Origin of the sequence: Pseudomonas sp. N-137 (assembly GCF_034555295.1) — a bacterium.
Taxonomy (GTDB): domain Bacteria; phylum Pseudomonadota; class Gammaproteobacteria; order Pseudomonadales; family Pseudomonadaceae; genus Aquipseudomonas; species Aquipseudomonas rhizophila.
Window position 1 is genome coordinate 57,672 of sequence record NZ_JAXUDQ010000018.1, and the last position, 56,365, is coordinate 114,036.

Annotated in this window: 55 protein-coding genes and 1 pseudogene (2 of these 56 only partly in view); 32 read left to right on the forward strand and 24 right to left on the reverse strand. The window is 60.3% G+C overall.

Annotated features, from left to right (window positions below; all coding sequences use genetic code 11):
* Positions 1-145: the 3' end of an aminopeptidase gene (locus T3A99_RS15170; protein ID WP_322834526.1), read on the forward strand. Its footprint begins 947 nt before the window's first position; only the last 145 of its 1,092 coding nucleotides appear in the window; its start codon lies beyond the left edge, outside the window; its stop codon occupies positions 143-145.
* A 111-nt stretch (positions 146-256) separates the two neighbouring features.
* On the opposite strand, the gene T3A99_RS15175 is transcribed toward T3A99_RS15170, so the two are convergent.
* Positions 257-907, reverse strand: a complete 651-nt coding sequence (locus T3A99_RS15175) for an HAD family hydrolase (RefSeq protein ID WP_047230063.1) — start codon at positions 905-907, stop codon at positions 257-259.
* A gap of 28 nt (positions 908-935) precedes the next feature.
* The gene (locus T3A99_RS15180; RefSeq protein WP_322834527.1) at positions 936-1,481 is read right to left on the reverse strand and encodes a gamma carbonic anhydrase family protein; all 546 of its coding nucleotides are present in this window, start codon (positions 1,479-1,481) and stop codon (positions 936-938) included.
* A gap of 72 nt (positions 1,482-1,553) precedes the next feature.
* Between T3A99_RS15180 and prlC the strand changes: the two genes are divergently transcribed.
* The 3 genes from prlC (at position 1,554) to T3A99_RS15195 (ending at position 6,035) form a co-directional block, all read left to right on the forward strand.
* The gene (prlC, locus tag T3A99_RS15185) at positions 1,554-3,632 is read left to right on the forward strand and encodes an oligopeptidase A (RefSeq protein WP_322834528.1); all 2,079 of its coding nucleotides are present in this window, start codon (positions 1,554-1,556) and stop codon (positions 3,630-3,632) included.
* On the forward strand, positions 3,629-3,907 hold the full coding sequence (locus tag T3A99_RS15190) for a YheV family putative zinc ribbon protein (protein WP_047230061.1): 279 nt from the start codon (positions 3,629-3,631) through the stop codon (positions 3,905-3,907). Before prlC ends, T3A99_RS15190 begins: the two co-directional genes overlap by 4 nt.
* Positions 3,908-4,022: 115 nt before the next feature.
* Positions 4,023-6,035: a M3 family metallopeptidase gene (locus T3A99_RS15195; protein ID WP_322834529.1), complete on the forward strand. Its 2,013-nt coding sequence runs from the start codon at positions 4,023-4,025 to the stop codon at positions 6,033-6,035.
* On the opposite strand, the gene T3A99_RS15200 is transcribed toward T3A99_RS15195, so the two are convergent.
* Positions 6,016-6,696 carry a tyrosine-protein phosphatase gene (locus tag T3A99_RS15200; RefSeq protein WP_173406339.1) on the reverse strand — a complete coding sequence of 227 codons (681 nt, stop codon included), beginning with the start codon at positions 6,694-6,696 and terminating at the stop codon, positions 6,016-6,018. The genes T3A99_RS15195 and T3A99_RS15200 overlap by 20 nt on opposite strands.
* Before the next feature lie 180 nt (positions 6,697-6,876).
* On the opposite strand from T3A99_RS15200, the gene T3A99_RS15205 reads away from it, so the two are divergent.
* From T3A99_RS15205 to T3A99_RS15215, 3 genes are all read left to right on the forward strand, one after another.
* A complete protein-coding gene (locus tag T3A99_RS15205) occupies positions 6,877-7,935 on the forward strand; it encodes a PA0069 family radical SAM protein (RefSeq protein WP_107323208.1) in 1,059 nt (352 codons plus the stop codon).
* A 203-nt stretch (positions 7,936-8,138) separates the two neighbouring features.
* The gene (locus T3A99_RS15210) at positions 8,139-8,870 is read left to right on the forward strand and encodes a carbonic anhydrase (RefSeq protein WP_047230057.1); all 732 of its coding nucleotides are present in this window, start codon (positions 8,139-8,141) and stop codon (positions 8,868-8,870) included.
* Between the two features lie 93 nt (positions 8,871-8,963).
* A complete protein-coding gene (locus T3A99_RS15215; RefSeq protein ID WP_047230056.1) occupies positions 8,964-10,493 on the forward strand; it encodes a SulP family inorganic anion transporter in 1,530 nt (509 codons plus the stop codon).
* A gap of 164 nt (positions 10,494-10,657) precedes the next feature.
* Here the strand turns inward: T3A99_RS15215 and T3A99_RS15220 are convergent, their stop codons facing one another.
* Complete coding sequence (locus tag T3A99_RS15220; protein WP_047230055.1) at positions 10,658-11,308, reverse strand: hypothetical protein; 651 nt, start codon at positions 11,306-11,308, stop codon at positions 10,658-10,660.
* A gap of 374 nt (positions 11,309-11,682) precedes the next feature.
* Between T3A99_RS15220 and coxB the strand changes: the two genes are divergently transcribed.
* The 4 genes from coxB (at position 11,683) to T3A99_RS15240 (ending at position 16,064) form a co-directional block, all read left to right on the forward strand.
* The gene (gene coxB, locus T3A99_RS15225) at positions 11,683-12,810 is read left to right on the forward strand and encodes a cytochrome c oxidase subunit II (protein ID WP_047230054.1); all 1,128 of its coding nucleotides are present in this window, start codon (positions 11,683-11,685) and stop codon (positions 12,808-12,810) included.
* 82 nt (positions 12,811-12,892) lie between these two features.
* Entirely contained in the window at positions 12,893-14,479 is a 1,587-nt protein-coding gene (gene ctaD / locus T3A99_RS15230; protein WP_047230053.1) for a cytochrome c oxidase subunit I, read from the forward strand.
* Between the two features lie 121 nt (positions 14,480-14,600).
* Positions 14,601-15,152, forward strand: coding sequence for a cytochrome c oxidase assembly protein (locus tag T3A99_RS15235; RefSeq protein ID WP_047230052.1), 552 nt, complete (start codon positions 14,601-14,603; stop codon positions 15,150-15,152).
* Between the two features lie 24 nt (positions 15,153-15,176).
* The gene (locus T3A99_RS15240) at positions 15,177-16,064 is read left to right on the forward strand and encodes a cytochrome c oxidase subunit 3 (RefSeq protein WP_047230051.1); all 888 of its coding nucleotides are present in this window, start codon (positions 15,177-15,179) and stop codon (positions 16,062-16,064) included.
* Positions 16,065-16,088: 24 nt separating this feature from the next.
* On the opposite strand, the gene T3A99_RS15245 is transcribed toward T3A99_RS15240, so the two are convergent.
* Positions 16,089-16,292 carry a twin transmembrane helix small protein gene (locus T3A99_RS15245; protein ID WP_014335867.1) on the reverse strand — a complete coding sequence of 68 codons (204 nt, stop codon included), beginning with the start codon at positions 16,290-16,292 and terminating at the stop codon, positions 16,089-16,091.
* A gap of 70 nt (positions 16,293-16,362) precedes the next feature.
* On the opposite strand from T3A99_RS15245, the gene T3A99_RS15250 reads away from it, so the two are divergent.
* From T3A99_RS15250 to T3A99_RS15275, 6 genes are all read left to right on the forward strand, one after another.
* Positions 16,363-17,100, forward strand: coding sequence for an SURF1 family protein (locus T3A99_RS15250; protein ID WP_047230050.1), 738 nt, complete (start codon positions 16,363-16,365; stop codon positions 17,098-17,100).
* Positions 17,066-17,659 carry a hypothetical protein gene (locus tag T3A99_RS15255; RefSeq protein ID WP_047230049.1) on the forward strand — a complete coding sequence of 198 codons (594 nt, stop codon included), beginning with the start codon at positions 17,066-17,068 and terminating at the stop codon, positions 17,657-17,659. The genes T3A99_RS15250 and T3A99_RS15255 overlap by 35 nt, the downstream gene beginning before the upstream one ends.
* Positions 17,660-17,669: 10 nt before the next feature.
* Entirely contained in the window at positions 17,670-18,749 is a 1,080-nt protein-coding gene (locus T3A99_RS15260) for a COX15/CtaA family protein (protein ID WP_047230048.1), read from the forward strand.
* Complete coding sequence (cyoE, locus tag T3A99_RS15265; RefSeq protein WP_322834530.1) at positions 18,737-19,636, forward strand: heme o synthase; 900 nt, start codon at positions 18,737-18,739, stop codon at positions 19,634-19,636. Before T3A99_RS15260 ends, cyoE begins: the two co-directional genes overlap by 13 nt.
* The gene (locus tag T3A99_RS15270) at positions 19,633-20,268 is read left to right on the forward strand and encodes an SCO family protein (protein ID WP_076383131.1); all 636 of its coding nucleotides are present in this window, start codon (positions 19,633-19,635) and stop codon (positions 20,266-20,268) included. Before cyoE ends, T3A99_RS15270 begins: the two co-directional genes overlap by 4 nt.
* Positions 20,269-20,943: 675 nt before the next feature.
* Entirely contained in the window at positions 20,944-21,303 is a 360-nt protein-coding gene (locus T3A99_RS15275; protein WP_281459668.1) for a DUF6124 family protein, read from the forward strand.
* A 60-nt stretch (positions 21,304-21,363) separates the two neighbouring features.
* Here T3A99_RS15275 and T3A99_RS15280 read toward each other — a convergent pair whose 3' ends face one another.
* Positions 21,364-22,527: an ATP-binding protein gene (locus T3A99_RS15280; protein WP_107323203.1), complete on the reverse strand. Its 1,164-nt coding sequence runs from the start codon at positions 22,525-22,527 to the stop codon at positions 21,364-21,366.
* A gap of 530 nt (positions 22,528-23,057) precedes the next feature.
* The gene (locus T3A99_RS15285) at positions 23,058-23,576 is read right to left on the reverse strand and encodes a hypothetical protein (RefSeq protein ID WP_107323202.1); all 519 of its coding nucleotides are present in this window, start codon (positions 23,574-23,576) and stop codon (positions 23,058-23,060) included.
* A gap of 303 nt (positions 23,577-23,879) precedes the next feature.
* Here T3A99_RS15285 and T3A99_RS15290 point away from each other — a divergent pair.
* A pseudogene (locus T3A99_RS15290) lies at positions 23,880-24,379 on the forward strand (AAA family ATPase).
* Between the two features lie 95 nt (positions 24,380-24,474).
* Here the strand turns inward: T3A99_RS15290 and T3A99_RS15295 are convergent.
* From T3A99_RS15295 to def, 12 genes are all read right to left on the reverse strand, one after another.
* Complete coding sequence (locus T3A99_RS15295; RefSeq protein ID WP_322834531.1) at positions 24,475-25,152, reverse strand: DUF2459 domain-containing protein; 678 nt, start codon at positions 25,150-25,152, stop codon at positions 24,475-24,477.
* Between the two features lie 236 nt (positions 25,153-25,388).
* Positions 25,389-25,706, reverse strand: a complete 318-nt coding sequence (locus T3A99_RS15300; RefSeq protein WP_139048734.1) for a DUF6966 domain-containing protein — start codon at positions 25,704-25,706, stop codon at positions 25,389-25,391.
* A 157-nt stretch (positions 25,707-25,863) separates the two neighbouring features.
* On the reverse strand, positions 25,864-26,274 hold the full coding sequence (locus T3A99_RS15305) for a hypothetical protein (RefSeq protein ID WP_139048733.1): 411 nt from the start codon (positions 26,272-26,274) through the stop codon (positions 25,864-25,866).
* Positions 26,275-26,356: 82 nt separating this feature from the next.
* Positions 26,357-26,599 (reverse strand): hypothetical protein, encoded by a 243-nt coding sequence (locus T3A99_RS15310; protein ID WP_107323197.1) that lies wholly within the window; start codon positions 26,597-26,599, stop codon positions 26,357-26,359.
* Between the two features lie 69 nt (positions 26,600-26,668).
* Positions 26,669-27,091, reverse strand: coding sequence for a hypothetical protein (locus T3A99_RS15315; RefSeq protein ID WP_322834532.1), 423 nt, complete (start codon positions 27,089-27,091; stop codon positions 26,669-26,671).
* Positions 27,092-27,451: 360 nt separating this feature from the next.
* Complete coding sequence (locus T3A99_RS15320; protein WP_322834533.1) at positions 27,452-29,440, reverse strand: M10 family metallopeptidase C-terminal domain-containing protein; 1,989 nt, start codon at positions 29,438-29,440, stop codon at positions 27,452-27,454.
* 377 nt (positions 29,441-29,817) lie between these two features.
* Positions 29,818-30,432, reverse strand: a complete 615-nt coding sequence (locus T3A99_RS15325) for an alpha/beta fold hydrolase (RefSeq protein WP_107323194.1) — start codon at positions 30,430-30,432, stop codon at positions 29,818-29,820.
* Between the two features lie 352 nt (positions 30,433-30,784).
* Positions 30,785-31,096: a tetratricopeptide repeat protein gene (locus T3A99_RS15330; RefSeq protein WP_047229821.1), complete on the reverse strand. Its 312-nt coding sequence runs from the start codon at positions 31,094-31,096 to the stop codon at positions 30,785-30,787.
* Positions 31,097-31,273: 177 nt separating this feature from the next.
* On the reverse strand, positions 31,274-32,647 hold the full coding sequence (gene trkA, locus T3A99_RS15335) for a Trk system potassium transporter TrkA (protein ID WP_322834534.1): 1,374 nt from the start codon (positions 32,645-32,647) through the stop codon (positions 31,274-31,276).
* 24 nt (positions 32,648-32,671) lie between these two features.
* Complete coding sequence (rsmB, locus tag T3A99_RS15340; protein ID WP_139048728.1) at positions 32,672-33,982, reverse strand: 16S rRNA (cytosine(967)-C(5))-methyltransferase RsmB; 1,311 nt, start codon at positions 33,980-33,982, stop codon at positions 32,672-32,674.
* On the reverse strand, positions 33,979-34,938 hold the full coding sequence (gene fmt / locus T3A99_RS15345) for a methionyl-tRNA formyltransferase (RefSeq protein WP_160891474.1): 960 nt from the start codon (positions 34,936-34,938) through the stop codon (positions 33,979-33,981). Before fmt ends, rsmB begins: the two co-directional genes overlap by 4 nt.
* 69 nt (positions 34,939-35,007) lie before the next feature.
* Entirely contained in the window at positions 35,008-35,514 is a 507-nt protein-coding gene (def, locus tag T3A99_RS15350; RefSeq protein WP_003196300.1) for a peptide deformylase, read from the reverse strand.
* 157 nt (positions 35,515-35,671) lie between these two features.
* On the opposite strand from def, the gene T3A99_RS15355 reads away from it, so the two are divergent.
* From T3A99_RS15355 to T3A99_RS15365, 3 genes are all read left to right on the forward strand, one after another.
* Positions 35,672-36,697: a LysM peptidoglycan-binding domain-containing protein gene (locus tag T3A99_RS15355; protein ID WP_107323189.1), complete on the forward strand. Its 1,026-nt coding sequence runs from the start codon at positions 35,672-35,674 to the stop codon at positions 36,695-36,697.
* Between the two features lie 79 nt (positions 36,698-36,776).
* Positions 36,777-37,871, forward strand: a complete 1,095-nt coding sequence (gene dprA / locus T3A99_RS15360) for a DNA-processing protein DprA (protein WP_047229816.1) — start codon at positions 36,777-36,779, stop codon at positions 37,869-37,871.
* Positions 37,872-37,931: 60 nt separating this feature from the next.
* A complete protein-coding gene (locus tag T3A99_RS15365) occupies positions 37,932-38,489 on the forward strand; it encodes an L-threonylcarbamoyladenylate synthase (protein WP_047229815.1) in 558 nt (185 codons plus the stop codon).
* 146 nt (positions 38,490-38,635) lie between these two features.
* On the opposite strand, the gene T3A99_RS15370 is transcribed toward T3A99_RS15365, so the two are convergent.
* Positions 38,636-39,613, reverse strand: coding sequence for an NADPH:quinone reductase (locus T3A99_RS15370; protein ID WP_047229814.1), 978 nt, complete (start codon positions 39,611-39,613; stop codon positions 38,636-38,638).
* A 163-nt stretch (positions 39,614-39,776) separates the two neighbouring features.
* Between T3A99_RS15370 and hemF the strand changes: the two genes are divergently transcribed.
* Positions 39,777-40,691 carry an oxygen-dependent coproporphyrinogen oxidase gene (hemF, locus tag T3A99_RS15375; RefSeq protein ID WP_047229813.1) on the forward strand — a complete coding sequence of 305 codons (915 nt, stop codon included), beginning with the start codon at positions 39,777-39,779 and terminating at the stop codon, positions 40,689-40,691.
* A 13-nt stretch (positions 40,692-40,704) separates the two neighbouring features.
* Positions 40,705-41,526: a shikimate dehydrogenase gene (gene aroE, locus T3A99_RS15380; RefSeq protein WP_076383138.1), complete on the forward strand. Its 822-nt coding sequence runs from the start codon at positions 40,705-40,707 to the stop codon at positions 41,524-41,526.
* A 129-nt stretch (positions 41,527-41,655) separates the two neighbouring features.
* On the opposite strand, the gene T3A99_RS15385 is transcribed toward aroE, so the two are convergent.
* The 3 genes from T3A99_RS15385 to betC form a co-directional block, all read right to left on the reverse strand.
* Positions 41,656-43,224: a SulP family inorganic anion transporter gene (locus T3A99_RS15385; RefSeq protein WP_139048726.1), complete on the reverse strand. Its 1,569-nt coding sequence runs from the start codon at positions 43,222-43,224 to the stop codon at positions 41,656-41,658.
* Between the two features lie 182 nt (positions 43,225-43,406).
* A complete protein-coding gene (gene choX, locus T3A99_RS15390; RefSeq protein ID WP_274090618.1) occupies positions 43,407-44,324 on the reverse strand; it encodes a choline ABC transporter substrate-binding protein in 918 nt (305 codons plus the stop codon).
* Between the two features lie 15 nt (positions 44,325-44,339).
* The gene (gene betC / locus T3A99_RS15395; protein ID WP_274090619.1) at positions 44,340-45,854 is read right to left on the reverse strand and encodes a choline-sulfatase; all 1,515 of its coding nucleotides are present in this window, start codon (positions 45,852-45,854) and stop codon (positions 44,340-44,342) included.
* A 114-nt stretch (positions 45,855-45,968) separates the two neighbouring features.
* Between betC and T3A99_RS15400 the strand changes: the two genes are divergently transcribed.
* Positions 45,969-46,919, forward strand: a complete 951-nt coding sequence (locus tag T3A99_RS15400; protein ID WP_076383140.1) for a choline sulfate utilization transcriptional regulator — start codon at positions 45,969-45,971, stop codon at positions 46,917-46,919.
* Positions 46,920-46,963: 44 nt separating this feature from the next.
* On the opposite strand, the gene T3A99_RS15405 is transcribed toward T3A99_RS15400, so the two are convergent.
* Positions 46,964-47,623, reverse strand: coding sequence for an NAD(P)-dependent oxidoreductase (locus T3A99_RS15405; protein ID WP_047229807.1), 660 nt, complete (start codon positions 47,621-47,623; stop codon positions 46,964-46,966).
* Positions 47,624-47,709: 86 nt separating this feature from the next.
* On the opposite strand from T3A99_RS15405, the gene T3A99_RS15410 reads away from it, so the two are divergent.
* The 8 genes from T3A99_RS15410 to T3A99_RS15445 all read left to right on the forward strand — a co-directional run.
* Positions 47,710-48,036: a DOPA 4,5-dioxygenase family protein gene (locus T3A99_RS15410; protein ID WP_160891468.1), complete on the forward strand. Its 327-nt coding sequence runs from the start codon at positions 47,710-47,712 to the stop codon at positions 48,034-48,036.
* Positions 48,037-48,360: 324 nt separating this feature from the next.
* Positions 48,361-49,668: a CitMHS family transporter gene (locus T3A99_RS15415; RefSeq protein ID WP_047229805.1), complete on the forward strand. Its 1,308-nt coding sequence runs from the start codon at positions 48,361-48,363 to the stop codon at positions 49,666-49,668.
* 75 nt (positions 49,669-49,743) lie between these two features.
* Positions 49,744-50,511 carry a TerC family protein gene (locus T3A99_RS15420; RefSeq protein ID WP_047229804.1) on the forward strand — a complete coding sequence of 256 codons (768 nt, stop codon included), beginning with the start codon at positions 49,744-49,746 and terminating at the stop codon, positions 50,509-50,511.
* A gap of 338 nt (positions 50,512-50,849) precedes the next feature.
* Positions 50,850-52,508: a Na/Pi cotransporter family protein gene (locus tag T3A99_RS15425; RefSeq protein ID WP_047229803.1), complete on the forward strand. Its 1,659-nt coding sequence runs from the start codon at positions 50,850-50,852 to the stop codon at positions 52,506-52,508.
* A 172-nt stretch (positions 52,509-52,680) separates the two neighbouring features.
* A complete protein-coding gene (locus tag T3A99_RS15430; protein WP_322834535.1) occupies positions 52,681-54,054 on the forward strand; it encodes a pitrilysin family protein in 1,374 nt (457 codons plus the stop codon).
* Between the two features lie 72 nt (positions 54,055-54,126).
* The gene (locus T3A99_RS15435) at positions 54,127-55,155 is read left to right on the forward strand and encodes a DUF5924 family protein (protein WP_047229801.1); all 1,029 of its coding nucleotides are present in this window, start codon (positions 54,127-54,129) and stop codon (positions 55,153-55,155) included.
* A gap of 52 nt (positions 55,156-55,207) precedes the next feature.
* Entirely contained in the window at positions 55,208-56,356 is a 1,149-nt protein-coding gene (locus T3A99_RS15440; RefSeq protein ID WP_047229800.1) for an ABC transporter permease, read from the forward strand.
* Positions 56,350-56,365 carry the 5' portion of an ABC transporter ATP-binding protein gene (locus T3A99_RS15445; protein WP_171061294.1) on the forward strand. 791 nt of this gene lie beyond the right edge of the window, so the window shows 16 of its 807 coding nt (coding positions 1-16); it begins with the start codon at positions 56,350-56,352; its stop codon lies off the right edge, out of view. The genes T3A99_RS15440 and T3A99_RS15445 overlap by 7 nt, the downstream gene beginning before the upstream one ends.

The window sequence follows — 56,365 nt, forward strand, 5'->3', positions numbered from 1 at the left end:
GCCAGCGTTTGCGGCGCTGTTTCAACAGGAAGGCGGAGACTGGGTTGCGTTTTATGCCGCAGTGGAAAAGCTTGGCAGTTTGCCGATTGATGAGCGCAAAGCGGCACTGAAGGCGCTGGCAGGATCGAAAAGTTCTGGTGATTGATCCGGCCTCATCGCGAGAAGGCTCGCTCCCACAATAGATCTCAGTGAACGCGGCTTGCATGTACAACACCGCCCCCTGTGGGAGCAAGGCTTGCCCGCGATCGCAATATGACTACCCCTGCAAAAACGCCCGATGCAACTCATCCAGCGTCTGAAAGTGATACGCCGGGCCCTCGGCATTCAGCTCCTCATAACTGCCAAACCCATAGCCCACCGCCGCCGCATCCAGCCCATTGCTACGAGCCCCAATCAAATCGTGTTTGCGGTCGCCAATCATCAAGGTATTCGCCGGGTCGAGCCCTTCTTCAGCCATCAGGTGAGCAATCAACTCAACTTTGTCGGTCCGCGTACCGTCCAGCTCACTGCCATAGATCACTTTGAAGTGCCGGGCGAAGTCGAAGTGGCGGGCGATTTCGCGGGCGAAGACCCAGGGTTTGGAGGTGGCGATGTACAACTGCCGGCCCTGCTCGCCCAGGGTTTCCAGCAGGGGCATCACACCGTCGAAGACGCGGTTTTCGTACAACCCGGTGACCTTGAAGCGTTCGCGATAGAAATTCACCGCCTCCCAGGCTTTCGCCTCATCGAAGTCATAAAACTGCATGAAGGCCTGCAACAGTGGCGGGCCGATAAAGTGTTCGAGACGGGTCAGGTCGGGTTCGTCGATGCCCAGTTGGCTCAGGGCGAACTGGATCGAACGGGTAATGCCCTCGCGGGGGTCGGTGAGGGTGCCGTCGAGGTCGAAGAGTACGGTCTGGTAATGCATGCAAATTCCTGGGTAAGGGCGGGACGATTCAGAGCCGGTCGTAGCCTTCGGCCAGATGCAGGTCCTTGAGCTTCACGTAGTTCGCCGCGCTGTAGGTGAAAAAGGCGCGTTCCTTGTCGGTCAGCGGTCGGGCCTGTTTTACCGGGCTGCCTACATACAGGAAGCCGCTCTCCAGGCGTTTGCCCGGCGGTACAAGGCTGCCGGCGCCGATGATCACGTCATCTTCAACCACCGCGCCGTCCATGACGATGCTGCCCATGCCGATCAAGACCCGGCTGCCCACCGAGCAGCCATGGAGCATGACCTTGTGGGCAATGGTCACGTCATCGCCGATCAGCAGCGGGAAGCCATCGGGATTGAAGGGGCCGGCGTGGGTGATGTGCAGCACGCAGCCATCCTGGACGCTGGTACGGGCACCAATGCGGATGCGGTGCATGTCGCCGCGAATGACCGTCAGCGGCCAGACGGAGCCGTCTTCGCCGATTTCAACGTCGCCGATCACCACCGCAGTGCTGTCGACAAAAGCGCCGCGGGCAAGCCGTGGGCTGTGATTCTGGTACGTGCGAAGGGTCACGATAGGCTCTCTCTTATCCGGTGATAGGCGCTGCTAGCTGCGGTGAACGTCGATTGTAATTAAGATGGGTCCATGTTTCTTCCAGCCAAGGTGTCAACCGTGAGCGTGAACAACCCTCTTTTGCAACCCTACGACCTGCCGCCGTTCTCGACGATCCGTGCCGAGCACGTGCAACCGGCCATCGAGCAGATCCTGGCTGACAACCGTGCCGCCATTGCCGAGATCCTCAAGACCCAGGGCACTCAGCCTACCTGGGCCGGCCTGGTGCTGGCGATGGACGAGCTCAATGATCGCCTGGGCGCGGCCTGGAGCCCGGTGAGCCATTTGAACGCCGTGCGTAACAGCCCCGAACTGCGCGAAGCCTACGAGGCCTGCCTGCCGGCGCTGAGTGCTTACTCCACGGAGCTGGGCCAGAACCGCGAGCTGTTCCAGGCCTTCGAAGCCTTGGCGAGCAGCCCCGAAGCCGCCGGTTTCGACGTGGCGCAGAAAACCATCCTGGAACATTCCCTGCGGGACTTCCGTCTGTCGGGTATCGATCTGCCGCCCGAGCAGCAGCAACGCTATGCCGAAGTGCAAAGCAAACTGTCGGAACTGGGCAGCCGCTTCTCCAACCAATTGCTGGACGCGACCCAGGCCTGGACCAAACACATCACCTCTGAGGCCGCCCTCGCCGGCCTGACCGACTCGGCCAAGGCGCAAATGGCCGCGGCCGCCCAGGCCAAAGAGCTGGACGGTTGGCTGATCAACCTGGAATTCCCCAGCTATTACGCGGTGATGACCTACGCCGAAGACCGCGCCCTGCGTGAAGAAGTCTATGCCGCGTACTGCACACGCGCGTCAGACCAAGGCCCCAACGCCGGTCAGAACGATAACACTCCGGTGATGGAAGAAATCCTCGACCTGCGCCAGGAATTGGCCCAACTGCTGGGCTTCGCCAACTTCGCCGAGTTGAGCCTGGCGACCAAAATGGCCGAATCCAGCGATCAGGTGCTCAGTTTCCTGCGCGACCTGGCCAAGCGCAGCAAACCATTCGCCGCCCTGGATCTGGAACAGCTGAAGGCGTTCGCCGCCGAACAGGGCTGCCCCGACCTGCAAAGCTGGGACAGCGGCTTCTACGGTGAAAAGCTGCGCCAGCAGCGTTACAGCGTGGCCCAGGAAGCCCTGCGCGCCTACTTCCCGATCGACAAGGTACTGAGCGGCCTGTTCGCCATCGTGCAGCGCCTCTACGGCATCGAGATCGCCGAGCTGAAAGGCTTCGACAGCTGGCATCCGGACGTGCGCCTGTTCGAAATCAAGGAGAACGGTCAGCACGTTGGCCGCTTCTTCTTCGATCTCTACGCCCGCGCCAACAAGCGCGGCGGCGCCTGGATGGACGGCGCCCGCGACCGTCGGCGCACCTTCGATGGCGTGCTGCAAAGCCCGGTCGCCAACCTGGTGTGCAACTTCACCCCGGCCGACAGCGGCAAACCCGCGCTGCTGACCCACGACGAAGTCACCACCCTGTTCCACGAGTTCGGCCATGGCCTGCACCACCTGCTGACCCGCGTCGAACATGCCGGCGTGTCCGGCATCAACGGCGTGGCCTGGGATGCCGTGGAGCTGCCGAGCCAGTTCATGGAAAACTGGTGCTGGGAGCCCGAAGGCCTGGCGCTGATTTCCGGCCACTATGAAACCGGTGAACCGCTGCCCCAGGACCTGCTGGAAAAAATGCTCGCGGCGAAAAACTTCCAGTCCGGCCTGATGATGGTCCGCCAACTGGAGTTCTCGCTGTTCGACTTCGAGCTGCACGCCACCCATGGCGATGGTCGCAGCGTGCTGCAAGTGCTCGAAGGCGTGCGCGACGAAGTCTCGGTGATGCGTCCACCGGCCTACAACCGCTTCCCCAACAGCTTTGCCCACATCTTCGCCGGCGGTTATGCGGCGGGCTACTACAGCTATAAGTGGGCGGAAGTGTTGTCGGCCGATGCGTTCTCCAAGTTCGAAGAGGACGGCGTGCTCAACGCCGACACCGGTCGCGCTTTCCGTGAAGCGATCCTGGCCCGTGGCGGCTCCCAGGAGCCGATGGTGCTGTTCGTCGACTTCCGTGGCCGTGAGCCATCGATTGACGCACTCTTGCGCCACAGCGGCCTGACCGAGGACGCAGCAGCATGAGCGAGGGGCCTGTGATTACCAAAAGGCGCTTTATCGCCGGGGCAGTCTGCCCGGCGTGCAGCGAGCCGGACAAGTTGATGATGTGGAACGAAGACGGCGTGCCGCACCGTGAGTGTGTGGCCTGCGGATACTCCGACACGCTCAACGAACAAGGCCTGTCGGTGCCCAAGGAATTGGGCACCCGGGTCAACACATCGGCGCTCAAAGTCCCGGACGCCAAGGTCCAGGCGGTACAGTTTTTCCCCAATCCCAAGCTGAAGAAAAAAACCGACTGAAATCTTCGGCATCACCTTCCGGGCCGCCCGGCCCGGAAGCGATACATATATACCGCAACGCGTCACGCCTTCCTCTCCAGACTGTTCCCCAGTCCAGACAGACAGGAAGGCTGCCATGCCCGACAATGACAATCCGCTGTTGCAGGCCTATGACCTGCCCCCCTTTGCGCAGATCCAAGCCAAACATTTTTCACCGGCCCTCGACCGGATTCTTGCCGAGAGCCGCGATCAAGTGGCCAACATCATCAAGACTCAGACTCCTTTCCCCACCTGGGACGACCTGGTGTTGGCCATGGACGAGATTCACGCCCGCTTGAAGGGTTTCGACGACCTGCTGGATCTGCTGGCGTCCACCCGGCCAGGAGACGACTGGGCCCAGGCTTCGCTCGACTGCAGCGAACGGGTGCACGATTTCCAGAGCGCGCTGAGACACAATCGCCAATTGTTCCAACTCTATCAGCGCTTGGCCAACAGCGAGATTGCCAGGCACTTCGAACCGCCTCGTAAAAGAGTTCTGGAGAAGGCCCTGCGCCAGTTTCGCCAGCATGGGTTGGCCCATACCGCAGCGTCAGATTTGAAAGCCCTGCAGCAACGCATTCAACAGGGCCGCGAATTGTTCCTCGATCAGTTGCACAAGGCCAACAAGGCCTGGAGCAAAGCGTTCGACGATGAGGCTCAGTTGAGCGGCCTGGCGCCGCAATTCAAACAACAGCTGGCCAAACAGGCCCGCGAGGCCGGGCGCACGGGATGGCTGCTGACCCTCAGTGATGCATCGTTTGGCATCGTCACCAGCTACGCGGACAATCGTCTTTTGCGCAAAGAGGTTTACCTGGCCTACAGCACACGCGCCTCGGACCAGGGCCCCGACGCTGGCCGGTTTGATAACAGCGAGGTGCTTAGACGCTTGCTGGAAGATCGTCGTCGGTATGCGACGTTACTGGGTTATTCGAATTTCGCTCAAATGGTCATCGAGCCTGAGCAAGCCGAGTCTCCCGAACAGGTGATGGGGTTCTTGCGCGATCAGCTTGAACAGCAACAAGGCCTCTTTGCCCGTGACGCTGAACAGCTCAGGGCATTTGCCCGGAAGCAAGGTTTCACCGAGCTTCAACCTTGGGATTACCCGTATCTGGTAGAAAAACTTCGTCAGCATACGGCCGGCATCTCGAAGCTGGCCCTCAGCGCCTGGTTCGAGCTGGAGTCCACCTTTTCACAGCTATTGCTGATCGCCAAGGATCTGTTTGGGGTGGACATTCTCGAACGCGCTGACGCGGCCACCTGGCATCCGGACGTGCGTCTTTTCGAAGTCCGCGAGTGGGACCAGACCATCGGCTACATCTATTTCGATCCGTTCGAGGATGCGAACAGAGACGGTTACCCGAACACCACCACCCTGCGAAACCGCCGCATCACGGCCGAGGGCCGGCCCCGACATCCCATCGCCGTGTTGCACGGCTGGCTGGCGCGCAGCTCAGATACATCGCCGGTCTTGCTCGACCATCTGCAACTACGAATTCTCTTTCATGAGTTCGGCCATTGCTTGCACCATGTGTTGACCCGCGCCGAGTATCGCGACGTATCGGGCATCACCGAGCTCTCCCGGGACACCTCGGAATTTGCCGGGGTGCTACTGGAACAATGGTGCTTTACCCGGCAATGCCTGGTCCGTCTGTCAAAGCATTACCGGACCGGCGCGGCCATGCCCGATGCCATCGCCGATCAGTTGCTGACCTTCGCCAACACTCAAGCCAGCTGGGAAACCGCCTCGCTGCTGCGCAACGCGCTGTTTGACATGGAACTGCACCTGACCCACGGCGATGGGCGCACGGCTCAGCAGGTATTCGATCAAGTCAGCGCCCAAGTCGGACATCTGCCCGTATGGGGGAGCGAACGCTGGCCCAATGGCCTGGATTACATGGTGACCGGTTATGCGGCCCGGATTTACGCCTATGCCTGGTCAAAAGCGTTGGCAATCACCGCGTTCCAAAGGTTTGAGCAGGAGGGGTTGTTCAACGGGACAACAGGCCGGGCGTTGCGTGAAACAATATTCGGCCCTGGCGATTCAAGGCCTCTGGCCGAGTCCGTGGCAGCCTTTGCAGGGATGCCAGCTGTCAGGGTGAAGGGCGAATAACCTGTGGGTCGGGCTGACGAGTCGTGATGACGGAACCGACCCAGCTTTGCAGCGAGCAAAGAGCAAAAACGCTGGTACTGCAGTCGCCGTTGGCCAGCGCAACGCGGAGCTTCTCAACATCGGCCCGCATCATGTAACGAACCCCGTCCTTGAAGTGCGGGTTGTTGCCGAAGCCGCCTTCAGTCATTTCGTTCAAGGCCTCCTCTTTGCTCCAGCCCTGTACGACCACCCTGTACATGGCCGCCACCAACCCGGTGCGGTCCGAACCATGCTTGCAGTGCATCAATACCGGGCCATCGGTTTCGGCAGCCTGAATGGCGCGCAAGGCAGCGAGGATGTCGCTGTCGTCCACATGATTGGTGCGATAAGGCAACTGCACTTGCTTGACGCCGGGTGTGGATAACCAACTGGCGTCCGAATCCGGCAGAAATGTGATGACTGTGCCGATGTTGAGCCTCGTCAGCAGAGGCAAGGCATCCGCGTCCGGCAAGGCGCTGCGGTAAAGCGCCGGCGACATCTGATAAAGGTTGTAGCGCTTTTCCACCGGCTGGGCCCATTCGGAAGACCTTGCCTCGCCCAGATCGGCCGCCAGGGCTTGGGACTCGGCAAAGACCAGGAACAAGGACAGGAGGAGCAGGGAGCGGGAATAGAGTTTGAACATGCGTGGACGACCGAAACGAAGAAGAACGAGACGGTCAGTTTCGGCACGAGCCGGTTAAAGGCCTGTGAGCAAGACGTCAACACGACGTGAACACGATCCATAGCGGTGGGCTGCTGAACGGCGCTGGCCTAATTGAATCCCAGCGAATACTGTATGCACATACAGCAACGGAGCCTTCCAATGTCCATCTCTCTTCCGCCCCGTGGCCGTGGCACCGCCACCAACCCGCACAACCGCTTCGCCCCGAGTCGCTCGGTGGTCGAAGATGATGGCTGGTATCAGGAAGTACCGCCGACCCAAGGCACCGAAGTGCGGATCGAAACGGCCAAGACCATCATCACCCGCAACACCTCGCCGGATCTGCCTTTCGACCGCTCCATCAATCCATACCGGGGCTGCGAACATGGCTGTATCTACTGCTATGCGCGGCCCAGCCACGCTTACTGGGACATGTCGCCCGGGCTGGATTTCGAAACCAGACTGATCGCCAAGACCAATGCCGCCGACGTACTGGAGGAACAGCTGTCCAGGCGTGGCTATCAATGCGCCCCAATCAACCTGGGCTCCAATACCGACCCTTACCAGCCGATCGAACGCGAACATCGCATTACGCGCCGGATTCTCGAAGTGCTGCTGCGCTACCGTCATCCGGTGACCATCGTCACCAAAGGCTCGCTGATTCTGCGCGACTTGGACCTGCTGACCGAGCTGGCGCAACAGCGCCTGGTAAAGGTCATGATCAGCCTCACCACCCTGGACGATGAACTCAAGCGCATCCTCGAACCGCGCGCGGCGGCGCCCAAGGCCCGATTACGGGCGATCAAGGTCATGCGCGAGGCGGGCATTCCCGTGGGAGTGCTGTGTTCGCCGATGATCCCGATGATCAACGACAGCGAGATCGAAAATCTGCTGGCCGAGGCCCACGCCGCCGGTGCGCAGAGTGCTTCCTACATCATGTTGCGCCTGCCATTGGAGGTCGCGCCGCTGTTTGAAGAATGGCTGCAGGCGCACTACCCGCAACGCGCCGCTCATGTGCTGAGCCTGGTTCGCCAGAGCCGTGGCGGCGAACTGTATGACAGCCGCTTCGGTTCTCGGATGCGTGGCGAAGGCCCGTTCGCCGACCTGCTGGCGCAGCGTTTCGCCAAGGCGCTCAAGCGTCTGGGGCTTGAGCGCCGGGACGGTTACAATCTCGATTGCGACGCCTTTTGTCCGCCGGGCCGACAGATGTCTTTGATTTGATTAAAGTTGAACGTGGGGCATGGGCAGGCATGAGCGGCGCTTGCTTCCCGGTCACACCTGTAATCGTTGTTCTAGAGCCTTTGATTCAGTTTGAGTTAAGTTTCGGTCGCTACCTTGTTCATCGAGTGACTGACAAGTCGAACATTTCGACCTGGATGTTTTTTAACCAGCCACTGGCGCTATACCGTCAAAGAGGATGAATCATGAGTGACAAGGATAAACAGCCGTTGGCTGCGTCGGCTTCAGCCCAACCCGAGGCGGAAACCGCCGATGCAGCGCTGCAGCATATTGTTGACGGCTTTTTGCATTTCCATCACGAAATCTTTCCCCAGCAGGAAGAGCTCTTCAAGAAACTCGCCACGGCGCAAGCGCCTAGGGCGATGTTCATCACCTGCGCCGATTCGCGCATCGTGCCCGAGCTGATTACCCATAGCTCCCCAGGCGACCTGTTCGTGACCCGCAACGTCGGCAACGTCGTTCCGCCGTACGGGCAGATGAACGGCGGCGTCTCCACCGCCATCGAATACGCCGTGCTGGCCCTCGGTGTGCAGCACATCATCGTCTGCGGTCACTCCGACTGCGGCGCCATGCGTGCGGTGTTGAATCCCGACACTCTGGAAAAAATGCCCACGGTCAAAGCCTGGTTGCGCCACGCCGAAGTGGCCAAGACCATGGTTCATGACAACTGCCCGTGCGGCGACGAAAAACAGATCATGCCCATCCTCACCGAAGAGAACGTGATCGCGCAGCTGCAGCATTTGCGAACGCATCCCTCGGTCGCCTCTCGCATGGCCAACGGCCAATTGTTCATCCATGGTTGGGTGTACAACATCGAGACCAGCGAGATCAAAGCCTACGACGCGGACCAGGGCTGTTTCCTGCCGCTCGATGGCAGCCATCCGATACCGGTGGCGACGCCTAAAGCGCGCTTCTAACCACTCCTAAACATCCTTGCGTGGTACAAGCCCAGCCTGCCATTTGAGCGGTCGGGCCTTGCCATGCCTGAAGAAAACTTCGGGAGAGTCGCCATGCGTGCTGCTCAATTAAAAGCTGTTCTGCCACGGGAGCTGTTGGCTTCCGTGGTGGTGTTTCTGGTGGCGCTGCCCTTGTGCATGGGCATTGCCATCGCGTCCGGCCTGCCACCGGCCAAAGGTCTGATCACCGGCATCATCGGTGGTCTGGTGGTGGGTTTTCTGGCCGGCTCCAAGTTGCAAGTCAGCGGCCCGGCCGCCGGGTTGGCGGTACTGGTCTTCGAACTGGTGCGCCAGCACGGCGTCGCGATGCTCGGGCCGATTCTGCTGTTGGCCGGTCTTCTACAGTTACTGGCCGGGCGCTTTCGCCTGGGCTGCTGGTTCCGGGTAACCGCGCCCGCGGTGGTCTACGGCATGCTGGCGGGTATCGGTGTGCTGATCGTGTTGTCCCAGGTCCATGTGATGCTCGACGCGGTGCCTAAGCCGTCGGGGCTGGATAATCTGGCGGCGTTCCCTGCGGCAGTGGCCCAGGCGTTGCCGTCGTTCGGCTGGCAGGCGGGTCTGCTCGGTTTGTCGACGATTGCGGTGATGTGGCTGTGGGAAAAGTTTCGCCCTCACAGCTTGCGCTTTGTTCCCGGTGCCTTGCTCGGCGTGGGCCTGGCGACCATTGCCAGCCTGCTGCTGGCCTTGCAGGTCAAGCGCGTGGAAGTCCCGGAGAACCTTGCCGAAGCCATTGATTGGCTGCGCCCGGCGGACCTGCTGAACCTGGCCGACCCCACGTTGCTGATCGCCGCCTTCGCTGTCGCTTTCATCGCCAGTGCCGAAACGCTGCTCTCGGCCGCTGCCGTGGACCGCATGCACAGCGGCGAACGCGCAGACTTCGACCGGGAACTGTCCGCCCAGGGCATCGGTAACATGCTCTGCGGTCTGCTCGGCGCCCTGCCGATGACCGGCGTGATCGTGCGCAGTTCGGCCAACGTCCAGGCCGGGGCCACCACGCGGATGTCGACGATTTTCCATGGCCTGTGGCTGTTGCTCTTCGTGCTTCTGCTGTCCAGCGTGCTACAGAGCATTCCGGTGGCGAGCCTGGCGGGTGTGTTGGTGTACACCGGTTTCAAACTGGTGGATCTCAAGGCGTTTCGCGGGCTGGGACGGTATGGCCGGATGCCGATGTTCACCTATGCCGCGACGGCGCTGGCGATCATCTTCACCGACCTGCTGACCGGCGTATTGATCGGTTTCGGCCTGACCCTGGCAAAACTGGCCTGGAAAGCTTCCCGACTGAAAATCAGCCTGATCGATCTGCCCCAGGAGGGTGAGATGGAATTGCGACTGGTGGGGGCGGCAACCTTCCTGAAGGTTCCGGCGCTGACCCAGGTGCTGGGCACCATTCCGACAGGCGCGACGGTGCATGTGCCGCTCAATAACCTGAGCTACATCGACCATTCGTGCCTGGAGCTTTTGGAAGAATGGGGCCGGGCGAATGCCAGCAAGGGTTCGAAGTTGTTGATCGAATCCCGTGGGCTCAAGCGCAGGCTGGAAGGGCGCTTGCGCACCACGGTGGGAGTGGGCGCAGCAGCTACCTGACACCTTGAGCAAAATGTGGGAGCGAGCCTGCTCGCGATAGCGGTGAATCAGTCGACATTAATGTTGCAGGTTCAACCGCTATCGCGAGCAGGCTCGCTCCCACAGGGATCTGTGGTGGGCACAATTTCTGTGAACACCCACAAGGGATGAGTGTTTCAGCCAGATCAAGCCGCCGGCTGATCCAGCTCCAGCCCTACTCCCAACTGCCGCGACAGGCACGGCCAGCGTTTCCAGGCAGCGCCCGTGTCCGGGTTACTGAGTTTTTCCCGGTAAGACTCCACCGACTCCAGCGCAAAGCTGTCTTCGTCGAGCATTTCATCGACCGCGTGATGCACCGCTTCATCCAGTTGATTGGCAAAGGGTTCGCCGATCAAATGGTGAGCGATCAGGTTGGCCACCGTCATATCCAACGGAATCAGCGGCTGGCCGAAGTGCTTGATGTACAGGTCGTTGACCTCTTCCACCAGCCGATGGGCCAGGTAGGCTTCGTCCAGCAGGCTGTCCAGGCCAACGTGACCCTCCATGACCTTGGGTGGCTGGAGGAAAAACTGCTCGGCGATTTTCAGCACCGGTTTGATCTGCGATTCGATGCCGGCTTCGCGGGCCACCTCGTTGGCTGCGTCCAGCAGGTCGGGCACTTGCTCGATATACGCGGTGACAAAGCGGGTCATCACGCCCTTGGCGTCGATGTCCGGCAGTTGGATCGCGGCGTGCAGGTTCGGCAGCTGGGCTTCCAGCTGACGCGTCAGTTGGCCGGTCTCGGCCTCATGTTGTTGGGCTTTTTGGATCTGCTCGCGCAATGCGGCGGTGTTCATGACAACTCCAGGGAACAAGGCAATGAAATAAGGAAGACATAACTTAGCTGGCGCAAAAACACTCCTAAGACCTATTTTTCATAAACCTACTCATCCTTGATACGTCGCAGTTATATCGGTTTGCCATCACTCAGGTTCGCATCCTTCTCCATTCGTGGGCTCTAGCGCAAGCCCTGCCTGTTTCAAACGATTTACGCCATCGCGTTGCGAGGTTCCAGTCGCTGTCTATACTCGGTTTGGAATGGAGTTAGCTGATGACACCCGATTGCATGTGCAGCAAGGCGCGGCGAGTCAAGTTGGTAGTCTGAAGTAGCCGATCCCTTGCCGCTGGCGTTACGCCGACGGGATAACAAGAACGATAAGGGGAACCCGCAATGACGCGACATCCACACGTATGGATGGGCCTCCTGTTGTGGTCGATTTTCAGCCAGGCGCAAGCGGCCTGGACTGTGAATATGGCGCCTGGAGCGACACAGATCAGCAATGCAGTGTTCGACCTGCACATGACCATCTTCTGGATCTGTGTAGTGATCGGCATCATCGTCTTCGGCGCCATGTTCTGGTCGATGATGATGCACCGCCGCTCAACCGGCCAGAACGCGGCCAATTTCCACGAAAACACCCGCGTCGAAATCCTCTGGACCATCGTGCCTTTCCTGATCCTGGTTGCCATGGCGGTTCCCGCCACCGCGACCCTGATCAAGATGTACGACTCCAGCGAGTCGGACATCGATATCCAGGTCACCGGCTATCAGTGGAAGTGGCACTACAAGTACCTGGGGCAAGACGTCGAGTTCTTCAGCAACCTGGCCACCCCCGCCGAACAAATCAATAACCAGAGCGCCAAGGGCGAACATTACCTGCTGGAAGTCGACAAGCCGCTGGTGCTGCCGGTCGATGCCAAGGTGCGCTTTCTGGTCACCTCCGCCGACGTGATCCACTCCTGGTGGGTGCCAGCGTTCGCGGTCAAACGCGATGCGATTCCCGGCTTCGTCAACGAAGCCTGGACCCGCGTCGACAAACCCGGCCTGTATCGCGGCCAATGCGCCGAACTGTGCGGCAAGGACCACGGGTTCATGCCCATCGTTGTCGAGGTCAAGAGCAAGCCCGACTACGAAGCATGGCTGGCCGAGCGCAAGGCCGAAGCGGCGCAACTCAAAGAGCTGACCAGCAAGGAATGGACCCTGCAAGAGCTCATCGAACGTGGCGACAAGGTCTATCACACCACCTGCGTGGCCTGTCACCAGGCCGAAGGCCAGGGCCTGCCGCCGATGTTCCCGGCGCTCAAGGGCTCGAAAATCGCCACTGGCCCTGTGGCTGATCACCTGAACATTGTCTTTCACGGCAAACCGGGCACCTCCATGGCGGCGTTCGGCAAACAGTTGTCGGAAGTCGATATCGCGGCGGTCGTGACCTATGAACGTAACGCCTGGGGCAACAACAAGGGCGACATGGTTACGCCTAAACAAGTGCTGGAACTCAAACAGGCAGAAAGCCAATGAGCCGGCCTGACGTTTGTTCCCGCAACCGGTCGCAGCTCATCGCCGCGCGCCGCCCAGCCCACTCGTTCGAAGGAGACAGGACATGAGTGCTGTGATCGATGACCACGGTCATGCCGACCACGCCCACGGCCCCGCCAAAGGGCTGATGCGCTGGGTACTGACCACCAACCACAAGGATATCGGCACGCTGTACCTGTGGTTCGCCTTCTCCATGTTCCTGCTGGGCGGCTCGTTCGCCATGGTGATCCGCGCCGAGCTGTTCCAGCCCGGCCTGCAGATCGTGCAGCCGGAGTTCTTCAACCAGATGACCACCATGCATGGCTTGGTGATGGTCTTCGGCGCGGTGATGCCGGCCTTCGTCGGCCTGGCCAACTGGATGATCCCACTGATGATCGGGGCGCCGGACATGGCCCTGCCACGGATGAACAACTTCAGTTTCTGGTTGTTGCCGGCGGCGTTCCTGATGCTGGTGTCGACGCTGTTCACCCCTGGCGGCGGGCCGAACTTCGGCTGGACCTTCTACGCGCCGCTGTCCACCACCTATGCGCCGGAAAGCGTGACGTTCTTTATCTTTGCCATCCACCTGATGGGCATCAGCTCGATCATGGGCGCGATCAACGTGGTCGCCACCATCCTCAACCTGCGTGCCCCCGGCATGACCCTGATGAAAATGCCGCTGTTCGTCTGGACCTGGCTGATCACCGCGTTCCTGCTGATCGCAGTGATGCCGGTGCTGGCCGGCTGCGTGACGATGATGCTGATGGACATCCACTTCGGCACCAGCTTCTTCAGTGCTGCCGGCGGCGGTGACCCGGTGCTGTTCCAGCACGTGTTCTGGTTCTTCGGCCATCCCGAGGTGTACATCATGATCCTGCCGGCCTTCGGTGCCGTCAGCTCGATCATCCCGGCCTTCTCCCGCAAACCGTTGTTTGGCTACACCTCCATGGTCTACGCCACGGCCGCCATTGCGTTCCTGTCGTTTATCGTCTGGGCGCACCACATGTTCGTGGTGGGCATTCCGCTGGTGGGCGAGCTGTTCTTCATGTACGCCACCCTGCTGATCGCCGTGCCCACCGGGGTAAAGGTGTTCAACTGGGCCAGCACTATGTGGCAAGGCTCGCTGACCTTCGAGACGCCGATGCTGTTTGCCGTGGCGTTCGTGATCCTGTTTTCCATCGGCGGCTTCTCCGGACTGATGCTGGCCATCGCTCCGGCGGACTTCCAGTATCAGGACACCTACTTCGTGGTCGCGCACTTCCACTATGTGCTGGTGCCCGGCGCGATCTTCGGGATCTTCGCCTCGGCCTACTACTGGCTGCCGAAATGGACCGGCCACATGTACGACGAAACCCTTGGCAAGCTGCACTTCTGGCTGTCGTTCGTCGGCATGAACCTGGCGTTCTTCCCGATGCACTTCGTAGGCTTGGCGGGCATGCCCCGGCGGATCCCGGACTACAACCTGCAGTTCGCCGACTTCAACATGGTCTCGTCCATCGGCGCGTTCATGTTCGGCACTACGCAACTGTTCTTCCTGTTCATCGTGATCAAGACCATCCGCGGCGGCGAGCCGGCTCCGGCCAAGCCGTGGGATGGGGCCGAAGGGTTGGAGTGGAGCGTGCCTTCACCGGCGCCGTATCACACCTTCACTACGCCGCCGGAAGTGAAATAGATGACACCGGGGCCTTATGTGGGAGCGAGCTTGCTCGCGATAGCGGTGTATCTGACACACCGAGTCGCCGCCATCGCGAGCAAGCTCGCTCCCACAGGGTTCTCGGTAGGGACTGGAAATCATGGCTGATTCGATTTCGCTGAAGAAACTGGTCACGCGCCTGCTAGTGGTAGTGGTGGCCATGTTTGCCTTCGGGTTTGCCCTGGTGCCGATCTACGACGTGATGTGCCGGGTATTCGGCATCAACGGCAAAACCGCAGGGCAGTACGAAGGTGAACAAATCGTCGATCAATCGCGCCAGGTTCGCGTGCAGTTCCTGTCGACCAACTCCGTGGACATGGTCTGGGATTTCTATCCTAAAGCCGACCAATTGGTGGTTCAGCCCGGGGCCGTGAACGAGATGGTGTTCATTGCCCACAACCCCACCGATCGGCCGATGAGCGCCCAGGCAGTCCCCAGCATCGCGCCGAGCAACGCGGCGGCCTATTTCCACAAGACCGAATGCTTTTGTTTTACCCAGCAAGTGCTGCAACCCGGCGAACGTATCGAAATGCCCATGCGCTTCATCGTTGACCGGGACATGCCCAAGGAAGTGAAGCACCTGACGCTGTCCTACACGCTGTTCGATATCACCGCTCGTCATCCACCGGTGGCTGTAAACACTGACCGATAGCGTGCCCGATAAGGAGAACAATAAATGGCAACTCACGAACACTATTACGTTCCGGCCCAGAGTAAATGGCCGATCATCGCCACCGTCGGGATGTTCGTCACGGTGTACGGCCTGGCGACCTGGTTCAACGACCTGAAGGCTGACCGGCCCGACTCCAACGGCCCGCTGATCTTTTTTGTCGGCGGCCTGTTGCTGGCCTACATGCTGTTCGGCTGGTTCGGCGCGGTCATCAAGGAAAGTCGCGCCGGGCTCTACAGTGCGCAGCTCGACCGCTCGTTTCGCTGGGGCATGAGCTGGTTCATCTTCTCTGAAGTGATGTTCTTCATCGCCTTCTTCGGCGCGCTGTTCTATGTGCGCATGATCTCGGCGCCTGGCCTGGCCGGTGAAGGCAGCAAGGGCCTGTCGGAGATGCTTTGGCCGAACTTCGAATACGTCTGGCCGTTGCTGAACAACCCCGACCCTAAGCTTTTCCCTCCGCCCAAGGATGTGATCAGCCCTTGGGGCTTGCCGCTGCTCAACACCATCCTGCTGGTCAGTTCCAGCGTCACCGTGACCATCGCCCACCATGCCCTGAAAAAAGGCCATCGCGGTGCGCTGAAAATCTGGCTGGCGATCACCGTGCTGCTGGGTTGCGCCTTCCTGGGCTTCCAGGCCGAGGAATACATCCACGCCTATAAAGAGCTGGGCCTGACGCTGGGCTCGGGAATCTATGGCGCAACGTTCTTCATGCTCACCGGTTTCCACGGCGCTCACGTCACCATCGGCACGATCATTTTGTTCGTGATGCTGATGCGCATCATGCGCGGGCATTTCGACAACGAGCATCAGTTCGGCTTCGAGGCCGCGAGCTGGTACTGGCACTTCGTCGATGTGGTGTGGATCGGCTTGTTCTTCTTCGTCTACATCCTCTGAGGCAGCCGTTACCAAGGCGGCTCTTTACCAAGGAGCATGCGACACCAACTGGCCGCTGAAAAAACCCCAGGCAATCAAGCCGACGGTGGCGGCGGCCAGACTGACCCGAATCGCCAGGGCGATGACCAGGCGATTGGAACTGCTGTCGTCCTTGACCAGAAAAAACAGGCCGCTGAACAGGCTCGCAATCGTGGCAATCAGCATCAGGACGATGGCTGCTTTTAGCATTAGGGACACTCCGGGGGGACGCGATGCACGTGAGTATAGCTATCTCGTTCGACAGCTTTGGAACGGCGCCATGAAAGGCTTCCGGCCAGGCATCGTGCCGTCACTGGTGGTAGCCGTGCTGTTGCCGGTGATGGTGTGCCTGGGGTTCTGGCAATTGAGCCGGGGCGAACAAAAGCGCGTGCTCATGGACAGTTACGCCGAACGCCGCGTGGCGCAGCCGATGGCAAGCGTGGAGTTGCAACACACGGCGGACCCGGCCTTTCGACCGGTCAGCCTGCGGGGCCAGTTCGACGCCGAACACAGCATCCTGCTGGATAACCGCCAGCACGACGGCAAGGTCGGCGTGGAGTTGCTCCAACCCTTTCTCGACCAGGCGACCGGGCTCTGGCTGCTGGTCAATCGTGGCTGGTTGCCCTGGCCTGACCGGCGCACTCCGCCGGCCTTCAGCACCCCCGAACAAGCGGTGAACCTTCAAGCCTGGGTCTACGTTGCTCCGGGCACCACGTTCCAGCTCCACGCCGACCCAGCCGACGCGCCGTGGCCGCGACTGGTGACCGCGGTCGAGCCGGACAAGCTCTGGGCCGAACTGGGCCGCAACGGTTTCGCCTACCAATTACGCCAGCAAAGTGGCCCCGGCGCCTATCGGACCGATTGGCCGGTAGTGGCCATGGGGCCGGAAAAACACCTCGGCTATGCCGTGCAGTGGTTCGCCATGGCGGCGGCGCTGTTCGGCCTCTTTCTTTATCTCGGATGGCATAACGCAGGGAGACAGCATGGGAACCACCATGAATCCAACCAACACGTCTGAGGCACCTACGGCGCGCAACCGTCGCAAGGGGCGCCTACAACTGCTGCTGATCGTGCTCGGGGTGATCGGCCCGATGATCCTGGCCACCGGCATGTACAAATTCCAGTTCTGGGTCCCGGAAAGCCGCAGCTACCACGGCGAACTGATCGGCAACGGCCAGACCCGCGCCGAGATCGGCGTACAAGCCGATGAGCAGCGCTGGCAGATCCTGGTCACGGCGCCGCAGGAATGTTCGGCTGATTGCCGGCAACTGGTCTACCTGGCCCGTCAGGTGCAGATCGGCCTGGGTCGCGACGCCTCCCGCGCCAGCCATGCCCTGGCCATCGCCCAGCCGCTGGACGCGCAATACGACGCCCAACTGCAACGCGAATACCCCCAACTGCAACGCTACCCGCTGGACCTGCCGGCCTATCAGAAAGGCGCCCAAGGCAGCGGCGAAGCGCAGCTGTGGATCATCGATCCCCATAGCAACCTGGTGCTGCGCTATGACGCCCGGGTCAAGGGCAAGGCACTGCTCAACGACCTGCGACATCTGTTGAAACTGTCGAACATCGGATGAGGGCAACGACATGGCCAAACCTGGATTTCGCCTCGCGCTGTTTGCCACGTTGCTGGCACTGATCGTCGTACTGCTGGGCGCCTACACCCGGCTCACCCACGCCGGCCTCGGCTGCCCGGACTGGCCCGGTTGCTACGGCTTCATCAGCGTACCCAAGAGCGAAGCCCAGCTGGCACATGCCGAACTGCACTTTCCCGACGCCCCGGTGGAAGCCCACAAGGGCTGGAACGAGATGGTCCATCGCTACTTCGCCGGCCTGCTGGGGCTGATGATTACCGTGCTGGCTGCCCGGGCCTGGATGAACCGGCGTCACCCAGGCCTGCCCTTGAAGCTGCCGCTGTTTCTGCTGGCGGTGGTCTTTGCCCAGGCGGCATTCGGCATGTGGACCGTGACCCTCAAACTGTGGCCGCAAGTGGTGACCGGGCATTTGCTGGGCGGGTTCGCGACCCTCAGCCTGCTGTTTCTGCTCACGTTGAGATTGTCTGGTGTGTTGCCGGCGCTGACCGTGCCCAAGCGTCTGCAACATTGGGCCACCGCCGGGTTACTGCTGGTGATCGGCCAGATCGCCCTCGGCGGCTGGGTCAGTTCCAATTACGCCGCCGTAGCCTGCGTTGATTTCCCGACCTGCCACGGGCAATGGCTGCCACCGGCGGATTTTGCCAACGGCTTTCATCTGACCCAGCACATCGGCCCCAACTACCTGGGTGGCCAGCTCGACAGCGATGCGCGCACCGCCATTCACTTGACCCACCGTATCGGCGCGTTGCTGGTGACGGTGGTGCTGTTGGGGCTGGCTTGGCAGTTGAAGACCGTCGGCATGACACGCCTGGCCGGGCTGGTGTTGATAGCCCTGGCGGCCCAGATCACCCTGGGCATCAGCAACGTGCTGTTCCACCTGCCGCTGCCGGTCGCCGTGGCCCACAACGCCGGAGGCGCCGCGCTGTTGTTGAGCCTGGTGCTGGTCAATTATCACGCCCGTACCAGTCTGGTCCGGGTCAAGCATCAAGTCCCGCTGCGCTGGCGCTTCAACCCGCATAAACACGGCCCCAGCCCCATAACAATAAAAGGAGAGATGCCATGGCAACCTTGACCGGTGAACGCCACAGCCAAGCGATCTGGCGCGATTATCTGGAGCTGACCAAGCCCAAGGTGGTGGTGCTGATGCTGATCACCTCGCTGGTGGGCATGTTCCTCGCCACCCGCGCCGGGGTGCCGTGGACGGTGCTGGTGTTCGGCAACCTGGGCATCGCCCTGTGTGCCGGCGGCGCGGCGGCGGTCAACCATGTGGTGGACCGGCGCATCGATGCGGTGATGGCCCGTACCCATAAACGCCCGCTGGCCGAAGGCCGAGTCTCACCGGCCGCCGCACTGACCTTCGCCCTGGCACTGGCTGTGGCCGGCCAAGCGCTGTTGCTGGCGTTCACCAACCCGCTGACCGCCTGGCTGACCCTGGCCTCCTTACTCGGTTATGCGGTGATCTACACCGGTTTCCTCAAACGGGCGACGCCGCAGAACATCGTCATCGGCGGCCTGGCCGGCGCGGCGCCACCGTTGCTGGGCTGGGTGGCCGCCACCGGTCATGTCAGCGCCGAACCGCTGCTGCTGGTGCTGATCATCTTCGCCTGGACCCCGCCGCATTTCTGGGCCCTGGCGATTCATCGCAAGGAGGAATACGCCAAGGCCGATATCCCGATGCTGCCGGTGACCCACGGCGAGCACTACACCAAGGTGCATATCCTGCTGTACACCCTGGCGCTGCTGGCAGTAAGCCTGATGCCCTTTGTGATCCAGATGGGCGGCTTGCTGTACCTGGTTTGCGCCCTCGTGCTGGGCGCCCGGTTTCTGCAATGGGCCGTGGTGTTGTACCGTGGCAGTCGGCCGCACGCGGCGATCAACACGTTCAAGTACTCTATCTGGTACTTGTTCCTGCTGTTCATCGCCCTGCTTGTAGATCACTACTTACTGTTGAGCCTATGACTCGAACCCAGAAAACCGTCTTTATTCTCGTGGCCGTGATCGCGCTGATCCTCGGCCTTACCATCAATAAAGTGCTGACCGGCAAAGGCGAAGGCGACCCCACGGCGCTGATCGACGCCGGCATCATCCTGCTGCCTCAAAGCCGCAACCTGCCGGACGTGAAAATGACCGACCAGGACGGTCAGCCAGTGACGATGGACGGATTGAAAGACAAATGGAGCCTGCTGTTCTTCGGCTACACCTTCTGCCCGGACATCTGCCCGACCACCCTCGCCCAACTGCGCCAGATCAAAAGCGAACTGCCGCCCGAGGCTGTGGATAAATTGCAGATCGTACTGGTGAGCGTCGACCCGAACCGCGACACGCCCAAGCAACTCAAGCAGTACCTGGGCTACTTCGACCCGCAGTTCATCGGCCTGACCCCGTCATCGATCGAAGACCTGCAGAAACTCGCCAACGCGGTGAGCATTCCGTTCATCCCGGCGGACACCAGCAAACCCAACTACACCGTCGATCACAGCGGCAACCTCGCGGTCATTGGCCCGGACGGTACTCAACGCGGGTTTATTCGTGCGCCGTTGAACAACCAGAAACTGGTGGCGCAGTTGCCGGAGATGCTCAAGCGTAAATAAGGCCAAGGCGAGGCCCCCGCGGGAATACAGTATCTGCAACACTCCGATCCCCTGTGGGAGCGAGCTTGCTCGCGATGACGCCTGCCCAGACACCCCCATGGCGAGGGCGCTTGCTCCCGCTCGGCTGCGCAGCAGTCGCAAAACCGCACAATACGGTTGACCTGAAGAAATGCAGGGGCCCGCTGCGCAGGCCAGCGGGAGCAAGCTCCCTCGCCACAGGTGGTTTGTGTCGAACCGAATATCCAGCCCAACGCAGCCCCCTGTGGGAGCGAGCCTGCTCGCGATGAAATCGACGCGGTTCCAGACCAAAACAAGTCACCCGCATCGCCGGCAAACCCCGCTCCTACAGAACCTGCCTACACACCTTCACCAAGCCACGCATCCTTGCGCCTTTGCCTACAACTACGCCAGAATCCGCCCGCTTGTGCGCCTTGTCCCGGGGTTCTATTGTCTTCCTGCCACTGCCCATCAGTGGTCGGGTTTAGTAGCCCGGGTCCCACTTCGGTTGTACAAGTCTCATCAGTCAGGCATTTGCCTGTTCTCGATGGTGGCTGTGCGCATGGCGCCCTCGGGCGCGCCGGGTTTGGTGTGGGTTACCGGTCTACTAACTTGCGCACAGCCGCCACCCTTTCGTTTAGTAGCGAGATGGTGCGGCCTAATATGAGGCCCACACCTATGTTCAAAATAACCCCGAATCCGCCAGAGGCAGATTCCACTTCTACATCCGCAAAATCGAAAGCCAAGCAGCAAGACGAAACCACCAAACGCGTGCTTGATCACTACTTGTTACCGAAACCGGATAAATCCCAAGACGACCCAAAACCGGGGCAGCTATACACCGTCGTGAAAGGCCTCGATAACGAATGCTTGCTCGCCAACCTCAGCGAAACCCTGGCTTCGGCTGATGCCATGGTGAGTGATCTGGCGTTTGATCTGGATGGATCGAGGCGCCATGTGGCGCAGGGGATTCAGCAGTTAATTGAGCTGAGTTCGTTGTTGGCGAATCGGGTGTTGGATAACGTCGACCCACGTTAACCGCAACACCATCAAGCTGTGTGGCGAGGAGATATTCCCCTCGCCACACATTGCAGGCCCTCATTCCTGGCGACGCATGAATTCTGCGAAAAGAGGAACTGTAAAATTCAGATATCCGTGATCTGTGCTGTAGATCATTCCCTTGGAGATGATGTTAGCCCGAGTCGGACCAAGCGATGATTGAGGACGCCCCATCACCTTCGCAACATCAGCGATGGCATAGGGGCCATCGCCAAGGGTGGACATGGCTTTTACAAACTGAACCTCCGAAGGTGTAAGCCGATCGATACGGACCCTGAAGAAGCCCGCATCGAGAGAGGCCAATGTCTCCGAATAAGAATGCTCGACATCGTCAGCGGTAATTTCAGGTCCCTCGGCGTTGTTCCATGCCGTGGATGCCCACTCTTGAAGAAAGAAAGGATAGCCCTGCGTCCGATCAACAATGCTGTCCAGAGCTGCAGTGTCGATAGAGGCTTGCTCCTCTAGGATCGGCTTTTGAACGGCTTGAGCCGCAGACGGTTGATCAAGCGCCCCCACCTCCGGGTAAAGGAAAAGCCGCTCGGCATATGACTTCGCCTCACCCGCCAACCGAGCAACTTGCGGAAGACCTGCACCGACCAGCAGCACCGGAAGCCCTTCTTGCGACATGCGATGGATAGAGACAATCAGTGCCGATAGATCTGCTTCGGTGAGGTATTGGACTTCATCAATGAGAAGAATCCAGCCTTTACCGGCGGCCTGTGCGGCTTCACCTATTACAGTAAAAAGATCTGGAAGGTCGTATTGAAGATTTCCGCTATCCGCGAGTCCAGGCTCAGGCTCAACACCAATCTCAATACCGCCAATATCAATCTTGAAGATTGATGCAAAGCTGCGAAGTCCTTTTAGCCCACGATTAGCAATTTGCTTGGCGACCTCAACGCTGGAAAGCGCGCGCATGACCTTTCGCATTTCAGGATAAAGAAGACGTGCAAGGCTTTCACGTTCTGGCGCCTCCACTTTGGAGACGAAAAGACCTTCCTCCTTTGCAATTTTTCCTATCTCATTCAACAGGACCGTCTTACCCGTGCCTCTTAAGCCAAGGAGCATGATGGAACGAGCACTTCGCCCATTGACGGCTCGCCCACAGGCAATTCTTGCCGCCTCAAGAATCAGGTCGCGCCCCGCCAGTTCAGGGGGCCTGCTGCCCGCCCCGGGCGCAAACGGATTACGGTAGGGATCCATGTCGACCTCACGAAATAGCAAAATCTATAGAAAGATAGCTAAAGCTAGCTGAAATACCTAGTTTTTGCTATGCATTGCTATCATTCAATAGAAGCGGATTTATTTCTGATGTTTTCTATGAGTGCTGCGCACTCAAGCGGGGGCAAGCGCCCTCGTCACGGTAGATCGAGTCGCCGGGGGGTATCAGGGGTGACGGTCCAGTTTCTTGAGAAACTCGGTCATTTCCTTTTCCGCCTGCGGAAACGGGACATGGGCAAACGCGCGGAAACGGGGAAGGAAACGGGACAGACCACGATTATGAGACGGTCCGATTACAGGTGAGCGCAAAATCGTGATCTGTCCCCAGTTCCCGCAACAACTCAGATTTTCAGCTCGATCACACGCCCCAAAAAATCGCCATGATCAATGAAATTATTGGTATTACGGACGGTGCCGCGTTGTTGAGCAGATTTGAAAACGAGGCCAAAGCCATTCTTCAGTATCCGTCCGAAAAGATTCAACCGACGCGCAACGGATGCCGTGCAGTGCCTTTATTTAACGAACCTCAGGCATGCGAACCCAGTCTTGATTTGCAGCTGTTGAATGGGTTCGACGCTCTCCTGATCGCCGACTTTCTTGATCACGCCTACCCCGCAGAAGTATTCGTCGCGGTTGAAGATTGGGAGAATGCCCACCTTGGGCTTGCTCCAGGAGCCTTGGATCAAGGTGTAGGTGGCGCCGTTCTGTGGCGTGAAGGAGAACGGTATTTGACACACGCTGCTTCCTGCGACCTGCCCATAGGTCAGGATCAGCTCCTTGTTCACGGCAACCCGGGATTCGATGTAGTCGCCGTTAGAGGGCAGGATTGTGTAACCCGCATAGCATCCATTATCGCTGAAGGTCATGGCATCCAGTCTCGCACCATTTCCAGCCTTGAGGCGAACCGTTGCGGAGGGTTCATTGGGGCCGGGAACGACATACTGCTTGCCCTGCAAAAAAGAAGTGCAACCGCTAATTACCAGCGCACCGGCCAACAAGATACAGCGGCCGGACTTTTGATTGAGGTACATCCATCTCTCCCTGATTTCCATTGGGTGCCCTGACCTTTCCGGGGCTTGGGGCTACCGAATCGCGGGCTGATGATAATGGATTCCGTGGTGTATCAACCAGATTCGGGACAACAGCTCCCTAGCCACTCACTGAAACGGCGACAGCCCACGATGATGAGACGGTCCGGTTACAGGTGAACGCAAAATCATGGTCTCTTTCCGAAGTAGCGCCAAGGACGTAAACCCACCTTGCAGTTGACGGAGACGCGCATCGACGTAAAATCGCGCCCCCAAAATCAGCATGCATAGCGAAAAGGAGCTTCGATGCAACGGGTGATGATTGTTGGTCAGCCTGGGTCTGGAAAGAGCACCTTGGCACGTAAGCTTGGCGAGCATACGGGCTTGCCTGTCGTTCATATCGACACTATTCACTGGCTGCTGACGAAAAAACGCGCCTCTGTCGCGAGGTCGAGGCCCGTGATCGCTGGATATTCGAAGGAGGCCATTCAGCCACTTGGGACAACCGATTGAGCCGCGCAGATCTTTTGATATGGATTGATCGATCGGCGACGCTTAGATTCTGGCGCGTACTGCTCAGAACGCTGCTTAAGCACGGTCGATCTCGGCCTGACTTGCCGGAGAACTGCCCCGAACGACTGGCTAATCTGCCGGAGTTTTTCAGGTTCATGTGGCGAACGAAAAAATCAGCACGAGCGAAGATGGAACAACTTGTGGCGACTGCGCCATCGGCATGCAGCGTAGTCTGTCTGCGGTCTAATCGGGACACCAGGATTTTTCTCGCGAACATTGGAAGTGTCGACTGACTAGGCCACATCACGATTCTCCTTGGACAAAGGGATTCATTTTCAGAAAATCTCTCTTTCCCCTTGTCAGTCTCCCTTTTTCAGTCGTCCCCTTTTCAGTCAACGCAGGATGCACCGACCGCTGTCGCCCGGCGTAACTGCGACATAACGCTCCCCGCCGTAATCACTGCAGTAGGCGACATTTGGCAGTTGCTCGCGGCCAGCGCCTCTGCGACCCAGGTATTGCAGGTATAAAACAGCGAATAGCGACCCTCGGCCTGGTAGAACCGGCTCTCTCCATACAGACCAGGCCCGAGCACCACCAAGGTGCCCGTCGCTGAGTGGGTGAAGGTCCTGGCCACGAACGCGAGCAATCGTTGGTAGCTGTCCTCCGTCACCCGCACCTCGATGACCTCGCTCGCGGCGAAGCGCCGCCTGGGGTCCCCGTCAATCTTGACCGCATGCAGCACGGCTGCCGTCGACCCGAACAAGGCGCGCAGGGCGAGGCTCAAGGTGGCCTGTGGGGCTCGGTAAAAATCCTCGTCACCCCAACCGAACTCAACGAAGTCGCCGTCGCTGAACGCTTCGGCCAGTGCGGGAAGCACCTGAAGTAGATCGGGGCGCGCAATTACCAACCCGGTATGCAGGCCATGATTCACTACATAGAAGGACCGCCAATCGCCACCCGCACTCCTCGGCGGGTCCGACGCGGTAGCGCAGCCGAACAGCGTGAGGACCAGGGCCAGCACTACAACGCTGCTGTTCGAATGCAGGTCTATGCCACAGAATTTCATCACAGCCTCCTCAGCAGAAGTCTAAGTTCGCACCTTGAATTTTGCGCCACCTCTGTGAGGGGGAAGGCCGGCCAGATGATTCTCAGATTTATTTTGTCTAGTCCTGAATAAGGTTTACACCTGTTTCAGGACTAGACACTGCCGTGTCGAGAGTTGGATTCATCTACTGCCGTCTAAGGTTTGACGCGAAGGGAATGCACAAACGCGGCTGCGGGGGACGTTGTTTAGGTGCCTGATCAATCTTGAGACCGTTTTATTGCGTAGGCGAGCTGCTCGGCGTTGTTGCGCAATTCAATGAATTTTTCGTTTAGCTCGACATGACCTGGATTCCAGGAAAGGACGCCACCGACATAGCTTTGACCAAGAATGAGATCATTTAATGAGCCCATTCCGCCATAGGCTGACAGTAGATACTCAATCCCAGAGTAATCAGAATCCAGCAATAGTGCCCTTGCCTTACGCATCCAGAAACTCCAGTGGGTGTCTCCGCCGCTTTCAAGCACTATTGCAAGCTGATCAAGAATGCAGATCAGCTCTTCAGTTTTCGGTCCCATTTCTCGACATAGTCCAAGTGAAGTGCGGCATGAGGAGGATGATTCGCTATTGAGTATTTCTCGCCTACTAGCTAAAAAAGCTACTGTTTCGCCATCAGGATGTCCAGGGGCCGCTCTCTGCCGGTGACGACAGTCGAGAATCGGCCACAGCGGGCGCCTAGACATCAATCTCACATATTGCTTCCTCCGCCTGTATCCGTAACGTCAGCCCTGACGCAAAGCACACAACTAAGTGCTGGTCTGCCGGAATGTTATCCGCCAGGTAAAAATTTTTCGTCTCAGCACCAGACTCCACAGTTCCAATCGCATGAAGTACACAATCATCCTCGGCCAAATCCGGATCGCGCCCCTCGGCACGAAAGTAGCTCACCTCACGGAATTTCACGGTGATCTGTCTCGCTTCCTCTGGTGGCACCCAGTCTTCGGTGCGCCGAGTAAACCTGAGAATGAGTGTGCGCTCTAGCGCTGCATAGTGAATGGCGCTGGCCGCATAGAAGTTATGTAGGTCGTGGGCTCGTCCTTCGGCCTCGACCTCAATGTGGCCAAACGTAAAACCTCGAAATTGCATCAACGGCTCCTCATCGCGACGGGTGCATAAAAAGAGCGAAAGGCGAAGAATACATTTTCAGAAGAACTCTCCCCTTTACCATTCAGCCAACCTCCTCAAACCGCCGCCGCTTCATGAACAACCCCATCCCTATCGCCACGGCAAAAACCGACAGCAACCCCAGATCAAACCCCAACAAGCGGGTCTGACCGGCCAAAACGCAGCCAACCACACCCGCCGCCACCAACACCACGCCTAGCCACTTGCGTAGCAGATAGGGTTTGAGGAATCGATCGAGCAGAAAGGACACCACCAAGGCAATGACCAGTTGAGTAATTACGGACATGTACGTCTCCGGTCAGGCCTTGATGATCAATGTCGAGAGAGTGCGTTGCGGACCGATGCCGCCGTTGACCTACGCTTCTATGCTGACCAGTACGTCGCCCGCATGGTAGGTGGGCAGGATTTCATTGGCATACGTGCGCACACCGGCCCCTACAGATGCCGCCACGTAAGAGGGGGCCACAGCCTTGGCGGCGGCAGTGAAGGCCGTAGCTGCAAGGTTGGCGATCGTGGTGCGCTGGGTATTGAGGGCATCGCCCTGTTGCCGGGTCAGCGGCTTGGAGATACCGATCATCATCACGCACGGCAGGTTTTTGGCCAGCATCTTGTCGTACACCTCGACGACCTTGCTGTTGACCTCATAGTGGGCGCTTTTCGCTTCGCCAAAATGCAGCTCGCGCAAGCGCCCACGTTCGCTGTCGGTGAGGGTGATCCGCGAGACGTTGAAGACGATCCCGTGATTGCCCATGTATTGGAAAGTCCCTTCGAACTTCATCGCCCGCATCCTTTTGGGGTAAAGGTGGCGATTCTCTACAAGGAGCGGATTGGATTCAAATCATTTCGCCTTGCCGGCAGGGTGTGTTGGTCATGCGCAGGAGTCGCAGTGTGTCAGACTGATTCCGTTGGCTTTTTTGGGTCTGCTTCGCAGCCCAGCGGGGATAAATCCCCTCGCCACAGGGTTTTGTGTGTTGGCTGTTTGGCGGGCTGTTATTGAAGACGTGGTCGGCTTTTTTATGAGTGCTTCGCACTCAAGCGGGAGCAAGCTCCCTCGCCATAGAACGCTGTTTTGCGTGGTTTCACGCCGCCGAGGTCCAGGTAGCCCTTATCCAGGCCGAAGCACAGCAGGGAGTGCGTTTTAAACCCAGAAGTCGTTAGCCACTCCAATCAATTGAATAGCCTCCTCTTCCAAGGGCTCGGCGAAGATGATGTTCAAGTCGCGGTAACCGGAATGGTCCCCCACCAAGCTCAACTCAAATCGAGCCCCAACTGCATCGGCTTCGTAGCTCTTCAAGTAAGTCAGGTTCTTGGCTTCATTGAAAATCACGTCCAACGTGCCGTCGTAACCATTCCCCAGTCGGGTAAAGCCCAAGGCGGACAAGTCGATCGTGTCTTCACCCGCGGTATAGTCCATCAGGCGATCAGTATGGTTTTCGGTGGCGGTACGGTAGCTGTCGCTCAATCCGTCGAAGCGGAACACATCGTTGTTACCGCCACCCACCAATAGGTCTCGACCCTCTCCGCCAACCAACACATCATTCCCTAACGCGCCATAAAGGCGATCATCGCCCGCTAAGCCTTCGATGATTTCGCTTCGAGCGTTACCTTGTAAACGATCATCCCCTTCGGTGCCCATCAACCTGGCTTGCTGAAACAGGAGGTTGGTTTCATTCAGCGTTTGGCCCAAGTTACCGTCGAAGACCACTTCGAAGCGTTCCCCATCGGCGTTGGCCTCGAAACTCTTGAGGTAGGTCCGCGTCCCGCTTTCATTGACGCGTATCGCCAGCGTTCCGTCATGGCCATTACCCAGCCCGAGGAAGCCCAGGGAGGAGAGGTCGAGGGTATCGCTGCCGGGGTTGAAGTCGGTGATTCGGTCGCTATGGGCCGCGGTTGCGGTTCGGTAGCTGTCGGTGACTGACTGGTAACGGAAGGTGTCGGCCCCGGCACCGCCCGTCAGCAGGTCGCGACCTTGCTGGCCATCGAGCAGATCGTTACCGGCCCCGCCAAGGATCGCATCGTCGAACGAGGCGGTCCCGAGCAAGAAGTCATCGTTGTGGCCACCGTCAAGGTGGTAATAGCCGTCGTCTGGATTGCCAAAGCTGTGGTCCAGGCGACCGTCGGGGTTCAACTGGACCAAGGCGGCCAGATAGCCGTCCGAGCTCGTACCTTGGCTTCCACCAATCAATAGCCTGCCGTCGGCCAGCACGATCATGTCGGCGACTGCGAACGGAGCGCTTTCCGAGCCCCAACTTACCCGACCTTGTTCACCGAAATCGCTGTCGAGTGAGCCGTCGGCATTGAGTCGGATGACGGTCGCCACGCCGCCCGAGGCGCCCGCCAGCAGGATTTTGCCGTCATCCTGGATGACCAGGGCGTCTGCGTGAACATCCAGGGCCAGGCTGCCGCCGTTCGCAAAGCTGCTATCCAGCGTACCGTCCGGGTTGAGACGGGTCAGGGTGTCTTGCCCCGTGACCAATACCTTCCCGTCTCCCTGCAGCGAAACGTCGAGCGTGCCGCTGGGGTGAATGCCGATGGACGCGGGTAGGTGCAGGACCCCGGCCTCTCCAAAAGACGAAATCAAGGCCCCCGTCGCGTCGAAGCGGGCGATATAGATCTCCCCAGAGGGATATCCAGCGCTGGCGAAAAAGCTGCCGTCGCGTTGCACGGAGAACGACGCTTGCTGGCCTAGATCTTCATTCCAATAGAAAGGCACTGTCACGGTGCCGCCGTTCCCGAAACTCGTATCGAGGCTGCCGTCCGCCAAGTTACGAGTGATGCCCGACACCCAGGCGTCGCCTACTTTCACGTAGCGCGCCACCAGGTAGCCCCCGCCCGGCTGCACGGCGGCATTGCCGCCGTCCTCGATGTCGAGCGACACCGGGAGAAGAGATTTACCGTCGCTGCTGAAGTCGCGGTCCAGGCTGCCGTTGGCATTGAACCGGACCAGGCTGCCGGTGAAGCCTGAATCCTCTTCGCCTCCTAGCCCCAGGCGACTATAAGCGCCAAGCCAGATCGCACCGTCCGGATCGACCGTGATACCTGCGATTTTGTCCGAGCCCCATAAGGTCGTGGCGACCATGCCTGTTTTTTGCACAGTTGAAGCGGCGGGCGAAATGCTCTGGCTCATGTCCATGCCTCCGGTAGCTGTCTGGCGCCAAAGACTATAGGCATGGGTCGGTCGGGTTGCCACTTTACGAGACGAAGGGAGGTTCTTGGGCGACCTTCTGCTATCGATGCAACCAGCCTCCGGCAACTGCGCAAGATAACGCTAGGCTGGCTGAAGTTGCGTGTTGGCTGTTTGGCGGACTGGTATTGAGAACGCGATGGGCTTTTCTGTGAGTGCTTTGCACTCAAGCGGGAGCAAGCTCCCTCGCCACCGGGGGCGAGCCTTCAAGACTTGAGAGCGGTGTCAGGGGTGAAGAAACGTGAAGAAACGGGACAGATTTATTTTCATAAATGCCCCTGCTTCCTTTTCCCCTGACCCAGTAGCAACAAGTCCCCCGCTCACCCGCAGGCCAGATGTCTCTCGATCAACTTTGCCACCTCATCTGCATGCGTACAGCCCAGACTGTGATCGGCGCCAGGGAAAACGTGTAGCTGCGCACGGGGTAACAGTTCAGCAAGGCACTGGCCGACGCGAACGGGGCTGATCGGGTCAGCATCTCCCCAGAGGAGCAGGACCGGCATACGCAACTCGGCCAACCGGAGCGTGAGGTCGGTGCGATCGTCGAGAAACCACCTCGGCAGTGTCGGGTTGGCGGCAGCAAAATCCGGGCGCCAGTCCTGCGCATCCAGATCAGACATATTCATCCCGCCAGAGGTGACGGTCAGCGTCAGGTGCGTGATCAACTCAGGGCGTTCAAGCGCTGCAAGCACAGCAACGATACCGCCCATGGACTGCGCCACCAGCGCTGTCGGCCGGTCGATCTCGGCCAGCACGCACGTCGCCAGATCTTCCATGCCGGTTATGCCAGGCATGGGCGGCGTGTCTCCAAAGCCAGGCCAGCCGATATGGACCTGCTGCGCCGGGTAGGCCAGGCGCTCGGCAACCGGGTGCCAGAACTGGGTGTTACCAGAGGCACCGGGTAGGAAGAGCAGTTTGGTGGGGGATGCAATCACGGGTTCGGTCCTTGAAGGTGGGATTGAAAGAGTCAGCAGGAGGACAAATGGATGCCGCAAGCTTCGGCAACCACTTCGCAACGAGAGCCGCCGGTAGCGAAGGGTCGGTCTTGGCCAATGACGATCAGTTAAGCCGCAAACCTGTGGGAGCAAAGCTTGCTCGCGATTGGGGCAGGTCAGTCGACATCTGGTTTGGCTGGTCTATCGCTATCGCGAGCAAGCTTTGCTCCCACAGATTTTGCGCCGGCTGAGCTTTTAGCGGATCGGCAGTGGATTGGGAGGGCTTTTTTGTGAGTGCTTCGCACTCAAGCGGGAGCAAGCTCCCTCGCCACAAAAGCAGTTTTGTGTGAAGTCAGGGGTGGCGGTCCAGTTTTTTCAGGAACACGGTCATTTCTTTTTCGGCTTGTTTGTCGCCGTGGGCTCGGGCGGCTTCGAGGCCTTGTTCCCAGGCTTGGCGGGCTGCCGGTAGGTCGCCTTGGCCTTGGTGGGCCTTGCCCAGCAGTTTCCAGGCGGCTGAGTATTTTGGGTCGAGTTCGACGCAGCGTTGGAAGTGTTCGGCGGCCCGGGCGAATTCGCCGAGGTCCAGGTAGCCCTTGCCCAGGCCGAATCGCAGCAATGAGTTATCCACACCTTTGGCGAGCATTTTTTCCAGGGAGTCGAGCATGGCGGCGTCCTTATCTGGTGTGTCAGGGGTTGATTAGTTGGCTGCTAGATAGCTATCGCGAGCAAGCTCGCTCCCACAGGGGTTGGGGTTGCCCACGATATTTGTGAGCAATGGAGATCCTCTGTGGGAGCGAGCCTGCTCGCGATGAGGCCCGGTCCATCACCGCAAAATTCTGGATCAGAAGAAACTCAACCCCACATGGAACAGCTTCTCCACATCACGAATATGCTTTTTATCCACCAGGAACAGGATCACATGGTCGCTGGTCTGGATCATGGTGTCGTCGTGGGCGATGAGCACTTGTTCGTCGCGGATGATGGCGCCGATGGTGGTGCCTGGCGGCAGGCCGAGGTCGCGGATGGCCTTGCCGATGACTTTGCTGGACTTGGCATCGCCATGGGCAATCGCCTCGATGGCTTCGGCCGCGCCACGGCGCAGGGAGTGCACGCTGACGATGTCGCCGCGCCGCACGTGGGCCAGCAAGGTGCCGATGGTTGCCAGTTGCGGGCTGATGGCGATGTCGATCTCGCCACCCTGGATCAGGTCGACGTAGGCCGGGTTGTTGATGATGGTCATCACCTTCTTCGCCCCTAGGCGCTTGGCCAGCAGCGAGGACATGATGTTGGCTTCGTCGTCGTTGGTCAGGGCCAGGAAGATGTCGGCGTCGGCGATGTTTTCTTCCAGCAGCAAGTCACGGTCCGAGGCGCTGCCCTGCAACACCACGGTGCTGTCGAGGTTATCCGAGAGGTAACGGCAGCGCGCCGGGTTCATCTCGATGATCTTGACCTGATAGCGGCTTTCGATGGCTTCGGCCAGACGCTCGCCGATCTGCCCGCCGCCGGCAATCACGATGCGCTTGTTGTTTTCGTCGAGACGGCGCATTTCGCTCATCACCGCGCGAATATTGGCCTTGGCGGCGATGAAAAAAACCTCGTCGTCCGCTTCGATCACGGTATCGCCCTGGGGCAGGATCGGCCGGTCACGTCGGAAAATCGCCGCGACCCGCGTCTCCACATTCGGCATGTGCTCGCGCAGCTGGCGCAGTTGCTGGCCCACCAGCGGTCCGCCGTAGTAGGCCTTGACCGCGACCAATTGCGCCTTGCCTTCGGCAAAGTCGATCACCTGCAAAGCGCCCGGGTGTTCGATCAGGCGCTTGATGTAGTTGGTCACCACTTGCTCGGGGCTGATCAGTACATCCACCGGGATCGCTTCGTTGTCGAACAGGTCGGCGCGGGTCAGGTAGGCCGCCTCGCGCACCCGGGCGATCTTGGTCGGGGTGTGGAACAGCGTGTGAGCGACCTGGCAGGCCACCATGTTGGTTTCATCGCTGTTGGTGACAGCCACCAGCATGTCGGCATCGTCGGCACCGGCCTGACGCAACACCGTAGGCAATGAGCCACGGCCCTGTACGGTACGGATGTCGAGGCGGTCACCGAGATCGCGCAGGCGGTCACCGTCGGTGTCGACCACGGTGATGTCGTTGGCTTCACTGGCCAGATGTTCAGCCAGCGAACCGCCGACCTGCCCTGCGCCGAGGATGATGATTTTCATCCGGTCACTCCTATCGAATCGGTTTTAACCGCGTGCGGCGGCGATCTTGATCAGTTTGGCGTAGTAGAACCCGTCGTGGCCGCCCTCTTGGGCCAGCAACTGCCGACCATGGGGCTGCTTCACCCCGGCCTGGCTGGCAATGTCCAGCTCCCGGGCACCGGGGGTACGGGCGAGGAATGCTTCGATCACTTCGGTGTTCTCGGTCGGCAACGTTGAACACGTGGCATACAGCAGCATGCCGCCGACTTCCAGGGTTATCCACAACGCATCGAGCAATTGCCCCTGCAACACCGCCAATGCGGCGATATCGTCCGGCTGGCGGGTGAGCTTGATGTCGGGATGACGGCGGATCACGCCGGTGGCCGAACACGGTGCGTCCAGCAGGATGCGTTGAAATGGCTTGCCATCCCACCAGCTGGCGGTGTCGCGGCCATCGGCGGCGATCAGTTCGGCGTCCAGGCCAAGGCGTTCGAGGTTTTCCTTCACGCGCACCAGGCGCTTGGCTTCCAGGTCCACCGCCACCACGCCGGCCAGCTTCGGCTCGGCCTCGAGAATGTGGCAGGTCTTGCCACCCGGTGCGCAGCAGGCATCCAGCACGCGTTGGCCGGGCGCCAGCTCCAGCAGGTCGGCAGCCAGTTGCGCGGCTTCGTCCTGGACGCTGATCCAACCGTCGGCAAAGCCCGGCAGCGCGCGTACATCGCCGGGGGTTTCCAGCACGATGCCGTCGCGGCTGTACTGGCACGGGATGGCCGGGATGCCAGCCTCGCCCAGTAACGCCAGGTAGGCATCGCGCGTATGGTGGCGACGGTTGACCCGCAGGATCATCGGCGGATGGGCATTGTTGGCCGCGCAGATAGCCTCCCACTGCTCGGGCCAGAAGGCTTTCAGGGATTTTTGCAACCAGCGCGGGTGGGCAGTGCGCACCACCGGGTCGTGTTCCAGCTCGGCCAACAGGGCTTCGCTTTCCCGTTGGGCGCGGCGCAGCACGGCATTGAGCAGGGCCTTGGCCCACGGCTTTTTCAGTTTGTCGGCGCAGCCCACGGTTTCACCGATGGCGGCGTGGGCAGGCACGCGGGTGTAGAGCAATTGATAGAGCCCCACCAGCAGCAGTGCCTCGACGTCGGCATCGGCGGCCTTGAACGGTTTCTGCAGCAGCTTGGCCGCCAGGGCCGACAAGCGCGGCTGCCAACGGGCGGTGCCGAACGCCAGGTCTTGGGTGAAACCGCGATCACGGTCTTCAACCTTGTCCAGTTGGGTCGGCAGGGAACTGTTGAGTGAGGCTTTTCCGCTCAGGACCGCAGCAAGCGCCTTGGCGGCGGCCAGACGCGGGTTCATGAAGCGTCCGCCGCTTGGCCCAGCACCGTGCCGACGGCAAATTTCTCACGACGGCTGTTGTACAAATCGCTGAAGTTCAGCGCCTTGCCACCGGGTAATTGCAGACGTGTCAGACACAGCGCCTGCTCGCCACAGGCGACAACGAGGCCGTCCTTGCTGGCACCAAGGATTTCACCCGGCGCGCCCTGCCCCTCGACATGGCTTGCCGCCAGCACTTTCAGAGCCTCGCCGTTCAAGGTGCTGTGGCAGATCGGCCACGGGTTGAAGGCACGCACCAGACGCTCCAGCTCGATGGCCGGGCGGCTCCAGTCGATGCGTGCTTCGTCCTTGTTCAGTTTGTGGGCGTAGGTGGCGAGGCTGTCATCCTGCACTTCGCCTTCCAGCGTGCCGGCGGCGAGGCCGGCGATGGCCTGGACCACGGCGGGCGGGCCGATCAGTGCGAGGCGGTCATGCAGGCTGCCGCCGGTGTCTTCGGCGCTGATGGGCGTGCTGACCTTGAGCAGCATCGGCCCGGTGTCCAGGCCGGCTTCCATGCGCATCACGGTGACGCCGCTCTCGGCATCGCCGGCTTGCACGGCGCGCTGGATCGGCGCCGCACCGCGCCAGCGTGGCAGCAGCGAGGCGTGGCTGTTGATACAACCCAGGCGCGGAATGTCCAGCACCACTTGGGGCAGGATCAGGCCGTAGGCGACCACCACCATCAAGTCGGGTTTGAGCGCGGCCAATTCGGCCTGGGCCTGAGCGTCGCGCAGGGTCGGCGGCTGCAAGACCTGCAAACCGTTCTCCAAGGCCAGTTGCTTGACTGGGCTGGGCATCAGTTTTTGCCCGCGACCGGCCGGCCGATCCGGCTGGGTGTAGACCGCGATGATTTCATGGGGGCTGGCCAGCAGGGCCTTGAGGTGTTCGGCGGCGAACTCGGGAGTGCCGGCAAAGACGATGCGCAGTGGCTCAGTCATGGGAAGCTCTCATTTACAAAGCAGTCGCAAAAGAAAAAGGCTTGCCGCGGCAAGCCTTTGAAGGGGGCGTCAAGCATTCTGGCGATGAAGTTTTTCCAGTTTTTTCTTGATCCGGTCACGCTTGAGGGTAGACAGGTAGTCCACGAACAGCTTGCCGTTGAGGTGGTCGCACTCATGCTGGATGCACACCGCCAGCAACCCTTCGGCGATCAGCTCGTAAGGCTGGCCGTCACGGTCCAGGGCTTTGATCTTGACCTTCTGCGGGCGGTCGACGTTTTCGTAGAAGCCGGGCACCGAGAGGCAGCCTTCCTGGTATTGGTCCATCTCGTCGGTCAGGGTTTCGAACTCGGGATTGATGAACACCCGGGGCTCGCTGCGGTCTTCGGAAAGGTCCATCACGACGATACGTTTGTGCACGTTGACCTGGGTCGCGGCGAGGCCGATGCCTGGCGCCTCATACATTGTTTCAAACATGTCATCGACCAACTGACGCACTTCGTCGTCCACTACGGCCACCGGTTTGGCGATAGTGCGCAGGCGCGGGTCCGGAAATTCGAGAATGTTCAAAATGGCCATAAGCTTGATAAATGCACGTGTGAAGTAAAGTCGGGTGGCTGGCCTGGCGTGTCTTGGGATGCAGGCTACCGTTGTAAAACGTTGCTCCTCAATCACGGAGCGAGCCACGGGGGCTCTGGCGTTTTACGCGAACGCACATAATAAAGGGATTCACCGCATGAGGAAATCACTACTCGCCCTGCTGCTTCTGGCCTCGGCCGGTATCGCGCACGGGCAAGTGCAACTTCGGGAAGGTTTTCCCCAGCAATACACAGTGGTGACGGGGGACACGCTGTGGGACATCTCCGGCAAATACTTGCGTGAACCGTGGAAATGGCCCGAACTCTGGCAAGCCAACCCACAGATCGAGAACCCCAACCTGATTTATCCCGGCGACACCCTGTCGCTGGTCTACGTCAACGGTCAACCGCGCCTGACCCTCAATCGCGGCGCTTCGCGGGGCACCATCAAGCTGTCACCGCGCATTCGCAGCTCGCCGGTGGCCGACGCGATTCCGAGCATCCCGCTGCAGGCCATCAACAGCTTTTTGCTGAGCAACCGCATCGTCGACACGGCCGAGGATTTCGACAAGGCGCCCTACATCGTTGCCGGCGATGCCGAACGGGTCCTCAGCGGCACGGGAGACCGGATCTTTGCCCGCGGCCCCTTCGACGCAAACCAGTCGGCGTATGGCATCTTCCGGCAGGGCAAGGTCTACACCGATCCCGAAACCAAGGAGTTCCTGGGCATCAACGCCGATGACATCGGCAGCGGTGAAGTCGTGGCGAGCGAAGGCGACATCACAACCCTGGCCCTGCAACGCACGACCCAGGAGGTGCGTCTGGGCGATCGCCTGTTCAGTGGCGAAGAACGCTCGATCAACTCGACGTTCATGCCCAGCGCACCGAAATCGGAGATCAACGGGCTGATCCTCGATGTACCCCGCGGCGTCACCCAGATCGGCGCCCTGGATGTAGTCACCCTGAACAAGGGCCGTCGCGACGGGCTGGCCGAAGGCAATGTGCTGGCGGTGATGAAGACCGGCGAGACCGTGCGCGACCGCATCACCGGCGAGCAGGTGAAAATTCCCGATGAACGTGCTGGCCTGCTGATGGTTTTTCGCACCTACGACAAGCTCAGCTATGGCTTGGTGCTATACGCCTCGCGCTCGCTGGCGGTACTCGACAAAGTGCGCAATCCATAACGGGTCTCACAAGTTACCAACAGAGTTATCCACAGCTTGTTCCCGTTTCGACGGGGCTTATAACGATCAAGGATGATCCATGTCATTGCCTGAATCTGCTTCGGTTTCCCCTGCGGAACTGGAGGCCCGTCTGCGCCTGCACCGCTTGCCGGAACTGGGCCCCAAACGTTTCATGACCCTGATGGAGGCCTTTGGCTCGGCCTCCAAAGCCATCAGCGCACCGGCCAGCGCCTGGCGAGCGCTGAGGTTGCCCGCGGCGTGTGCCGAGGCTCGGCGCAACCCGGATGTGCGTGACGGCGCCGCCCATGCATTGGCCTGGCTGGAGGGTTCGGCCCAGCGTTTACTGATGTGGGACCAGCCTGACTACCCCGCGCTGCTGGCGCAGATCAGCGATGCGCCACCGCTGTTGTTCGTCGCCGGCGACGCGACCATTCTGGAAAAACCACAGCTGGCGATGGTCGGTAGCCGCCGGGCATCGCGACCGGGCATGGACACCGCCGCGGCGTTTTCCCGAAGCCTGGCCGGTGCCGGTTTTGTCATCACCAGCGGCCTGGCCCTGGGCATCGACGCGGCGGCCCATCAAGCAGCGCTGGATGTGGGCGGGCAAACAATTGGCGTGTTGGGCACCGGGCTGGAAAATTTTTATCCACAGCGCAATCGTCGGCTGGCGGACGCGATGATCGCCCAAGGCAGCGCGGTGCTGTCGGAGTTCCCGCTGGACGCGCCGCCCCACGCCAGCAACTTTCCTCGTCGCAACCGGATCATCAGCGGTCTGTCCCTCGGCGTGCTGGTGGTGGAGGCCAGTGTCGCCAGCGGTTCGCTGATCACCGCACGCTTGGCGGCCGAACAAGGCCGCGAGGTGTACGCCATTCCGGGGTCGATCCATCACCCCGGCGCGAAGGGCTGCCATCAGTTGATCCGCGACGGCGCGGCGCTGGTGGAAACCGTCGAGCACATCCTTGAAGCATTGCGGGGCTGGCAGCAGTTGCCGCTGTCCATGGAACCGACGCCCGTCACCCATCCGCTGTTGCGCTTGCTCCATGCCGCGCCGCTTGGCAGCGAAGCGCTGGCCGCCGCCAGCGGCTGGAGCTTGCCCAAAGTCCTGGCGGCGCTGACTGAGCTGGAAATGGAGGGACGGGCGGTCTGTGACAACGGGCGCTGGTTTGCGCGCTAGGTTTTATGGGGAAGATCGGTAAACTGCGCACAGCCTTATTTGCGTTGTGGAGAGTCTTTCATGGTCAACAGTTGGCGTGTGCAACAAGCCGCGCGAGAAATTCGCGCCGGGGCGGTGATTGCCTATCCAACCGAAGCGGTCTGGGGCCTGGGCTGCGACCCGTGGAACGAAGACGCGGTGGAGCGCCTGCTGGCGATCAAGTCGCGACTGCCCGATAAGGGTTTGATCCTGGTGGCTGACAACATCCACCAGTTCGACTTTCTGTTCGAAGATTTCCCTGAAACCTGGATGGATCGAATGGCCAGCACCTGGCCTGGGCCTAATACCTGGCTGGTGCCGCACCAGAATCTGCTGCCGCAATGGATTACCGGTGTGCACGACACGGTTGCGCTGCGGGTCAGCGATCACCCCACCGTGCGCGACTTGTGCTCACTGGTGGGGCCGCTGGTGTCCACCTCGGCCAACCCTCAGGGCCGCCCGGCGGCGCGCACGCGAATTCGCGTCGAGCAATATTTCCGTGGGCAGATCGACCTGGTGCTGGGCGGTAACCTGGGTGGGCGCAAGAACCCCAGCGTGATTCGCGACCTGGCGACCGGCAACGTGGTGCGGCCGGACTGAGCCCGAACACACCTTCCGGATCTTGCATCAAACCCTGTGGGAGCGAGCCTGCTCGCGATAGCGTCGGATCAGTTGGCATAGATGTTGGCTGATACTCCGCTATCGCGAGCAAGCTCGCTCCCACAGGTTCTTTAGCAACCTTTAAATCAGGGCAGGAGAATCGTCGAGCCAGTTGTGCGCCGCGCCGACAACTCGGCCTGGGCCTTGGCCGCTTCGGCCAGTGGATAACGCTGGTTGATATCCACTTTGATCTTGCCACTGCTGATCATGCCGAACAGCTCATCGGCCATGCGCTGCAGGTTCTCGGCGTTATTGGCGTAAGTGGCCAGGGTCGGACGGGTGACGTACAGCGAGCCTTTGGCCGCGAGTATCCCCAGGTTCACGCCGTCCACCGCACCGGAAGCATTGCCGAAACTCACCAACAGGCCACGGGGCGCTACGCAGTCCAGGGAGGTCAGCCAAGTGTCCTTGCCGACACCGTCATAGACCACCGGGACTTTCTTGCCGTCGGTCAGCTCCAGCACCCGCTGTACGACGTTTTCCTTGCTGTAGTCGATGGTTTCCCAAGCGCCGTGGGATTTGGCGATTGCGGCTTTTTCCGCTGAGCTGACGGTGCCGATCAATCGCACGCCCAGGGCCTTGGCCCACTGGCAGGCCAAAGAGCCCACGCCACCAGCAGCGGCATGGAACAGGATGGTTTCCCCCCCTTTGAGCTCGTAGGTCTGACGCAGCAGGTATTGCACGGTCAGGCCCTTGAGCATCACGCCGGCCGCCTGTTCGAAACTGATGGACTCGGGCAAATGCACCAGATTGGCCTCGGGCAACACATGCACGTCGCTGTAGGCCCCCAGCGGACCGCTGCCATAAGCTACCCGGTCACCGACCTTGAACCGCGTGACGTCTGAACCGACGGCCTCGACCACACCCGCCCCCTCGGCCCCCAAGCCCGACGGCAAGGCCGGTGGCGGGTAAAGACCGCTGCGATAATAGGTATCGATGAAGTTCAGGCCGATCGCCTTGTTGCTGACCCGCACCTGCTGCGGGCCCGGCTCGGCAGGCTGGTAGCCCACGTACTCGAGCACTTCGGGGCCGCCGTGGGAACTGAACTGAATACGTTTGGCCATCTTCACTTTCTCCTTGTCGTGGACTTTTTACCAAGCCTGCTATCGGACTCCTAAGCTTGACCTTCGTCAACTGTGGCGTAGGCAAGTGCGGTGGTATCCTGTGCGCCCATTTGCCACCGGCCCGCTGCAAGCCGCGTAGCGTAGCCCTGATCAAGGTGATGTCATGACCACTCGCACCGAGGCCGTGAAAGCCTACCTGCTCGACCTGCAAGACCGCATCTGTGCGGCCCTGGAAACCGAAGACGGCGGCACTCGTTTCGTCGAAGATGCCTGGACCCGCCCCGCCGGTGGTGGCGGTCGCACGCGAGTGATTGAAAACGGTACGGTGATCGAAAAGGGCGGCGTCAACTTTTCCCACGTCTTCGGCAGCGGTCTCCCCCCCTCGGCCAGCGCCCATCGGCCGGAACTGGCCGGGCGCGGCTTCGAAGCGCTGGGCGTGTCATTGGTCATCCATCCCCACAACCCTCATGTGCCTACGTCCCACGCCAATGTGCGTTTTTTCATCGCTGAAAAGGAAGGCGAAGAGCCGGTCTGGTGGTTCGGCGGCGGCTTCGACCTGACACCGTACTACGGCGTGGCAGAAGACTGCGTGCATTGGCACCGCGTTGCCCAACAGGCCTGTGCCCCGTTCGGCCCCGACGTGTATTCGCGCTACAAAGCCTGGTGCGACAGCTATTTCCATATCAAGCATCGCAACGAGCCCCGTGGCATTGGCGGCCTGTTTTTCGACGACCTGAACGAGTGGGATTTCGACACTAGCTTCGCCTTCATGCGCGCCATCGGCGATGCCTACATCGAGGCTTACCTGCCTATCGTGCGCCGCCGCAAGCAGGACCCGTTCACCGCCAAACAAAGGGAATTCCAGGAGTTTCGCCGCGGACGCTACGTGGAGTTCAACCTGGTCTACGACCGCGGCACCCTGTTCGGGCTGCAATCGGGCGGGCGTACCGAGTCGATCCTGATGTCCCTACCGCCGCAAGTGCGCTGGGGCTATGACTGGAAAGCCGAACCGGGCAGCGAAGAGGCGCGGCTGACCGAGTATTTCCTGCAGGATCGCGATTGGCTGGCGACGGCCTGAACGAGGATTATCCATGGACCGCTACGTTGTAATGGGTAACCCGATCGGCCACAGCAAATCGCCGCTGATCCACCGTCTCTTCGCCGAGCAGACCGGGCAAACACTGGACTACAGCACGCTGCTCGCGCCTTTGGACGATTTCGCCGGCTGCGCGCGGGAATTCTTCCGCGAGGGGCGTGGGGCGAATGTCACCGTGCCGTTCAAGGAAGACGCCTTCCGCCTGGCCGACAGCCTGACCGAGCGGGCCCAGCGGGCCGGGGCGGTGAACACTTTGAGCAAGCTGGCCGATGGCCGTCTGTTGGGTGACAACACCGATGGCGCCGGACTGGTACGGGACCTGACCGTCAACGCAGGTTTAAACCTCAAGGGCAAACGCATCCTGTTGCTGGGCGCCGGCGGTGCTGTGCGCGGTGCCTTGGAACCGCTGCTGGCCGAAGCGCCGGCCTCGGTGATCATCGCCAACCGCACGGTGGAAAAAGCCGAGTTGCTGGCCGAGTTGTTCGCGGACCTGGGCCCCGTCTCGGCCAGCGGTTTCGACTGGCTGCAAGAGCCGGTAGACCTGATTATCAACGCCACATCGGCGAGCCTGTCCGGTGATGTACCGCCGATTGCCGCAAGTTTGATCGAACCCGGCATGACGTTCTGCTACGACATGATGTATGGCAAGGAGCCCACTTCGTTCTGTCGCTGGGCCAACGAACACGGTGCGGCGGTGGCGATGGATGGCTTGGGCATGCTCGCCGAGCAGGCGGGCGAAGCGTTCTACCTGTGGCGCGGGGTACGCCCGGACACCGCGCCAGTGCTGGCCGAATTGCGGCGCCAGCTCGCACTGTAGGAGGCTACAGACTGTTGTGGCGAGGGGATTTATCCCCGTTGGACTGCGAAGCCGTCCCAAAAAACCAGGGCCGCTGCGCGCCCCAGCGGGGATAAATCCCCTCGCCACAGGGTGCGTCTACCTTAAGCCCTAGTCTTCGAAATGGATCGGACAGTGCTCCGGCCCTTCCAGCTTCTTCAACTCTTCCACCACATGGGGCCTGGCCCTGCGCAACGTCAGGCTGCGCCCTTGGGTGCGCAAGCGCCGGGCTTCCTGGTGCAGCATTTCCACACCGGAGTAGTCGATGAAGTTGATCTGCTGGGCATCGATCACCACCCGTTGTGCCTGCAACCGTTGCAGACGCACTTGCAGGTAATGGCTGGCACCAAAAAAGATCGAACCGCCTACACGCAGGATGTCAGCTTCACCCTCACGGGCGTGTTGCACCCGCGGTTGCGAGGTGCGCTTGAGGTAGAAGAACAGCGACGCCAGCACGCCGGCATAGATAGCGGTTTGCAGCTCCAGCAGCAGCGTGGCCAGGCAAGTGAGGCTCATCACCACGAATTCGGCGCGGCTCACGCGAAACAACGCCCGGACGCCGCGATAATCCACCAGGCCCCAGGCGATCAGCAGGATGCTGCCGGCCATGGCCGGTATCGGAATGTGCGAAATCAGCTTTGCACCGGTTACCGCAAACAAGGCCACCCACAGTGCTGAGAAAACCCCGGCCAGGGGCGAGCAGGCGCCGGCTTCATAACTGAGGCCGGAACGGGTAAAGGAACCCGCTGACAAGGATCCGGAAAAGAACCCTCCCACAATATTGGAAAGCCCCTGCGCCCTGACCTCCTGGTTCGCGTCGAGTAACTGCCCGGAGCGTACTGACAACGAGCGAGCAATGGACAGGCTGGTCACCAACCCGAGCATGCCCACCGCAACCGCGCCGGGCAGCAGGCGCAGGATCAGATCCAGGTCCAGCGGCAGCGCAGAGAACGGCGGCAAGCGCCCGGCAAAGGCGCTGACCAGCGCGACATGCCCGAACATCCCTGGCCACAGCCAGACCACCAGGCTGCTGATGACCAAAGTTATCAACAGGCTCGGCCAGCGCGGCAGCAGCCGTTTGAGCACCACGCCCAGCACCAGCGTGCCCAAACCGAGAAACAGAGAAGGCTTATCCACAGCCTCGATATGACTGACCAACATCAGCAGCCCTTTCAACGCCGTGGCTTCGTTGGGCAGATCGAGACCCAGCAGGTTGGGCAACTGCCCCAGGGCGATCACCACCGCCGCGCCCAGGGTGAAACCCAGCACCACCGAGTGTGAGACGAAGTTCACCAGCGCGCCGAAACGCAACAACCCCAGCAGCCACTGGAAAACCCCCGCCAGCACCGTCAGCAACAGGATCAAGGTGACGTAGTCCTGGGTGGCCGGCATGGCCAGGGGACTGACGCTGGCATACAGGACAATGGAAATCGCCGCCGTAGGACCGCAGATCAGGTGCCACGACGAACCCCACAAGCAGGCGATCAGCACCGGCACAATCGCCGCATACAAGCCGTATTCCGGCGGCAGTCCGGCAATCAGGGCGTAGGCAATCGACTGCGGCAAAGCGAGAATCGCACCGCTCAGGCCGACGATCAGGTCACGGCCGACACTGGCGCGGGTCTGCCGCGGCAGCCAGCTCAGGAACGGAAAGAGTGAATGGCGGGTGGGCAATGCCATGGGGCCTCAAGGATCGGGTTTGGCGCAAGAGTATCAGGACAAAGCGCCGTTCTCCCTGTGGCAAGGAGATTAATGTGGGAGCAAAGCTTGCTCGCGAAACAGGCAGCTCGGTCTGAAAGACCGAGTCGTCTTCATCGCGGGCAAGCCTTGCTCCCACATAGATTTGCCTCGCCACATGATTGTCAGAGCTTGGCCTTCACCGCCGCCAACGCATCCTTGCCATCCAGCGTCTTCACACCATCCAGCCATTTATCCAGCACCGCCGGATTCGCCTTGATCCAGGCCTTGGCCGCATCGGCATTGCTGACGTTCTTGTTCACCACCTCGGCCATGATGCTGTTTTCCATTTCCTGGGTGAAACTCAGGTTGGTCAACAGCTTGCCTACGTTCGGGCAGGCCTGTGCATAACCTTTGCGAGTCAATGTATAGACACTGCCCGTGTCGCCAAAATACTTCTCGCCGCCCTTGAGGTAGTGCATTTTCAGTTGCACGTTCATAGGGTGTGGCGTCCAGCCAAGGAAGGTCACGAACTTCTGTTTCCTCACCGCCCGGGAGACTTCCGCGAGCATGGCCTGCTCGCTCGATTCCACCAGTTTCCACTCGCCCATGCCGAAATCGTTGGTCTTGATGATTTCCTTCAGGGAGAGGTTGGCCGGGGCGCCGGAGCCGATCCCATATATCTTCTTGTCGAACTTATCGGCGAACTTGTTCAGGTCAGCGAAGTTATGCACACCGGCATCCCACACGTAATCCGGGACCGCCAGGGTGAATTCGGTGCCGTCCAGGTTCTTGGCCAACTGCGTGACATCGCCAGTGGCCACGAACTTGTCGTAGAACCCTTGCTGCGCCGGCATCCAGTTACCCAGAAATACATCAACCTGGCCGTCCTTGAGGCCGCCGAAGGTGATCGGCACCGCGAGGGTGTCGACCTTGGCCTTGTAGCCCATGCCATCGAGCAGAAAACCCGTAATCGCGTTGGTCGCAGCGATGTCACTCCAACCGGGGTCGGCCATCTTTACCGTCTCGCAGCTTTGCTCGGCCCACGCCGAACTGCTAAGCGCCAACAGCCCAGCGGTCAGTACTGTGGATAACTTTTGCATGTGCTTCCCCTTACGTTATTGGTTTTGGCAGGGTTGTGGATAACGGGCCTTGCGTTCCAGATCGTCGAGGTCAATGTGGTTACGCATGTACTGCTGGCTGGCGTCCACCAGCGGCTGGTGATCCCAGCTCTTGAGTTTGCCCAGGGTCAACGCGTGGGCGACGAAACGTCGACGTCGCTGACTGGCGAGCACCTGCTGGTGAATGGTTGGGATATCCCATTTAGCTCGCGCCTCGGCGAGAAAATCCGTGCACAGGGACTGATGCTCAGCCGATTGGCTAAGGTCCTCCAGTTCTTTGGGGTCATTGCGCAGATCGAACAGCAGGCACGGATCATCTTCGCTGTAGATGAATTTCCAGGGTCCACGACGGATCATCATCAACGGGCTGATGGTGCCTTCGGCCATGTATTCACCAAAGACCTCGTCATGACCGCCCTGCCCCTGCAGATGGGGCACCAGCGACCGGCCATCCAGCGGCAGTCCGGGCTCAAGCCGGCCACCGGCCAACTCCACCAGGGTCGGCAGCAAGTCGGCAGTGGACACCGCCGCCCCGACCCGCCCGCTGGCGAACTGGCCCGGTGCGCTGATCAGCAAGGGAACGCGAGCCGCCATCTCGAACCAGTGCATTTTGTACCAGAGGCCTTTTTCACCGAGCATGTCTCCATGATCGCCGGAGAACACGATGATCGTGTCGTCCATCAAGCCGGTGTCTTCCAGGGTTTGCAGTAACTTGCCGACGTTGCTGTCAATGTAGCTGCACGCACCGAAGTACGCGCGGCGCGCATCGCGGATCTTATCCACAGGCAGTGGCTTGTCCCACAGGTCATAGACTTTCAACAGGCGCTGGGAATGCGGGTCCAGCTCTGTTTGCCCCGGGGTTTGCGGCAGCGGGATGTCCTTGTCGTCATACATATCCCAAAAGGTCTTGGGAATGGTGTACGGGTCGTGTGGGTGGGTCATGGACACCGTCAGGCAGAACGGCTGGTCGCCATCCTCGCGGATGTGGTCGAACAGATACTGCTGGGCCTTGAACACCACTTCTTCGTCAAAATCCAACTGGTTGGTGCGCACGCACGGACCAGCCTGCAACACCGAAGACATGTTGTGATACCAGCTTGGCCGCACGTCGGGCTCGTCCCAGTTCACGGCCCAGCCGTAATCGGCCGGGTAAATGTCACTGGTCAGGCGTTCTTCGTAGCCATGCAACTGGTCCGGCCCGCAAAAATGCATCTTGCCGGACAGCGCCGTGCGATAACCCAGACGCCGCAGGTAGTGGGCGTACGTCGGGACGTCCGCAGGAAAATCCGCCGCGTTATCGTAGGCGCCAATCTTGCTGGGCAACTGACCGCTCACCAGGGTAAAGCGCGACGGTGCGCAGAGTGGGCTGTTGCAATACGCGGCGTCGAACACCACGCCCTGCTCGGCCAGGCGCGACAGGTTCGGCAGCTTGATCGGCGAAGGACCGTAGATCGGCAACATTGGCGCGGCCATTTGATCGGCCATGATGAAAAGAATGTTCTTGCGCTTCATGTATTCGCGGCATTCCATAGTAAACAGTTATGCGAAATTGCTGCGATTGAGCATGTAGCCCCCGCCTTTATGGGTAAAGCCCACGCAAGGCAATGACTAGGATAAGCACAGCTTATGTATGAAGCCCTGGGTGACCTGTCCCTTGACCTGTTCCGCGCCTTTGAAGCCGCGGCCCGCCACCGCAGCTTTACGGCAGCGGCGATCGAACTGGGCACCACGCAACCGGCCATCAGCCAGCAGATCAAGCGCCTGGAAGAACAACTGGGTACACGGTTGTTCGATCGCATCTATCGCGGCATCGAGCTGACCGAGGCCGGAACAATCCTGTTCGAGCAGGTGCAGGCCGGTTTGCAGAATATCGACGCAGGATTGAGCGCGATCACCGCCCATGACCAGCATGAGGTGCTGCAAGTGGCCACCGATTTTGCGTTTGCCGCCTATTGGCTGATGCCCCGCTTGCATCGGTTTCACGCCGCCAACCCACAGGTGGACGTCAGCCTGGTGACCAGCGAACGCAACCACAACATGCTGCGCACGGATATCGACGTTGCGGTGCTGTTTGGAGACGGTCGCTTCAAACAAGGCGAAAGTCGCTGGCTTTTCAGCGAAGAAGTCTTTCCGGTGTGCAGCCCGTTGTTGCTCAAGGAACGCTCCCTGCCCTTGTCGGCTCAAGCCTTGTCGGAGTTCCCGCTCCTGCATTTGCGCGGGGAAAACAGTAGCCACTGGTTTGACTGGAGTGGCGTTTTCCGTGAGCTGGGCATTACCTCGCCCCCGGCGCCCGGGCAGTTGCGGTTCGACAACTACACCTTGCTCATCCAGGCGGCGATTGGCGGTCAGGGCGTTGCCATCGGTTGGCGATACCTTGTGGATAACTTATTGGCCCAAGGGCTGCTGTGCCGTCCGGTCGCTGAAACAGTGTTGTCGCGGTCAGGGTATTACGTGGTCTTGCCCCAGCGTAAACGGCGCGGGGTATTGATCAGGCAGTTTGTGGACTGGTTGATGGAGGAGCAGGCCAACAGCGCCGAATCGCTCACGGGGTTGGCCTTGCCTTCCATTGCGGTGTAACCAGCCCTCCCCTGCGCCAACTCGGGAGACGGCGACCGCACAGGCTAATCGGCGGCGACAAAACTGACATGCTGGCCCACATGCAGGTTCAGGCGCAGCTCATCGGCAATGCCGACGGCCACACGGCCAAGCCGCTCCAGTGATTCGGCCATGCCGGCCTCCAGGCTGGTGCTGACCTGGCTGAAGTGCTCGATGCTCAAACCGGGCGTTGCGTAGGGTGAGTCAATCAGGGTCCATTGCAACGTGCTGTTGTTCAGGGCGTCGAGGACTTCTTCGGCGGCATGGCGCTGCAATACATCGTCTGCCGGCTCCTCGTCGAGCACGGCGAAATCGCCCACCAGAAACAGCCGGGAAATACTCGCCGCCTCCATCCCGGCGATCAGCGCATCCACCGCCAACACCTGCTCCACGGGACCGGGAATGAGCGTGCGCTCCACGTGCTCGCTGTTCATCGGCAACCCTGGAGCGTTCAACAGACACACCACGGCATTGGCGCCGGCCACGCTTTGCTTGACCCGCTGGGGATCGTAGAGGTCGCCGGTCTTGGCCCGCAGGCCGGGGCGCGGCGCCAGGGCCGTAAGGTCGTCGAGAACAGCGATGACTTCGTGCTGGCGCCGCAGCATTTCAGCCATCAACGCACTGCCGAGGCTACTCATGGCACCATAGAGCACCACTTTGGTGACCGGGGTTTCGGCATTTTTCATGGCTGTTTTTCCTTTTTTGTCCCGCATGTAAAGGCTCTGACCCGCGGGAGACAACCTCGGTTCGGCCAGTTTTCGAGGAGAAGCACATGCAGCGGATCAAGGGCTACCACGCCCATGTCTATTTCGACGCCAACACCATCGACCAGGCGCGGGCACTGTGCGAGGAAGCAACGCGACTGTTTGGGCTGAAAATGGGCCGTATCCACCAACGCCCAGTCGGGCCGCACCCGGACTGGAGCTGCCAATTGGCGTTCGATCCACAGCACATCGGCGTGGTCTTGCCGTGGCTGGCGCTCAATCGCAAAGGCCTGGTGATATTTCTTCACCCGGACACCGGCGACGACCTGACGGACCACACCGAGCATGCGATTTGGATGGGCGCGGTGCGGCCGTTGGATCTTTCGGTGTTTTGATTTATCGGTGGAGCGCAGATTGTCTGTGGGAATAAAGCTTGCTCCTACAGGTAAGCCTTGCCCTACAGAAAAACTCCATTACAGCGGCGAAAGGTGGCTGAAAGCTTGCGCGATTAGGATCGCCCCCACTACCGGCAACAGACCGGTGGCCAGAAGCGAGCGGCTAAGGCTCGTTAGGCCCTTTTAACAACAACAATGGTGATTCTGATGTCCGCTGCTACCCGCCCCGCTGAACCCACTCCCTCCGTCCGTCCCGTGCTTTGCATTCTGCGCTGACCTGTTCGGTCTGCCTTTGCCCGTCGCGCCACGCCTGGAGTATTTCCTATGCTGACTTTCCTTGGCTTTGCCATGGTCATCACGTTCATGTTCCTGATCATGACCAAGCGCCTGTCCGCGCTGATTGCCCTGATCATCATCCCGATCCTGTTCGCTCTGTTCGGTGGTTTTGCACCGAAGATCGGTCCGATGATGCTCGAAGGCATCACCAAGCTTGCCCCGACCGGGGTGATGCTGATGTTCGCGATTCTTTATTTTGCCCTGATGATCGACTCCGGCCTGTTCGACCCGGCCGTGCGCAAGATCCTCAAGCTGGTCAAGGGCGACCCGTTGAAAGTTTCGGTCGGCACCGCCGTTCTGGCGCTCGTCGTTTCCCTCGATGGTGACGGCGCGACCACTTATATGATCTGCGTGGCCGCCATGCTGCCGCTCTACAGCCGCATCGGCATGAGCCCACGGATCATGGCCGGCCTGATCATTCTCGCCGGTGGCGTGATGAACATGACCCCCTGGGGCGGCCCGACGGCCCGTGCAGCCAGCGCGCTGCATGTCGATCCGTCCGACATCTTCGTTCCGATGATTCCTGCGATGCTCGCGGGTGTAGCGGCGATCCTGGCGATTTCCTACATGTACGGTAAACGCGAGCGCGCCCGTCTGGGTGAATTGCACCTCGCCGGTGATGACATCGACCACAGCGAAATCAGCGTTTCCCAGTTCCCGGACGCCCGTCGTCCGAAGCTGATCTGGTTCAACGGTGCGTTGACCCTGGGCCTGATGTGCACGCTGATCGCCGGCCTGTTACCGCTGCCGGTGCTGTTCATGGTGGCGTTCAGTATCGCGATGATCGTCAACTACCCTTGCCTGCAACAGCAGAAAGACCGCGTTGCGGCCCATGCCGGCAGCGTATTGGCGGTGGTCGGTTTGATTTTCGCGGCGGGTATCTTCACCGGCATCCTGTCCGGGACCGGCATGGTCGACGCCATGTCCAAGAGCCTGCTGGCGGTGATCCCGGATTTCCTGGGCCCATACCTGGCAGTGATTACCGCGCTGGCGAGTATGCCGTTCACCTTCTTCATGTCGAACGATGCATTTTATTACGGGGTGTTACCGGTCATGGCCGAAGCGGCCAGCCATTACGGCATCACTGCCGTTGAAATGGCCCGCGCCTCGATTGTTGGCCAGCCCGTCCACCTGCTGAGCCCACTGGTTCCATCGACTTACCTGCTGGTGGCCCTGGCGGGGATCGAGTTTGGCGATCACCAACGCTTCACCTTGAAGTGGGCAGTATTGGTTTGCCTGTGCATAATGTTTGCCGCCTTGCTGATGGGGATTTTTCCGCTGTTCAGCACTCTATAAAAGCAATGCCCGCTGCGTCGCTCCTTTGGATAATCGAAGGCGCGGCGCGGCCCAACACTCGCTAAAGGAACTCACATGGAATGGCTGACCAACCCGGAAATCTGGGTTGCCTTCTTCACCCTGACCGCCCTGGAAATTGTCCTGGGCATCGATAACATCATCATGATCTCGATCCTGGTCAGCCGCATGCCCAAGCACATGCAGGCACGCACCCGGATCTTCGGTCTGGCCCTGGCCATGATCACGCGGATCCTGTTGCTGCTGTCCATCACCTGGGTCATGCGCCTGACCGCCGACCTGTTCGAAGTGTTCGGCCAGGGCATTTCCGGTCGTGACCTGATCCTGTTCTTCGGTGGCCTGTTCCTGCTGTGGAAAAGCTCCCAGGAGATGTACCACGCGCTGGAAGGCGAAGACGAAACCGGCGAGACGCCTGCGGGCACGGGCGGCAGCTTCATCTACACCATCGTCCAGATCGCGATCATCGACATCGTGTTCTCCCTGGATTCGGTGATCACCGCCGTGGGCATGGTCTCCCATGTACCGGTGATGGTCGCGGCAATCGTCGTGGCGGTGCTGGTGATGATGCTGGCGGCGGGCACCATCAGCGCGTTCATCGACAAGCACCCGTCGCTGAAGATGCTGGCGCTGTCGTTCCTGCTGGTGGTCGGTACCGTGCTGATCGCTGAGTCCCTGGACGTGCACGTGCCAAAAGGCTACGTCTACTTCGCCATGGCCTTCTCTCTGGCGGTCGAAGCGTTCAACATCAAGATGCGCACTGCCATGGCGCGCAAGCGCAAGCAGCAGGATCCGGTAAAACTGCGTAAGGATATGCCAGGCCAGTAAGCGGCACAGGGCAATGAACGAAGGGGCTCATCGAGCCCCTTTTTCATGCCTGCCGGAAAGTAAACGGATGCAAAACCGGTGGGAGCGAGCCTGCTCGCGATGAGGCCGCAACATTCAACATCTTCATTGGCTAACAGACCGCTATCGCGAGCAGGCTCGCTCCCACTGGGTTTCGTGGGGTCTTTGGTCAATGGCTTTTTATGACAGTTTTGTTTCAAACCCGTCTTTAGCTGTGCAATGCTGGCGCTTGAACCGTTGGCCAACTACAGCTTAAGTACAACGAAGAAAAATGTGGCACCGTCAATTGGTCCCTTTGGGACGCTAACAGGGGGCTTCTCATGCTGACCCTGCTGAACTTGCTCTCCGCCGTGGCCCTGCTGATCTGGGGCACGCACATCGTCCGTACCGGCATTCTGCGGGTCTATGGCACGAACCTGCGCCATGTCATTGGCCAAAACATGTCCAAGCGCTGGCTGGCGTTCGTCGCAGGCATCATGGTCACTGCCATGGTCCAGAGCAGCAACGCCACGGCCATGCTCGTCACCTCATTCGTCGGCCAGGGCCTGATGGCGCTGACCCCTGCCCTGGCGACCATGCTCGGCGCCGATGTCGGCACGGCGCTGATGGCGCGGGTACTGACCCTGGATCTGTCCTGGTTATCGCCGCTGCTGATTTTCCTCGGGGTGATTTTTTTCCTGTCGCGCAAACAGACCCGCCTGGGGCAAATGGGCCGGGTCGGCATCGGCTTGGGCTTGATCATCCTGGCGCTGCAATTGATTGTCGAAGCCGCCGCGCCCATCACCCAGGCCCAGGGCGTGAAAGTTATCTTTGCCTCGCTGACCGGCGACATCCTGCTCGATGCGCTGGTGGGTGCGCTGTTCGCGATGATCTCCTATTCCAGCCTCGCCGCCGTGCTGTTGACCGCGACACTGGCCGGCGCAGCGGTGATCAGTCTGCCGGTGGCCATCGGCCTGGTGATCGGCGCCAACATCGGCAGCGGCGTGCTGGCCTTTCTCAGCACCAGCATGCAGAACGCCGCCGGCCGCCAGGTGGCGCTGGGCAGCCTGCTGTACAAGTTGATCGGCCTGTTGTTGATCATTCCAGTGCTCGATCCGCTGGTGGGCTGGTTGGACGGCCTGGATTTCAGCCACCAGGAAACGGTGATCGGTTTTCACCTGCTCTACAACACCGTGCGCTGCCTCGTGCTGCTGCCCAGCGTCGGGCCGATGGCCAGGCTGTGTGCCTGGCTGCTGCCGGAGCGTCCTGACACCAACGGCACGGCCAAGCCCCGCCACCTGGACCTCACCGCCCTCGCCACGCCGAGCCTGGCCCTGGCGAATGCTGCCCGGGAAACCCTGCGCATCGGTGATCTGATCGAAACCATGCTCGAAGCCATGCTCGACGTACTGCGCGGCGGGCAGACCGCAGTCACCCAACAAGTACGGAGCATGGGCGATGACGTCGAGGCGCTGTGCAGCGCCATCAAGCTGTATATGGCCCAAATGCCCCGTGAGGACCTCAGTGAACAGGACAGCCGCCGCTGGGCGGAAATCATTGAGCTGGCGATCAACCTGAAGTTGGCCAGCGACCTCATCGAACGCATGTTGCGCAAGGTCCAGCAACAGAAAACCGCGCAGCGTCGATCCTTTTCCGAGGTTGGCCTGGAAGAGTTGGCGACGCTGCACAGCCAGTTGATCGCCAATCTGCGGCTGGGATTGTCGGTGTTCCTCAGTGCCGATCCGGAGAGCGCCCGTCAGCTGTTGCGTGAGAAACGTCGCTTTCGAGCGCAGGAAAGACGACTGGCCCACGCACACGTCAGCCGTCTACAGCGAAAAATCGTACAAAGCATCGAGACCAGTTCCCTGCACCTAGAACTGATCGCCGACATGAAACGCCTCAATTCGCTGTTCTGCGGCAGCGCCTACGTGGTGCTGGGGACTTCCGAGACAGGTGCGCTCGCGGTTGATGAAATTTCCGACGTCACCCATTCGCCTTGAACGACTGGCGCATTGCTCAGTCAGTAAGATTGGCCTGGGCTTAAACCATTCGCACGCAAGCCGGCCCCACGTCGCCATGGAAATCCATTGGGTTCGAGGTGGGGCGCGAAGTTGCCTGCGATGACGGCCTGCCCGGCACATGGACCTCCAATCAGCCGCCAGGAAGCTCGCTATGCGTTGTCTGTTGCTCGCCGTTCTGTTGCTCGGTTCACTGCCGTCGGTCGCGCTGGATCGATTCCAGGTCGAGGGGTATGTGCTGCCCAACGGTATGCAACTGCTGCTCAAGCCGGGCAGCGAGCGCGGGCATGTGGCGATCCGGCTGGTGGTGGGCGTGGGACTGGACGACTTCAACTGCGCCGACAAGGAACTGCCCCACCTGCTTGAGCATTTGCTGTTCAGCGGTGTCGATGACGGCGGCGAAGGCGGGCTGGAAGAGCGTATGCAGGCGCTGGGCGGCGAGTGGAATGCCTTCACGAGCAACGCCGACACCACGTTCGTCATCGAGGCACCGGCGCGCAATCAACGCAAGGTCCTGGACCTGTTGATCGCCCTGCTGACTCGTACCCGCATCGACGAAAACGCCCTGCAGGCGGCCAAACGTGTAGTGGAGCGCGAGGATGGCGGCCACTACACCCATCTGCAACGCTGGCTCGATCATCAGGACCTGGGCCACAAGGCGGGCAATCAACTGGCAGTGGAATTGGGTCTGCGCTGTGCCGAACGCGCCGAAGTCGGGCACCTCACCCTTGCCAGGATTGAGCAGGCACGCAAGGCCTGGTATGCACCGAACAACATGACGCTGATCGTGGTCGGCGACCTGGACCGGTTGCTACCGGCCTATCTGGAGCGGACCTTCGGCGAACTGGAGCCGGTCGAGCCCAGCGCTCACGCAGCGTTACCGCAGATCCGCTACAGCGCGGTCACCAAGCGCAACCTGATGCGCGGCCTGGTGGGCAATAGCGCCAAGCTTCATTGGCTGTTTCCGGAGCCGGTGCTGGAACAGCAACACGACGAAACCTTCGACCTGCTCAAGGACTATCTGGACTGGGCGCTCTATCGCCAGTTGCGCCTGGCCCGCAGCCTGTCCTACGGGCCTTGGGTGGAGCGAGAGGTGTTTGGCGGCGTTGGCTTCTTCAGCCTGAACGCGGACCTGGCCCGCGATGACCTGCCCCAGGCCGAGCAGGCGCTGGAGCAAATGCGCACCACGTTGCTCAAGGATGGCCTCGACCCGGAGAGTTTCGTGCGCATCAAACGCGCCGCCATCGCCCATCAGTCGTGGGCGGTTCAAGGCAACAGCGCACTGGCCGATTACTATTGGGGTGCCCTTGGCGATTACGACGACGGCCGCTTCACCAATCCGGCCGTGCGCCTTCAGGCGGTGAGCCTGGAACAGGCCAACCAGGCCCTGCGTGAACTGCTCAAGGACCCGGGCTACCTGCGCATCGAGAAACCCATGCTCGGCGACGATGAGCTGGTTTGGGGCGTGGCCGGTCTGCTGGGGTTGCTGTTGGTCCTGGTCGGGTGGAGATTGCGTCGCAGGGCTTAGAGCGCTCGTCACATCGATGTCCTGGCGATACTCTGTCAGGGATATTTCCTACGACTCACTGTGAACTGCCGAATGCCGAACCTGACTCACTACATCCAGCGCCTTCTCGAATTGATGAAGCGCTATCCAGGGGTCATCGCACTCGGTGGCTTCATCTCTGGAGTCGGCAGTTTCATGCTGGTGGACCGCCAGCAGGGTCTTGCGACCTGGATCACCATCATCATGCTGGTGAGCTGGCTCTGGCTGATGCTGGAGAACAGCCTGACCCGGCTTTTTACCCGCATATTCAAACGGGAAATCCCCCAGCCGCTGCTGCGTTACGCCACGCAGATGATTCACCAGGAAAGCCTGTTTTTCGTCTTGCCGTTCTTTTTCATCACCACCACCTGGAACAGCAGCCAAGTGATTTTCACCGGCCTGCTGGCGGCCTCGGCACTGGTCTCGATCATTGATCCGCTGTACTACAAATGGCTGGCGCCCCGGCGCTGGGCGTTCCTGGCGCTGCACACCCTGACGCTGTTTGCCGCCCTGCTCACCGCACTGCCGATCATCCTGCACCTGACCACCGACCAGAGCTTCAAGCTGGCGCTGGGCACTGCCATGCTGTTGTCGTTCCCCAGCCTGGCTTCGATCTTTCCGATCCGCACCGTGCGCAACGCCCTGGCGATTCTGTGCATCACGGTGGGGATCGGCGCGGCCGGGTGGGTGCTGCGCTCCTGGGTGCCGCCGGCAACCTTGTGGATGACCGAGGTGGCGATCAGCACCCAGCTGGAGGACCGCACGCCGGGCGCCAGCCTGAAGGAAGTCACCGCTGACCAGATACGCGGCAACGGTCTGTATGCCTACACCGCTATCAATGCGCCGCGAGGGCTCGATGAGCGGATTTATCACGTCTGGCAATTCAACGGCAAAGAAGTGGACCGTATCGCCCTGGACATTCATGGCGGGCGCAAGGAAGGCTATCGCGCCTGGACCCACAAGCAGAACTTCCCGGAAGACCCCACCGGTAAATGGCAGGTGCGGGTGCTGACGGAAAATGGCCAGGTGATTGGTGTATTGCGCTTCAAGGTCAGCGCTGCGCTCGAGCCTGGGACAAAATAATGCCGGGCGTGCTATTAGGTAACACTTTTCGAGCCGAACGAGCATGGCGCTTATGACCCCTGGCACTCTGGCTGGCAGTGCCCGACTGGATCGCTCTCACTCCCCGGCGCAGCTATGGATCAGCGGGGACTGGACACTGGCTCACTACACGCAGCTCAAGCGTTTGAGCGACTCGCTGCGCGGCCAGTACGACGACAACACCCTGATCGACCTCAATGGCTTGGGTGCCCTCGACACCGCCGGCGCCTCGTTGCTGGTGGAACTGCTGGGTGCCGAGCGGCTGGGCAAGACCGCGGAGCACCGCGACTGCACGTTGTCGTCCGCCGATCGGGCACTGTTGCAGACGGTCTATTGCTCGCTGACCGACTTCTGCGTGCCGGTCAAAGAGCCGACGGTGAGTGTCGTGACCCAGTTGTTGACACGCATCGGTCGAGCCGTGGACAAGGTCTGGCAAGATACCCTGCAATTGCTGGGCTTTGTCGGCTTGATCCTAGAAACGCTGGCCCGGGGCCTGTTTCGCCCGAAACGCTGGCGCATTACCCCGATGGTTGTTCACATCGAACAGACGGGGCTGGACGCGGCCCCTATCGTCGCCCTGCTGACTTTTCTGGTGGGCGCGGTGGTGGCGTTTCTCGGGGCGACGGTGCTGGCCGATTTCGGCGCCAGTATTTTCACCGTGGACCTGGTGGCGTTCTCGTTTCTGCGCGAATTCGGCGTGTTGCTGACTGCGATTCTTATGGCAGGTCGCACCGCCAGTGCCTTCACCGCCCAGATCGGCTCGATGAAGGCCAACGAAGAAATCGACGCGATTCGTACCCTGGGCCTCGATCCCATCGAGTTGCTGGTGGTGCCGCGAGTGCTGGCCCTGTTGGTGGCGTTGCCGATGCTGACCTTTGTGGCCATGCTCTCGGGCATTGTCGGCGGCGGTGTGGTGTGTGCCCTGTCGCTGGATATTTCTCCGGCGATGTTCCTGACGCTGTTGCAGTCGGACATCGGCGTCCAGCATTTCGTGGTGGGAATGGTCAAGGCGCCGATCTTTGCCTTCCTGATTGCTGCGGTGGGATGCCTGGAAGGCTTCAAAGTCAGCGGCAGCGCCGAGTCTGTCGGGGCTCACACCACCTCGAGCGTGGTGCAGTCGATTTTTGTGGTGATCGTGCTCGATGCGGTAGCCGCGCTGTTTTTCATGGAGATGCAATGGTGAGTCGACCTT

Coding starts and splice junctions, on each gene's coding strand:
- coxB (WP_047230054.1), top strand. CDS start 11,683: ATGACGCGACATCCACACGTATGGATGGGCCTCCTGTTGTGGTCGATT.
- fmt (WP_160891474.1), bottom strand. CDS start 34,938: ATGACTGAGCCACTGCGCATCGTCTTTGCCGGCACTCCCGAGTTCGCC.
- T3A99_RS15420 (WP_047229804.1), top strand. CDS start 49,744: ATGGAATGGCTGACCAACCCGGAAATCTGGGTTGCCTTCTTCACCCTG.
- T3A99_RS15250 (WP_047230050.1), top strand. CDS start 16,363: ATGAAAGGCTTCCGGCCAGGCATCGTGCCGTCACTGGTGGTAGCCGTG.
- T3A99_RS15240 (WP_047230051.1), top strand. CDS start 15,177: ATGGCAACTCACGAACACTATTACGTTCCGGCCCAGAGTAAATGGCCG.
- T3A99_RS15315 (WP_322834532.1), bottom strand. CDS start 27,091: ATGAAGTTCGAAGGGACTTTCCAATACATGGGCAATCACGGGATCGTC.
- T3A99_RS15275 (WP_281459668.1), top strand. CDS start 20,944: ATGTTCAAAATAACCCCGAATCCGCCAGAGGCAGATTCCACTTCTACA.
- dprA (WP_047229816.1), top strand. CDS start 36,777: ATGTCATTGCCTGAATCTGCTTCGGTTTCCCCTGCGGAACTGGAGGCC.
- T3A99_RS15415 (WP_047229805.1), top strand. CDS start 48,361: ATGCTGACTTTCCTTGGCTTTGCCATGGTCATCACGTTCATGTTCCTG.
- T3A99_RS15365 (WP_047229815.1), top strand. CDS start 37,932: ATGGTCAACAGTTGGCGTGTGCAACAAGCCGCGCGAGAAATTCGCGCC.
- rsmB (WP_139048728.1), bottom strand. CDS start 33,982: ATGAACCCGCGTCTGGCCGCCGCCAAGGCGCTTGCTGCGGTCCTGAGC.
- T3A99_RS15200 (WP_173406339.1), bottom strand. CDS start 6,696: ATGTTCAAACTCTATTCCCGCTCCCTGCTCCTCCTGTCCTTGTTCCTG.
- T3A99_RS15175 (WP_047230063.1), bottom strand. CDS start 907: ATGCATTACCAGACCGTACTCTTCGACCTCGACGGCACCCTCACCGAC.
- T3A99_RS15410 (WP_160891468.1), top strand. CDS start 47,710: ATGCAGCGGATCAAGGGCTACCACGCCCATGTCTATTTCGACGCCAAC.
- T3A99_RS15280 (WP_107323203.1), bottom strand. CDS start 22,527: ATGGATCCCTACCGTAATCCGTTTGCGCCCGGGGCGGGCAGCAGGCCC.
- aroE (WP_076383138.1), top strand. CDS start 40,705: ATGGACCGCTACGTTGTAATGGGTAACCCGATCGGCCACAGCAAATCG.
- T3A99_RS15305 (WP_139048733.1), bottom strand. CDS start 26,274: ATGCAATTTCGAGGTTTTACGTTTGGCCACATTGAGGTCGAGGCCGAA.
- T3A99_RS15205 (WP_107323208.1), top strand. CDS start 6,877: ATGTCCATCTCTCTTCCGCCCCGTGGCCGTGGCACCGCCACCAACCCG.
- ctaD (WP_047230053.1), top strand. CDS start 12,893: ATGAGTGCTGTGATCGATGACCACGGTCATGCCGACCACGCCCACGGC.
- T3A99_RS15220 (WP_047230055.1), bottom strand. CDS start 11,308: ATGAACACCGCCGCATTGCGCGAGCAGATCCAAAAAGCCCAACAACAT.
- T3A99_RS15215 (WP_047230056.1), top strand. CDS start 8,964: ATGCGTGCTGCTCAATTAAAAGCTGTTCTGCCACGGGAGCTGTTGGCT.
- prlC (WP_322834528.1), top strand. CDS start 1,554: ATGTTTCTTCCAGCCAAGGTGTCAACCGTGAGCGTGAACAACCCTCTT.
- T3A99_RS15300 (WP_139048734.1), bottom strand. CDS start 25,706: ATGGGACCGAAAACTGAAGAGCTGATCTGCATTCTTGATCAGCTTGCA.
- cyoE (WP_322834530.1), top strand. CDS start 18,737: ATGGCAACCTTGACCGGTGAACGCCACAGCCAAGCGATCTGGCGCGAT.
- T3A99_RS15330 (WP_047229821.1), bottom strand. CDS start 31,096: ATGCTCGACTCCCTGGAAAAAATGCTCGCCAAAGGTGTGGATAACTCA.
- T3A99_RS15400 (WP_076383140.1), top strand. CDS start 45,969: ATGTATGAAGCCCTGGGTGACCTGTCCCTTGACCTGTTCCGCGCCTTT.
- T3A99_RS15405 (WP_047229807.1), bottom strand. CDS start 47,623: ATGAAAAATGCCGAAACCCCGGTCACCAAAGTGGTGCTCTATGGTGCC.
- T3A99_RS15285 (WP_107323202.1), bottom strand. CDS start 23,576: ATGTACCTCAATCAAAAGTCCGGCCGCTGTATCTTGTTGGCCGGTGCG.
- betC (WP_274090619.1), bottom strand. CDS start 45,854: ATGAAGCGCAAGAACATTCTTTTCATCATGGCCGATCAAATGGCCGCG.
- T3A99_RS15210 (WP_047230057.1), top strand. CDS start 8,139: ATGAGTGACAAGGATAAACAGCCGTTGGCTGCGTCGGCTTCAGCCCAA.
- T3A99_RS15195 (WP_322834529.1), top strand. CDS start 4,023: ATGCCCGACAATGACAATCCGCTGTTGCAGGCCTATGACCTGCCCCCC.
- T3A99_RS15370 (WP_047229814.1), bottom strand. CDS start 39,613: ATGGCCAAACGTATTCAGTTCAGTTCCCACGGCGGCCCCGAAGTGCTC.
- T3A99_RS15425 (WP_047229803.1), top strand. CDS start 50,850: ATGCTGACCCTGCTGAACTTGCTCTCCGCCGTGGCCCTGCTGATCTGG.
- T3A99_RS15355 (WP_107323189.1), top strand. CDS start 35,672: ATGAGGAAATCACTACTCGCCCTGCTGCTTCTGGCCTCGGCCGGTATC.
- T3A99_RS15190 (WP_047230061.1), top strand. CDS start 3,629: ATGAGCGAGGGGCCTGTGATTACCAAAAGGCGCTTTATCGCCGGGGCA.
- T3A99_RS15260 (WP_047230048.1), top strand. CDS start 17,670: ATGGCCAAACCTGGATTTCGCCTCGCGCTGTTTGCCACGTTGCTGGCA.
- choX (WP_274090618.1), bottom strand. CDS start 44,324: ATGCAAAAGTTATCCACAGTACTGACCGCTGGGCTGTTGGCGCTTAGC.
- T3A99_RS15385 (WP_139048726.1), bottom strand. CDS start 43,224: ATGGCATTGCCCACCCGCCATTCACTCTTTCCGTTCCTGAGCTGGCTG.
- T3A99_RS15440 (WP_047229800.1), top strand. CDS start 55,208: ATGACCCCTGGCACTCTGGCTGGCAGTGCCCGACTGGATCGCTCTCAC.
- T3A99_RS15235 (WP_047230052.1), top strand. CDS start 14,601: ATGGCTGATTCGATTTCGCTGAAGAAACTGGTCACGCGCCTGCTAGTG.
- hemF (WP_047229813.1), top strand. CDS start 39,777: ATGACCACTCGCACCGAGGCCGTGAAAGCCTACCTGCTCGACCTGCAA.
- T3A99_RS15320 (WP_322834533.1), bottom strand. CDS start 29,440: ATGAGCCAGAGCATTTCGCCCGCCGCTTCAACTGTGCAAAAAACAGGC.
- T3A99_RS15255 (WP_047230049.1), top strand. CDS start 17,066: ATGGGAACCACCATGAATCCAACCAACACGTCTGAGGCACCTACGGCG.
- T3A99_RS15435 (WP_047229801.1), top strand. CDS start 54,127: ATGCCGAACCTGACTCACTACATCCAGCGCCTTCTCGAATTGATGAAG.
- T3A99_RS15295 (WP_322834531.1), bottom strand. CDS start 25,152: ATGAAATTCTGTGGCATAGACCTGCATTCGAACAGCAGCGTTGTAGTG.
- T3A99_RS15245 (WP_014335867.1), bottom strand. CDS start 16,292: ATGCTAAAAGCAGCCATCGTCCTGATGCTGATTGCCACGATTGCGAGC.
- T3A99_RS15270 (WP_076383131.1), top strand. CDS start 19,633: ATGACTCGAACCCAGAAAACCGTCTTTATTCTCGTGGCCGTGATCGCG.
- def (WP_003196300.1), bottom strand. CDS start 35,514: ATGGCCATTTTGAACATTCTCGAATTTCCGGACCCGCGCCTGCGCACT.
- T3A99_RS15310 (WP_107323197.1), bottom strand. CDS start 26,599: ATGTCCGTAATTACTCAACTGGTCATTGCCTTGGTGGTGTCCTTTCTG.
- T3A99_RS15430 (WP_322834535.1), top strand. CDS start 52,681: ATGCGTTGTCTGTTGCTCGCCGTTCTGTTGCTCGGTTCACTGCCGTCG.
- trkA (WP_322834534.1), bottom strand. CDS start 32,647: ATGAAAATCATCATCCTCGGCGCAGGGCAGGTCGGCGGTTCGCTGGCT.